The organism is Rhodococcus sp. WS1, assembly GCF_003797745.1.
GTDB lineage: Bacteria > Actinomycetota > Actinomycetes > Mycobacteriales > Mycobacteriaceae > Rhodococcus_F > Rhodococcus_F erythropolis.
This window is the reverse complement of record NZ_RKLZ01000001.1, coordinates 921,040-978,120: the sequence shown is the minus strand read 5'-3', so window position 1 is coordinate 978,120 and position 57,081 is coordinate 921,040. Positions and strand designations below refer to the sequence as shown.

At 62.4% G+C, this 57,081-nt stretch carries 55 protein-coding genes, 2 tRNA genes and 1 other RNA gene (2 of these 58 cut by a window edge); 37 read left to right on the top strand and 21 right to left on the bottom strand.

What is annotated here, in order from left to right; translation table 11 throughout:
• Positions 1–2,296: the 3' portion of a UPF0182 family protein gene (locus EEB12_RS04485; protein ID WP_223257968.1), read on the top strand. Its footprint begins 620 nt before the window's first position; the window shows 2,296 of its 2,916 coding nt (coding positions 621–2,916); its start codon lies beyond the left edge, outside the window; its stop codon occupies positions 2,294–2,296.
• 88 nt (positions 2,297–2,384) lie between these two features.
• Here the strand turns inward: EEB12_RS04485 and EEB12_RS04480 are convergent, their stop codons facing one another.
• Entirely contained in the window at positions 2,385–2,939 is a 555-nt protein-coding gene (locus EEB12_RS04480) for a transglycosylase family protein (RefSeq protein ID WP_019747833.1), read from the bottom strand.
• 450 nt (positions 2,940–3,389) lie between these two features.
• Between EEB12_RS04480 and EEB12_RS04475 the strand changes: the two genes are divergently transcribed.
• Both EEB12_RS04475 and EEB12_RS04470 read left to right on the top strand, forming a co-directional pair.
• Positions 3,390–3,463 (top strand) — tRNA-Met (locus tag EEB12_RS04475).
• Between the two features lie 73 nt (positions 3,464–3,536).
• Positions 3,537–4,313 (top strand): esterase/lipase family protein, encoded by a 777-nt coding sequence (locus EEB12_RS04470; RefSeq protein ID WP_069145909.1) that lies wholly within the window; start codon positions 3,537–3,539, stop codon positions 4,311–4,313.
• Positions 4,314–4,317: 4 nt separating this feature from the next.
• Here EEB12_RS04470 and EEB12_RS04465 read toward each other — a convergent pair whose 3' ends face one another.
• The 4 genes from EEB12_RS04465 to EEB12_RS04450 are packed head-to-tail and all read right to left on the bottom strand — an operon-like array spanning position 4,318 to position 7,761.
• Complete coding sequence (locus EEB12_RS04465) at positions 4,318–4,962, bottom strand: GntR family transcriptional regulator (protein WP_020907137.1); 645 nt, start codon at positions 4,960–4,962, stop codon at positions 4,318–4,320.
• Positions 4,963–5,009: 47 nt separating this feature from the next.
• Entirely contained in the window at positions 5,010–6,080 is a 1,071-nt protein-coding gene (locus EEB12_RS04460) for an isopenicillin N synthase family dioxygenase (protein WP_099697348.1), read from the bottom strand.
• Positions 6,077–6,982: an ABC transporter permease gene (locus EEB12_RS04455; protein WP_020969249.1), complete on the bottom strand. Its 906-nt coding sequence runs from the start codon at positions 6,980–6,982 to the stop codon at positions 6,077–6,079. Before EEB12_RS04455 ends, EEB12_RS04460 begins: the two co-directional genes overlap by 4 nt.
• Positions 6,979–7,761: an ABC transporter ATP-binding protein gene (locus EEB12_RS04450; RefSeq protein ID WP_019747838.1), complete on the bottom strand. Its 783-nt coding sequence runs from the start codon at positions 7,759–7,761 to the stop codon at positions 6,979–6,981. Before EEB12_RS04450 ends, EEB12_RS04455 begins: the two co-directional genes overlap by 4 nt.
• Positions 7,762–8,012: 251 nt before the next feature.
• Here EEB12_RS04450 and EEB12_RS04445 point away from each other — a divergent pair, with 251 nt between their 5' ends.
• Genes EEB12_RS04445 through EEB12_RS04435 form a run of 3 tightly spaced genes read left to right on the top strand, consistent with a single transcriptional unit; the run spans position 8,013 to position 11,565 of the window.
• On the top strand, positions 8,013–9,203 hold the full coding sequence (locus EEB12_RS04445) for a nitrate ABC transporter substrate-binding protein (RefSeq protein ID WP_235867780.1): 1,191 nt from the start codon (positions 8,013–8,015) through the stop codon (positions 9,201–9,203).
• A 15-nt stretch (positions 9,204–9,218) separates the two neighbouring features.
• Positions 9,219–10,196, top strand: coding sequence for an isopenicillin N synthase family dioxygenase (locus EEB12_RS04440; protein ID WP_020907141.1), 978 nt, complete (start codon positions 9,219–9,221; stop codon positions 10,194–10,196).
• Between the two features lie 40 nt (positions 10,197–10,236).
• On the top strand, positions 10,237–11,565 hold the full coding sequence (locus tag EEB12_RS04435) for an amidohydrolase family protein (RefSeq protein WP_141487449.1): 1,329 nt from the start codon (positions 10,237–10,239) through the stop codon (positions 11,563–11,565).
• A 6-nt stretch (positions 11,566–11,571) separates the two neighbouring features.
• On the opposite strand, the gene EEB12_RS04430 is transcribed toward EEB12_RS04435, so the two are convergent.
• The 3 genes from EEB12_RS04430 to EEB12_RS04420 form a co-directional block, all read right to left on the bottom strand.
• Entirely contained in the window at positions 11,572–13,206 is a 1,635-nt protein-coding gene (locus tag EEB12_RS04430) for an acyl-CoA synthetase (RefSeq protein ID WP_084326428.1), read from the bottom strand.
• Between the two features lie 173 nt (positions 13,207–13,379).
• Entirely contained in the window at positions 13,380–14,585 is a 1,206-nt protein-coding gene (locus tag EEB12_RS04425) for an acyl-CoA dehydrogenase family protein (RefSeq protein ID WP_003942363.1), read from the bottom strand.
• Positions 14,586–14,612: 27 nt separating this feature from the next.
• Positions 14,613–16,061 (bottom strand): acyl-CoA dehydrogenase family protein, encoded by a 1,449-nt coding sequence (locus EEB12_RS04420; RefSeq protein WP_029255064.1) that lies wholly within the window; start codon positions 16,059–16,061, stop codon positions 14,613–14,615.
• A 142-nt stretch (positions 16,062–16,203) separates the two neighbouring features.
• Between EEB12_RS04420 and EEB12_RS04415 the strand changes: the two genes are divergently transcribed.
• Positions 16,204–17,310, top strand: a complete 1,107-nt coding sequence (locus EEB12_RS04415; protein ID WP_141487863.1) for a sensor histidine kinase — start codon at positions 16,204–16,206, stop codon at positions 17,308–17,310.
• Positions 17,307–17,945, top strand: a complete 639-nt coding sequence (locus EEB12_RS04410; protein WP_141487448.1) for a response regulator — start codon at positions 17,307–17,309, stop codon at positions 17,943–17,945. Before EEB12_RS04415 ends, EEB12_RS04410 begins: the two co-directional genes overlap by 4 nt.
• Here the strand turns inward: EEB12_RS04410 and EEB12_RS04405 are convergent.
• From EEB12_RS04405 to EEB12_RS04395, 3 genes are all read right to left on the bottom strand, one after another.
• A complete protein-coding gene (locus EEB12_RS04405; RefSeq protein WP_141487447.1) occupies positions 17,939–19,471 on the bottom strand; it encodes a multicopper oxidase family protein in 1,533 nt (510 codons plus the stop codon). The genes EEB12_RS04410 and EEB12_RS04405 overlap by 7 nt on opposite strands.
• Before the next feature lie 137 nt (positions 19,472–19,608).
• Positions 19,609–20,391, bottom strand: coding sequence for a histidinol-phosphatase (gene hisN, locus EEB12_RS04400; protein ID WP_019747847.1), 783 nt, complete (start codon positions 20,389–20,391; stop codon positions 19,609–19,611).
• 19 nt (positions 20,392–20,410) lie between these two features.
• On the bottom strand, positions 20,411–20,905 hold the full coding sequence (locus EEB12_RS04395; protein WP_019747848.1) for a beta-class carbonic anhydrase: 495 nt from the start codon (positions 20,903–20,905) through the stop codon (positions 20,411–20,413).
• 133 nt (positions 20,906–21,038) lie between these two features.
• Here EEB12_RS04395 and prfB point away from each other — a divergent pair, with 133 nt between their 5' ends.
• From prfB to EEB12_RS04360, 7 genes are all read left to right on the top strand, one after another.
• Positions 21,039–22,145 (top strand): peptide chain release factor 2, encoded by a 1,107-nt coding sequence (prfB, locus tag EEB12_RS04390; RefSeq protein WP_003942364.1) that lies wholly within the window; start codon positions 21,039–21,041, stop codon positions 22,143–22,145.
• Between the two features lie 22 nt (positions 22,146–22,167).
• Positions 22,168–23,052: a mechanosensitive ion channel family protein gene (locus EEB12_RS04385; protein ID WP_019747849.1), complete on the top strand. Its 885-nt coding sequence runs from the start codon at positions 22,168–22,170 to the stop codon at positions 23,050–23,052.
• Positions 23,049–23,534, top strand: coding sequence for a hypothetical protein (locus tag EEB12_RS04380; RefSeq protein WP_020907206.1), 486 nt, complete (start codon positions 23,049–23,051; stop codon positions 23,532–23,534). The genes EEB12_RS04385 and EEB12_RS04380 overlap by 4 nt, the downstream gene beginning before the upstream one ends.
• Before the next feature lie 71 nt (positions 23,535–23,605).
• A complete protein-coding gene (gene ftsE / locus EEB12_RS04375; protein WP_020969258.1) occupies positions 23,606–24,286 on the top strand; it encodes a cell division ATP-binding protein FtsE in 681 nt (226 codons plus the stop codon).
• Positions 24,287–24,367: 81 nt separating this feature from the next.
• Complete coding sequence (ftsX, locus tag EEB12_RS04370) at positions 24,368–25,273, top strand: permease-like cell division protein FtsX (protein WP_003942367.1); 906 nt, start codon at positions 24,368–24,370, stop codon at positions 25,271–25,273.
• Between the two features lie 76 nt (positions 25,274–25,349).
• Entirely contained in the window at positions 25,350–25,823 is a 474-nt protein-coding gene (gene smpB / locus EEB12_RS04365; protein ID WP_003942330.1) for an SsrA-binding protein SmpB, read from the top strand.
• Positions 25,824–25,831: 8 nt separating this feature from the next.
• Positions 25,832–26,689 carry a DMT family transporter gene (locus EEB12_RS04360; RefSeq protein ID WP_075832889.1) on the top strand — a complete coding sequence of 286 codons (858 nt, stop codon included), beginning with the start codon at positions 25,832–25,834 and terminating at the stop codon, positions 26,687–26,689.
• Between the two features lie 36 nt (positions 26,690–26,725).
• On the opposite strand, the gene EEB12_RS04355 is transcribed toward EEB12_RS04360, so the two are convergent.
• A complete protein-coding gene (locus EEB12_RS04355) occupies positions 26,726–27,310 on the bottom strand; it encodes a helix-turn-helix domain-containing protein (protein ID WP_020907208.1) in 585 nt (194 codons plus the stop codon).
• Between the two features lie 65 nt (positions 27,311–27,375).
• Between EEB12_RS04355 and EEB12_RS04350 the strand changes: the two genes are divergently transcribed.
• The 3 genes from EEB12_RS04350 to ssrA all read left to right on the top strand — a co-directional run bounded on the left by EEB12_RS04350 (position 27,376) and on the right by ssrA (position 30,319).
• Positions 27,376–28,323, top strand: a complete 948-nt coding sequence (locus EEB12_RS04350; protein ID WP_141487446.1) for an NAD(P)/FAD-dependent oxidoreductase — start codon at positions 27,376–27,378, stop codon at positions 28,321–28,323.
• 20 nt (positions 28,324–28,343) lie between these two features.
• The gene (locus EEB12_RS04345) at positions 28,344–29,882 is read left to right on the top strand and encodes an SDR family oxidoreductase (RefSeq protein ID WP_141487445.1); all 1,539 of its coding nucleotides are present in this window, start codon (positions 28,344–28,346) and stop codon (positions 29,880–29,882) included.
• Positions 29,883–29,948: 66 nt separating this feature from the next.
• Positions 29,949–30,319, top strand: a transfer-messenger RNA (tmRNA) gene (gene ssrA, locus EEB12_RS04340).
• A gap of 89 nt (positions 30,320–30,408) precedes the next feature.
• Here ssrA and EEB12_RS04335 read toward each other — a convergent pair.
• The 4 genes from EEB12_RS04335 to EEB12_RS04325 all read right to left on the bottom strand — a co-directional run bounded on the left by EEB12_RS04335 (position 30,409) and on the right by EEB12_RS04325 (position 33,696).
• Complete coding sequence (locus EEB12_RS04335) at positions 30,409–31,389, bottom strand: alkaline phosphatase family protein (protein WP_046378361.1); 981 nt, start codon at positions 31,387–31,389, stop codon at positions 30,409–30,411.
• A 101-nt stretch (positions 31,390–31,490) separates the two neighbouring features.
• Entirely contained in the window at positions 31,491–32,399 is a 909-nt protein-coding gene (locus EEB12_RS04330) for an HNH endonuclease signature motif containing protein (RefSeq protein ID WP_258537406.1), read from the bottom strand.
• Entirely contained in the window at positions 32,380–32,772 is a 393-nt protein-coding gene (locus EEB12_RS30735) for a 13E12 repeat family protein (RefSeq protein ID WP_258537407.1), read from the bottom strand. Before EEB12_RS30735 ends, EEB12_RS04330 begins: the two co-directional genes overlap by 20 nt.
• Before the next feature lie 108 nt (positions 32,773–32,880).
• Complete coding sequence (locus tag EEB12_RS04325; RefSeq protein WP_141487444.1) at positions 32,881–33,696, bottom strand: GNAT family N-acetyltransferase; 816 nt, start codon at positions 33,694–33,696, stop codon at positions 32,881–32,883.
• Between the two features lie 53 nt (positions 33,697–33,749).
• Between EEB12_RS04325 and EEB12_RS04320 the strand changes: the two genes are divergently transcribed.
• The 14 genes from EEB12_RS04320 (at position 33,750) to EEB12_RS04255 (ending at position 46,352) form a co-directional block, all read left to right on the top strand.
• Positions 33,750–34,382, top strand: a complete 633-nt coding sequence (locus EEB12_RS04320; RefSeq protein ID WP_020969265.1) for an alpha/beta hydrolase — start codon at positions 33,750–33,752, stop codon at positions 34,380–34,382.
• Positions 34,379–35,659, top strand: a complete 1,281-nt coding sequence (locus tag EEB12_RS04315; RefSeq protein WP_019747859.1) for an NAD(P)/FAD-dependent oxidoreductase — start codon at positions 34,379–34,381, stop codon at positions 35,657–35,659. The genes EEB12_RS04320 and EEB12_RS04315 overlap by 4 nt, the downstream gene beginning before the upstream one ends.
• A complete protein-coding gene (locus tag EEB12_RS04310) occupies positions 35,650–36,393 on the top strand; it encodes a DUF1365 domain-containing protein (RefSeq protein ID WP_024487210.1) in 744 nt (247 codons plus the stop codon). Before EEB12_RS04315 ends, EEB12_RS04310 begins: the two co-directional genes overlap by 10 nt.
• Positions 36,390–37,679 carry an SAM-dependent methyltransferase gene (locus EEB12_RS04305; RefSeq protein WP_019747861.1) on the top strand — a complete coding sequence of 430 codons (1,290 nt, stop codon included), beginning with the start codon at positions 36,390–36,392 and terminating at the stop codon, positions 37,677–37,679. Before EEB12_RS04310 ends, EEB12_RS04305 begins: the two co-directional genes overlap by 4 nt.
• Positions 37,676–38,992: an SAM-dependent methyltransferase gene (locus EEB12_RS04300; protein WP_141487443.1), complete on the top strand. Its 1,317-nt coding sequence runs from the start codon at positions 37,676–37,678 to the stop codon at positions 38,990–38,992. The genes EEB12_RS04305 and EEB12_RS04300 overlap by 4 nt, the downstream gene beginning before the upstream one ends.
• The gene (locus EEB12_RS04295; protein ID WP_141487442.1) at positions 38,989–39,792 is read left to right on the top strand and encodes a DUF1295 domain-containing protein; all 804 of its coding nucleotides are present in this window, start codon (positions 38,989–38,991) and stop codon (positions 39,790–39,792) included. The genes EEB12_RS04300 and EEB12_RS04295 overlap by 4 nt, the downstream gene beginning before the upstream one ends.
• A gap of 23 nt (positions 39,793–39,815) precedes the next feature.
• Positions 39,816–40,193, top strand: coding sequence for a fluoride efflux transporter FluC (locus EEB12_RS04290; protein WP_019747864.1), 378 nt, complete (start codon positions 39,816–39,818; stop codon positions 40,191–40,193).
• Positions 40,190–40,534: a fluoride efflux transporter CrcB gene (gene crcB, locus EEB12_RS04285; protein ID WP_141487441.1), complete on the top strand. Its 345-nt coding sequence runs from the start codon at positions 40,190–40,192 to the stop codon at positions 40,532–40,534. The genes EEB12_RS04290 and crcB overlap by 4 nt, the downstream gene beginning before the upstream one ends.
• 97 nt (positions 40,535–40,631) lie before the next feature.
• The gene (gene pgm, locus EEB12_RS04280; RefSeq protein ID WP_060938642.1) at positions 40,632–42,269 is read left to right on the top strand and encodes a phosphoglucomutase (alpha-D-glucose-1,6-bisphosphate-dependent); all 1,638 of its coding nucleotides are present in this window, start codon (positions 40,632–40,634) and stop codon (positions 42,267–42,269) included.
• 42 nt (positions 42,270–42,311) lie between these two features.
• A complete protein-coding gene (locus tag EEB12_RS04275; RefSeq protein WP_141487440.1) occupies positions 42,312–43,565 on the top strand; it encodes an MFS transporter in 1,254 nt (417 codons plus the stop codon).
• 25 nt (positions 43,566–43,590) lie between these two features.
• A complete protein-coding gene (locus EEB12_RS04270) occupies positions 43,591–44,079 on the top strand; it encodes a MauE/DoxX family redox-associated membrane protein (protein ID WP_019747868.1) in 489 nt (162 codons plus the stop codon).
• Positions 44,080–44,121: 42 nt separating this feature from the next.
• Complete coding sequence (locus EEB12_RS04265) at positions 44,122–44,865, top strand: thioredoxin domain-containing protein (protein WP_007731305.1); 744 nt, start codon at positions 44,122–44,124, stop codon at positions 44,863–44,865.
• Positions 44,866–45,010: 145 nt separating this feature from the next.
• Positions 45,011–45,083: transfer RNA gene (locus EEB12_RS04260), tRNA-Ala, on the top strand.
• 225 nt (positions 45,084–45,308) lie between these two features.
• Positions 45,309–46,352, top strand: coding sequence for an NAD(P)/FAD-dependent oxidoreductase (locus EEB12_RS04255; protein ID WP_258537408.1), 1,044 nt, complete (start codon positions 45,309–45,311; stop codon positions 46,350–46,352).
• A gap of 10 nt (positions 46,353–46,362) precedes the next feature.
• Here EEB12_RS04255 and EEB12_RS04250 read toward each other — a convergent pair whose 3' ends face one another.
• Positions 46,363–48,894, bottom strand: coding sequence for an alpha/beta fold hydrolase (locus EEB12_RS04250; protein WP_141487439.1), 2,532 nt, complete (start codon positions 48,892–48,894; stop codon positions 46,363–46,365).
• 178 nt (positions 48,895–49,072) lie between these two features.
• On the opposite strand from EEB12_RS04250, the gene EEB12_RS04245 reads away from it, so the two are divergent.
• The 3 genes from EEB12_RS04245 to bluB all read left to right on the top strand — a co-directional run bounded on the left by EEB12_RS04245 (position 49,073) and on the right by bluB (position 51,435).
• The gene (locus tag EEB12_RS04245; RefSeq protein ID WP_021334361.1) at positions 49,073–49,675 is read left to right on the top strand and encodes a lipocalin family protein; all 603 of its coding nucleotides are present in this window, start codon (positions 49,073–49,075) and stop codon (positions 49,673–49,675) included.
• Between the two features lie 81 nt (positions 49,676–49,756).
• Positions 49,757–50,809: a CobW family GTP-binding protein gene (locus EEB12_RS04240; RefSeq protein ID WP_141487438.1), complete on the top strand. Its 1,053-nt coding sequence runs from the start codon at positions 49,757–49,759 to the stop codon at positions 50,807–50,809.
• Complete coding sequence (gene bluB, locus EEB12_RS04235; protein WP_019747874.1) at positions 50,806–51,435, top strand: 5,6-dimethylbenzimidazole synthase; 630 nt, start codon at positions 50,806–50,808, stop codon at positions 51,433–51,435. Before EEB12_RS04240 ends, bluB begins: the two co-directional genes overlap by 4 nt.
• A 15-nt stretch (positions 51,436–51,450) precedes the next feature.
• On the opposite strand, the gene EEB12_RS04230 is transcribed toward bluB, so the two are convergent.
• The 4 genes from EEB12_RS04230 to glp all read right to left on the bottom strand — a co-directional run bounded on the left by EEB12_RS04230 (position 51,451) and on the right by glp (position 55,742).
• Entirely contained in the window at positions 51,451–52,890 is a 1,440-nt protein-coding gene (locus EEB12_RS04230) for a DEAD/DEAH box helicase (protein WP_019747875.1), read from the bottom strand.
• A 228-nt stretch (positions 52,891–53,118) separates the two neighbouring features.
• Positions 53,119–53,532, bottom strand: coding sequence for a molybdenum cofactor biosynthesis protein MoaE (locus EEB12_RS04225; protein WP_007731311.1), 414 nt, complete (start codon positions 53,530–53,532; stop codon positions 53,119–53,121).
• Positions 53,525–54,511 carry a bifunctional molybdenum cofactor biosynthesis protein MoaC/MoaB gene (moaCB, locus tag EEB12_RS04220; protein ID WP_141487437.1) on the bottom strand — a complete coding sequence of 329 codons (987 nt, stop codon included), beginning with the start codon at positions 54,509–54,511 and terminating at the stop codon, positions 53,525–53,527. Before moaCB ends, EEB12_RS04225 begins: the two co-directional genes overlap by 8 nt.
• Before the next feature lie 28 nt (positions 54,512–54,539).
• Positions 54,540–55,742 carry a gephyrin-like molybdotransferase Glp gene (glp, locus tag EEB12_RS04215; RefSeq protein WP_070796203.1) on the bottom strand — a complete coding sequence of 401 codons (1,203 nt, stop codon included), beginning with the start codon at positions 55,740–55,742 and terminating at the stop codon, positions 54,540–54,542.
• Positions 55,743–55,853: 111 nt separating this feature from the next.
• Between glp and moaA the strand changes: the two genes are divergently transcribed.
• Together moaA and EEB12_RS04205 are read left to right on the top strand one after the other, a co-directional pair.
• A complete protein-coding gene (gene moaA / locus EEB12_RS04210; RefSeq protein WP_141487436.1) occupies positions 55,854–56,912 on the top strand; it encodes a GTP 3',8-cyclase MoaA in 1,059 nt (352 codons plus the stop codon).
• A protein-coding gene (locus EEB12_RS04205) for a MoaD/ThiS family protein (protein WP_003944706.1) crosses the window boundary here: on the top strand, positions 56,905–57,081 show its 5' portion. 81 nt of this gene lie beyond the right edge of the window; the window shows 177 of its 258 coding nt (coding positions 1–177); it begins with the start codon at positions 56,905–56,907; its stop codon lies beyond the right edge, outside the window. The genes moaA and EEB12_RS04205 overlap by 8 nt, the downstream gene beginning before the upstream one ends.

Genomic DNA, 57,081 nt, shown 5'->3' with positions numbered 1-57,081 from the left:
ACGTATTCAACTGGCTGTCATCGCCGGCACCTTCGTGCTCCTCAAGGCGGTGGCGTACTGGTTCGATCGGTACTCGTTGATGTCGAGTAGTCGTAAGGAACCGACGTTCACCGGTCCGGGCTTCACCGACATCAATGCGGTTCTGCCGGCGAAGCTGATTCTGTTGTCGATTGCGGTCATCTGCGCGTTGGCGTTCTTCGCCTCGATCTTCACGCGGGATCTTCGGATACCGGCCATGGCAGTCGCTCTCTTGGTTCTTTCGTCGGTGCTCGTCGGTGCGGTCTACCCGATGATCGTCGAGCAGTTCTCCGTCAAGCCCAATGCGGCGCAGAAGGAGAGCACGTACATCGAACGAAACATCGAAGCGACCCGTCAGGCGTACGGGATCACGGAAGAAAACGTCGACTACGTCGACTATCCGGGAGTTGGCACCAAGCAGCCCCAGGACGTTCCGGCCGACCGGACCACGATCGCGAACACACGCCTGTTGGATCCGACCATTCTGTCGCCGACGTTCACCGCTCAGCGTCAGCTCAAGAACTTCTACGGGTTCCCGCAGACGCTCAACGTCGACCGCTACGAACAGGACGGCCAGTTGCGCGACTTCGTTGTCGCCGCGCGTGAGCTGTCGCCGAACAACCTTTCCGGGAACCAGACGGACTGGATCAACAAGCACACGGTCTACACGCACGGCAACGGTTTCGTCGCGGCCCAGGCAAACGAAGTAACGGCCGTGCAGGGCGACAGTCAGAACAACACCGGTGGTTACCCGATCTACTCGGTCAGCGACCTGACGACCACGCCCGAGAACGAGAACCTCAAGGTGGACAATCCTCGGTCGTACTACGGCGAGGTGATCAGCCAGTCGGACGCCGATTACTCGATCGTCGGTTCCGTCGACGGCGAGGGACCTCGTGAGTACGACACCGACACCTCTAAGTACACCTACACCGGTTCGGGTGGTGTCTCGATCGGCAACTGGTTCAACCGTCTTGCATTCGCGGCGAAGTACACCGAGCGCAACATCTTGTTCTCGAGTGCAATCGGCTCGAACTCCAAGATCATCTTCAAGCGTGATCCGAAGGAAAGGGTCGAGGAGGTCGCGCCTTGGCTGACGACCGACGGCGCTGCCTACCCCGCAGTGGTCGACGGCAAGATGCAGTGGATCATCGACGGCTACACCACCGCCCAGGACTACCCGTACGCGCAGCGCAGTTCGCTCGACGGGTTGGTCGAGGACAGTATCGACCAGACGACCGGGCGCCTCATTCCGCGTCAGGAGTTCTCCTACATCCGTAACTCCGTGAAGGCCACGGTCGACGCGTACGACGGCACGGTCACGCTCTACCAGGTCGACGAGCAGGATCCGGTTCTGAAGGCGTGGATGGGAGTCTTCCCGAACACGGTGAAGCCGAAGAGCGAAATCTCGGACGACCTGCAGGCGCACTTCCGCTACCCGGAAGACATGTTCAAGGTTCAGCGAGAGATGCTGGCGAAGTACCACGTCGACGATCCGAGTGAGTTCTTCACCAACAACGCGTTCTGGTCGGTTCCGAGTGATCCGACGATCGACACGTCGGCCAACCAGCCGCCGTACTACGTGCTGGTGGGCGACAAGGACACCGCGAAGGCGGATTTCCGTCTGACCAGTCCGATGGTCGGGTTCAGTCGTGAGTTGCTGTCGGCCTACATCTCGGTGGCGAACGACAAGGAGAACTACGGCAAGTTCACGGTGCTGCAGCTGCCGACCGATACGCAGACTCAGGGTCCACAGCAGGCTCAGTCTGCGATGACGTCGGATTCGCGTGTTGCTTCGGAAGTGTCACTGCTCAAGCAGTCGAACAAGATTCAGTACGGAAACCTGCTGACTCTGCCGATTGCCGAGGGCGGAATCCTCTACGTCGAACCTTTGTACTCGCAGCGAAACTCGCAGAACGCGTTCCCTCAGTTGGCGCGTGTGCTGGTGAGCTTCAGCGACACCAACGGCATTCGGATCGGTTATGCACCGACCGTCTCCGAGGCGATCAGTCAGATTTGGCCGGGCGCAGGTTCGGCAGCGACTGTCACCCAGCCGGCACCCGATCCGGATACCGGAGCGCAACCGGAAACGCCGACTACTCCGACGGCACCGGCCCCGCCGGCTTCTTCGGATGACGTCACGAAGGCGCTGGCCGAGGTCAATTCGGCAATGGCGGCATTGAAGTCGGCGCAACAGAGCGGTGACTTCACCAGCTACGGTGCTGCGCTCGACCGCCTGCAGAAGGCTGTTGACGCGTACCAGGCGCTGCCGAGGTAAGCGGCGTCAGTTCATGAACAGCAGAAGGCCCACCATCCGATCGGATGGTGGGCCTTCTTGTGTGCTCAGTGAAGCTGTATGAGCTGAATCAGCGCAGTGCTGCAACGATCGGTGCGTTGGCATCGGAGAGCTGCTGGAACTGTGCGGCGAATCCGTACTGGCCGGCGAGGTCACGAGCGGTGTCGTAAGCCTGCTGTGCGGCGGGCTTGAGCTCGGCCGGGATTTCGACGGCGGGAGCAACTGCGGGTGCCTCGGCGACGGGAGCCGGTGCTGCGGCGGGAGCCTCTTCGACTGCCGGCTCGCTTGCGACGGTCAGACGCTGGCCGCAGACGGGCCATGCGCCGGGGCCCTGGCTCTGCAGGGTGTTCTCGGCGACGCGGATCTGCTCTTCCTTGGAAGCGTTGGCGGGCGAGCCGGTGCCACCGTTGGCGGTCCAGGTGCTCTGCGAGAACTGCAGGCCGCCGTAGTAGCCGTTTCCGGTGTTGATGTTCCAGTCGCCACCGCTCTCGCACTGTGCGACGCCGTCCCAGTTGTGGGTGGCTGCGGAAGCGGTGCCGGTGCTCATGGTGAGGGGCACTGCGACAAGTGCGCCGGCTACTGCCAATGTGCCGAATGCACGCTTGCTGATGCTGGTGTACGTCATGTCGGGGTAAATCCTCTCCGCGCTTGCTGACATCGGCGGGCCTGCGGGTCGGCGATGATGCTGACTTTCCCGGGCGCTTGTCTCTCCGTGTCTCTGCCCCTCGAAGGTTTCGGGGGTTCCGATCCCGCGGGGCAGAGTGGAGCAGCGGCGGGTCGGCGTTCGCCCGGTTGATTCGGGCCGGGACCGACCGTACGGGAGCGCTGAACGAGGGTCGATTCGCGATTTTCCGGACCACCTGGTCTTCTCCCATCCAGGATTTTCGGCGTTTGTGCTGGTAGAGCCTTTCCGATGCCGTTTCGAGGTACGTTCGTTACATGCTTGTTATGTGTTGATGCTCACGGGCATTTTGTGAACCCAGTCACCCGATTCTTCGACTTTCAGGCGTGTATTTCGCTCCAGCGCAGGCGATTTGCGTTCCGTTCATCTGCTCGTGTAACTTTGTCAATGCATCGCGGGGTGGAGCAGCTCGGTAGCTCGCTGGGCTCATAACCCAGAGGTCGCAGGTTCAAATCCTGTCCCCGCTACTAGAAAAGGACCGCCGCACTGGATTCCAGTGCGGCGGTCCTTTTTTGTGCGCAGCCGTCGTAGGGTGGCGACGTGCGACTCTCGAAGATTCTTTTGGCGATGGCGGTGACCACTTCGCTGGTGGCCACCGCTCTGGCGTTCTCGGCAGGAAGCGCTGCCGCCGGTGGGCGGATTACCGATGCGAAGCGCGTGGTCTTCATCGTTCCAGGGCAGCAGCTCTACAACTCGGGAGAAACGCACCAGGCGACCTACCGCGCCCTCGACGAGGCACTGAGCGCTGCGGGCTACGAGACACACTTCGTCGACGCACCCGGCAAGATGATTGCGGCCGACGCCGAGCTGATTGCCGATTCGATTCGCTCCTACGCTGCCGGCGCTGACTCCGTCGGGGTGATCGCGCACAGTGCGGGTGGACTGAGCTCCCGGTACTACGCGAAGTTCCTCGGTGGCTCCGAAGTAGTGGATTCATTCGTCGCCATCGGTGCTCCGCAGTACGGTAGCCCCGGTGGCTGCGTACAAGGCCCTGCCGACGGTTACGACACCTGCATGTTCTCCGAAGTTCTCACCAAGCTCAATGCCGGTGAGGACACTCCTGGATCTGCCTACTATTCGGTGGTGCAGAGCTCAGGCGAGTGGGCGGACGGTCGGTTGGACGGGGGCCAGTGCCGGGTGTACGTCGATGGCGTTCCCGGGGCCGGAACCGGAGCAGACCATCTCACCGAGCTCGAGCATCCAGAGGTCATCTCGGGAGCGATCAGCGCTTTGGGGCGCGACTGTGTCGGTACGTTCGTGGACGAGAACGACGGCGACATCACCTGGCCTGACACGTTGTTCCCGTCATTTCGGTAAAGCTTCAGGTCCGGGTTGTTCGGACGAGTAGCCCGGCTACGTGTGCGCTCGCGGCAGTTCTGGCCCCCAAGGCGTCACCCGATTCGATGGCCGCGACTATACGAGCGTGCTCGGTGACGGCGATCCGCCGATTGAGCTCGAGGCTCCACATGTCCGAACGGTAGAGATGTGACTGTCCGTCGAGACGATGTAGGGCTTCACTGAGCGGGTGATTGCATGCAGTCTCACGAATCAAGGTGTGGAACTCGAGGTCCAGCGTCGAATCGCGACGCTGATCCGGCGGGCTCTCGAGAAGTTCGCGTTGCACCTGCACCATCTTGTTCAGCTGTGACACGGTTTCATGCGTGGCATTGGCCGTCGCGTTGAACGCCGCGAGACCGTCGAGTACCTCACGCACCTCGAAGACCGCGCGCAGAGACTCTGCGTCCAGCGAATCGACTTTTGCACCCGCATTTCGGGTGTGGACCGCGATGCCCTCGTAGATCAACTGCTGCACGGCCTCGCGGACCGGCGTTCGACTGACATTGAGCTTGCTCGCCAGCGCGGGAACACTCAGTGGTGTCCCCGGCGCCAGCTCTCCCGAAAAGATCAGTTCGCGAAGCGTCTCGTGCACGGACTCGGTGAGCAAAGCTCGTTCGGTGGTGGTCATCTTGTCCTCACTTCGATCCTGCACGATATCGACGGTACCCGGGAGCGCTATCCGGCGGCGCGCACCCGGTCAGCGCTGCGACTGTCGACGTCGGGCGCCGTCGCGCCTTTCAGTCCGGCCACTTTGGCCGCGATGTTCTCGGCGATCGTGATCGGCGGGTATCCCACCTCGCCCGGTTCGAGAGTCCCTGGCAGTGCTTCGATGACGGCGTCGTAGTTTCCGTCGAAAAAGAATGCGGCAGAGCGACGTCGGATGATCTGACCATCGACGATAGGTGGGTCGACTCGGTGCACTGTCGAGCGCCATCGGTCGTTCGTCCAGCGTGCCATTGCGTCGCCGAGGTTGATCAAGAGTGCGCCGTCGGCAGGTTGGACGTCGTGCCATACGCCATCGGCACTCAGAACTTGAAGGCCCGGAACTTGATCTGCCCACAGGATGGTCAAGATTCCGAAGTCGGTGTGAGCGCCCATTCCCGTCATGTCGCCGGAGATGCGGATCTCGCCCTCAGGCAGTGCGTAGTTGTTCATCTTCATCGCGTCGATCGAATGGTCGAGCATCGAATCGAAGTACTCGGGCTGCAATCCGAGGGCGTCGGTAAAGGCGCACATCAGGATTCGTGCCAAGCCCTGGGCATGACGGAAATACTCTTCGATTGCCGGTCGGAATCCGGGCGCGGCCTCAGGCCAAGTGTTGGCGGCGTAGCTGGACTCGGGTAGGTCGACGCCCGGATAGTCGCTCACCTCTGTGCCCACGACTATTGCTTCGTAGAAATCGTTCATCTGGTTCGCAGCGGCGACGCCCAGGCTCATGCTGAGTGATTCCGACTTCGGTGGCGAGTAGCCACGGTTCTCGGACGAGGGACGGCGATAGTTGTTCTTCACCGTCAGTGGGAGAGCAAAGAACTCGTCGAGAGCGTCGGCCAGTCCGTCGGTCGCCGATCGTGGAATGCTGTGTCCGACAATCTGTATGAATCCGACCTCCCGGCACGCGCGATCGAGTTGAGCTGCCACTTCCGCACAGGCAGTGCTGTTGGTGGCGTTTGCAGCCGATGCCTCGCCGGTGAGGTACGGGCTGATATCGATCGTAGGGATTTCGAAGGCGGGAATTTCGTGGGTCATTTAAAGTCCTTGCGGCCGGACGTGTGCCACTTACCGACGAGCACACGTGAGAGGAATCCAAAGGCAGAGAAGACGAGGACGCCGAACACCGACGCGATCACGATCGCGGCGATCAGATCCTCGGACTGAAGGCGGCTTCGGTAGACGTCGAGCAGGGTCCCGATCCCGGGTTGTCCTTTGGCGAAGAACATGTCGCCGATGATGGCACCGACGACAACAAGGCCGGAGGCGGTGCGGATACCGGTGAGAATGGCCGGCATTGCCGCTCGCAGTTCGAGTTTCACCAGTCGATCCCAACGCGAGGCGCGGCCGAGGGTGAAGAGTTCGTGCAGTCCGCGATCGACCGATTGCAACCCGAAGTGTGTGTTGGTGATGATCGGGAAGGCTGCGATGAGAACGCAAACCAGGGTGCGCGCGGTCATGCCGTAGCCGAACCAGAGCCCGATGAGGGGGACGATGGCGAGGATGGGAATGACCTGCAGCACAACGGCATATGGATAGACGATCCGCTCGATCCACTTGGCCTGGCTCATCAGCACGCCGGTTCCGACGCCGACTGCCACCGCGACGACGAAGCCGACCAGCGCAACCTGTGCCGTCACTGCGAGGGCTTCGAGCATGGGAGAGAGGTGTTTCCAGTCGAGTAGCGACTTCGTCAGTACTTGACTCGGCGGCGGAAGGAGAAATCGACGTTCCGGGGAGAGAACGAGGTAGCTGACGATCGACCACGCTGCGACCGCGCCGGCAAGTGAGAGCAGCGGATAGAGCAGGAAGGTGCCGAGCGCTCTCATTCGAGAGGGCCGTCCGGACTGTGCCTGTGCTTGCGCCGTGGTCGCAGAATCAGTACGAACGGCGGTATTGCGTACGGTGGTGCCCTGTTGTACTGCAAGGACTTCGGTCATCGTGAGCTCCCATGGAGGCTGGCCGAGATCTCGGCGACGTGTTCGGTGTATCGGGCGTCGTAGCGCAGTTCCGGGCTACGCGGGTACGGGAAATCGATGTCCACGACCGAATGTATTCGTCCAGGCCTGGCGGTCATGACGACCACCTTGTTCGCGAGGTACACGGCCTCGGATACCGAGTGCGTGATGAACATCGAGGTGAACCCTTTGTCGGTGTAGAGCCTTTGGAGCTCTACCTGCATCTCCAGTCGTGTCATCTCGTCGAGCGCACCAAAAGGTTCGTCGAGCAGCATCACAGCGGGTGCGAGGGTGAGCGCACGCGCCAACGAGACACGCATCTTCATTCCGCCTGACAACGCATTGGGCAGTTGTTTCGCAAAGTCCGCAAGGCCGACTGCGCGGATTGCCTCGTCGGCGCGCAACTTTCGCGCTGCTTTGTCGCCGCCACCGAGTTCAGCCGATAATTCGACGTTGGCCTGCACGGTTCGCCAGGGGAGGAGAGTCGGCTCCTGGAAGATGAAACCAACTGATTCGGTGTCGAGGGCAACCGCACCACTGGTCGGTCGCTCGAGGCCGGCCGCCATGCGCAACAAAGTCGACTTGCCACAGCCTGAGGGTCCGACCACGGCGACGAAGTCTCCTCGCTCCACGTCCAGATCGATGCCGTCCAGCGCGACAGTGCCGGTATCGAACTTCTTGACGACATCGGAAAAGACCATCTGCATCGGCGCGGTGAGCTTGCGAGCGTCGGCATCCTGCATCGTGTTCGCGAGTTCCATCTGAGCCTCCGGTTCGGTAATGCATGCAAAAGTTCTTCAAGATGCAAGAACTATCTTGAATTGCATGTATGTCGCTTAGATTGCTGAATGTAAATGTGAGGTGACATTGCAGGTGAAGCGAGAATCCTGGCGCGCGTTACCTGATGGAAACAACGAGGCGATTGCATGTAATCCACGTGCTGCAGAGTGTGCTCATCGGATCACCCTTCTTGGTTCGCCCACATCCCAATTGTTTTCACGAAGGAGACGCTGTGTATTCAAATCGCAAGGTGCATTCCAATCGCAGAAGTGTGGGAGCGGCGGGCGCGGCACTGGCCATGTGTGCAGCCATCGGATTGACTGCGTGCAGCTCCAGTGAGGCTGAGACGGCGAAAGCCGAATCTCTCGAACCAGCTGCCGAGGCGCAGAACCTTGCGGGTCTCTGTCCGGAAAACGTTGTGGTTCAACTCCAATGGCAGCCACAGTCGGATATGGGAGCGCTCTTCGAGATGCTCGGTCCCGGCTATTCGGTCGACACCGACGACAAGTCCGTCAGTGGGACTCTTGTCGCCGGAGGGAAGGACACCGGAGTCGACCTGACCTTGCGGGCCGGGGGACCGGCAATCGGGTTCCAATCCGTCAGCTCCCAGATGTACGTCGACGATTCCATCACTCTCGGCTTGGTGCACGGGGATCAGGTGATCGCGGCAGCGGCAAGTCAGCCCGTTGTGGCCGTCACGCCATTGCTCAAATACAGCCCGGCAATCCTCATGTGGGACAAAGAGTCTCATCCGGACTGGACGAGTGTTGCCGATATCGGCAAGTCCGACGCGAGTGTCGTCGTTTCCAAGGAGCAACTCTTTCCGCAGTGGCTCGTGGCGAAAGGACTACTGAAGCAGTCTCAGCTCGACACGAGCTACGACGGAGCTCCCTCGCGATTTGTCGGTGACCCGACCATCGCTCAGCAAGGATTCGCGAATTCGGAACCGTACACGTACGAGAAGGAGACGCCGGCGTGGGACAAGCCGGTTTCCTATGACCTGCTGAAAGATTCGGGTTTCGACATCTACGCGTCCAATGTTTCCGTTCGTGCCGACAAGGTCGAGACACTCTCGCCGTGTTTGAGCAAGCTGGTTCCGATCATTCAGCAGGCCACCGCGGACTACATCACTGCGCCGGATGCGGCGAATGCTGCCATTGTCGACGTCGTCTCGCAGGACGTGTCGTTCTCTCCCTACACCGAGGGTGAAGCAGCGTTCAGTGCCCAGCTCCTGAAAGAGAAAGGCCTGATCGCGAACGAGGCAGACGGATCCGTCGGCACGTTCGACATGACGCGAGTCGCTCACACCGTCGAAGAACTGAAGCCCATTCTCAACGCCGGGGGTGCGGCGATACCGCAGTCATTGACTGCTGAAGAGATCTACACCGACAAATTCACCGATCGGTCCATCGGAATCCGCTGAAGGAGCTCACAGCAAATGACGTACGACATGACAGAACTCAACCGCGAGACCCGCATGGGTGGCCTGGGCACGGAGACCACCGACCGCGAGGTCCGAAGAATCGATCTCTCGGATTTCGAGAACCGGCGCAGCGAGATCGCCGAGGAGTTGTGGTCGGCAGCGACCGACATCGGATTCTTCCAAATCGTCAATCACGGAATCGATCTGGACCAGGTCCGCGAGGCTTTCGCGGCGGCCGAGCGATTCTTTGCACTGCCCACTGAGGTGAAAGCGCAGTACCCGCTCAAGAAGGGTTTCAACTCCGGCTGGGAGAGCATGACGCAGGTGCGTCCGTCCATCGGAACACCTGATCAGAAAGAGTCCTACCAGGTGACCCGCCCGCATATGGGTGATCTGTGGCCCACTGCAGACGAATTGGGTGGATTCCGCGAAACGATCCTGGACTTCGAAGCCAAGTGCTGGGGCATTGCGATGGACCTGTTGTCGTGCTTCGCCGAGAAGCTGGGATTCGAACGAGACTTCTTCACCAGGGCACATGACCCGTCGGTGGCCACCTACCAGAGCACACTGCGACTACTCCACTACTTCCCCCTTGCCGCCGACGCAGATGTCGAAGGGATGTGGCGTGCCGGAGCGCACACCGATTTCGATTGCCTGACATTGCTTTTCCAGCGTGACGGTCAGGGCGGGTTGCAACTGTGCCCGGGCAAGGAGATGGACACCCAGGAATGGACGTCGGTGGTGCCGGCCGAGGAAGCGATCACCTGCAACATCGGCGACATGCTGATGAGATGGAGTGATGATGTCCTGCCGTCGAACTTCCACCGGGTCAAGAGTCCCGGAGTCACCGACTATCGGGGAGCCCGCTACAGCCTCGCGTTCTTCGCTCAGGCGAACCGCGACGTGACCATCGAGGGGCCGGCGGGCAAATACCCGCCGATCACTGCCGAGGACTACATCGACCAGCGAGTACGCGCGAACTTCGCGCGTTGATCCGTATCCGTTCCGTCACACACTTTCAGGAGAACTGGCGATGACTACCGCGCCCAAGAACATGACCGACGCGATCATCCGGGACGTGACGTTGTACAGCGGCGGGCAATGGCTGACCGGCCGCGACGTCGTCGTCTCGAATGGGGTGGTCGAATCGATCGAGAAGTCGACCGGCACCGCCACACCTGGAAGTGTGGACGGATCGGGGGCGTATCTGATCCCTGGGTTCGTCAACACCCATACGCACCTTCAGCAGTCACTGATGCGTGGGATCGCCGAAGGGACACCGCTTCTCGAATGGCTACTCGCGGTCGCAGAAGAGTCGGTTCAGATCACGCCGGAGCGCGCATACACGGCCACTGTCGCAGCCTCGCTGGAGGCATTGCGCAGCGGTACGACGACCCTGGTCGAACACATGTGGCCGCACCCGTCCAGCGAGGTTCACGACGCTGTGATCCGGGCGTTGCACGACACCGGGATTCGTGCGGTGCTGGGACGCGGAACCGCAGACCGGGCGGACAAGACGAGGAAGTGGGGCTTCGATCCGCGGCTCATGCAACCACTCGGAGATGTTCTCGCACATACGGATCAGATGATGCGCGACGTCGCAGGTTCCCGCATTGACGTGGCAGTCGCGGTACCGAACCCGCGTTCGCTGACCCCGGACGGGATGTCGGAAGTGCGTGAGTTCGCGCGGGCTCGCGACCTGACGGTCTCGATTCACCTGCTCGAGACGCAGACCGACAACACGATGTGTACGGAACACGCGGGCATGAACGCGGTCGACTACCTGGATTCCCATGGGTTCTTGTGGGACCGGGTGCTGGCGGTCCACTGCGTCGAACTCGACGACCGTGGTCAGAAGGTGCTGGCGGAGCGCGGCGTCGGAGTGTCGTACAACCCCGTCAGCAACATGCGCCTCGGTAGCGGAATCGCGCCCGTCCCGAGTTTCCTCGACGCGGGGATCGCGGTGGGGTTGGGTGTGGACGGCGCAGCCAGCAACGATACTCAGGACATGCTCGAGACGCTGCGCACCGGCGCCTACGTGCAGCGAGCCGCGCGTGGCCGCGCCGACCTGCTCGGCTTCGAAGCCATGATCGACATCGCATCCGGCGGTGCGAACGCAGCACTCGGTCTGCCGGCCAGGTCGGGCGGGATCTCCGTGGGCGATCCCGCCGACCTCACCATGATTCGGTTCGAACGCGACTTCGGTTGCCTCCCGGTGCGAGATCCGGGCGCGTCCATTCTCACGACGGGCAGTCGTCAGATCGTGGACACGGTGTTGGTTGCGGGCGAGGTCGTGCTCCGCGAGGGGCACTCCACTCGCGTCGACGAGGCGGAATTGATCCGGACGCTCAGCGCTTTGTGACTGTGCTCAGTCTTCGCTGATCTCCATCTCGATCAGGACGCGGCGCAACAGCTTTCCGGTGGCGTTGCGGGGAAGTTCGTCGATGAAGACGATCTCGCGGGGAACCTTGTAGCGCGCGAGATTCGACCGGACGTGATCCTTCAGCTCGTCGGAGTTCTGGTCGGCGCCGTGGGCGACGACGACAAACGCTCGCAGGCGGTGCCCGAAGTCGGCGTCCTCGACTCCGATGACTGCCGCTTCCAAGACGTCCTCTCGATCGGCGAGCAGGTTCTCGACTTCGAGCGGGTAGACGTTCTCGCCACCGGAGACGATCATGTCGTCGTCGCGGCCGTCGACGAAGAGGAGGCCGTTGGCGTCGAAGTGTCCGACGTCGCCGGTCGAGAGAAGTCCGTCGATACGTTCCTTGTCACGCCCGTCGGTGTATCCCTCGAAGCTCAGCCCGCTGGCGACGAAGATTCTGCCGATCGTGTGTGGGGTGGTGATCTTCTTGTTGTTCTCGTCGAACAGTTCGACGTGACAGGTTACCGGCGCGCGGCCCGCGGTTCCCGGCGCAATGGTCAGATCCTCGGGAGTCGCGACTGTTGCCACCGCGACCTCGGTGGATCCGTACAGGTTGTAGAGGACGTAGCCGAACGAGGCCGTGACTCGTTTGCACAGGTCGGGTGAGAGTGACGAACCTGCCGAGAAGATGATCTTCAGGTTCGACGTGTCGTACTTGGACAGCACTTCGGGACCGAGGTCGATGATGCGAGTGAGCATCGTCGGGACCACGACCAGACTGTCGCACTTGTATTGTGCGACAAGTTTGATCGTGTTCTCCGGGTCGAACTTTCGATGCATGACGACGGTCTGGCCGAGCGCCAACGCGAGAGCGAACTGCGAAACGCCGGTTCCGTGGAAGGCAGGGGCCGCCATCATCATGGTCTGTCCGCGGCGCAACGGCACGCGGTCGAGGAACTGCGCCGACGCGAGAGGGGAGGTGTGGCCACGCGGCGCACCCTTGGGAGTTCCCGTTGTGCCGCTGGTGAGGAGGACGAAGCCACCGTTCTTCTCGGGTGCCGGTACCGACGACGTGGTGCGTCCGGCGATGGCCTCGTCGAGAGTAGCTGCCGTGGAACCGTCCGCGGCCGTGCCCTCTGGCCAGGAACGATAGACGACGACGTCGTCCGGCAAGGCATCGGCGATGTCAGCGAACTCGTCGTCGTAGACGAAGGCGACCACCTTCTCACGCGCGGCGACGTCCACGAGTTGGGGCCGTGCGAAGCCCGTGTTCATGAGAACGAGCTTCGTTCCGTTCTTCGCTGCCGCCAGCATGGTCAGGACCAAGCCTCGATGGTTACGGCACATCGCACCCATGACGGAGTCGGACGTGATGCCGTCGGCCTGCCACGCCCGGACCAACGCGTTGCTCTGACGCTCGAGCTCGGCATAGGTGATGGGTCCGCGCTCGTCGATGATCGCCACCGCGTCGTAGCCGTTCTCGGCGTGTGCATGGACCGGCCCGGCAAAGGGTCCGTACTTGTCCACGGCTGCAATGGATTTGAGCCCGCGATCGAGGCGAGGGAACGGGACGAGTCCGGCTCGGAACATGACCCCCGCCGCGCCGATGGTGTCAGTGACCTTGGTGACCAATCCGGGCATACGTGAACCTCTTCCGAGCGTCGTTGTAGGACTGATTACACACTAATGGGCAATCAGGTTTCGGTGGTGAAGTTTCACGATGGCGACCGAGCAGTCCGCCCCGCCACCTCGAAAGGTGGCGGGGCGGAGTGTTTCGGGATCGGGTCTGTGCGACCGTCACTTCAATTCGACCGTCACTTGAGTTCGGCGGACGACTTTCCGAGCAGGCGGCGTGCGACGATCAGCTGCTGGATTTGCTGGGTGCCCTCGAAGATGTCGAGAATCTTCGAGTCGCGGCCCCACTTCTCGAGCAACGGGCGCTGCGAGTAGCCGTAGGTTCCGGCCAACTCGACTGCCTTGAGCGTCACGTCGGTGCCGGTGCGGCCGGCCTTCGCCTTGGACATGGACGCTTCGAGCGAGTTCGGCTTCTTGTTGTCCGCCATCCACGCCGCGCGCAGAGACAGCAGGTACGCGGCCTCCCAGTCGGCTTCCAAACGGATGAACTCGGCTGCAGCTGCATGCTGGTTGTAGACCGGTGTGTCGTAGGAGATCTCGACACCGGCTTCGGTCAGGATGCCGCGCAGTTCTTCGAGAGCCGCGCGTCCGACGCCGACGGCCATGGCTGCAACGAGGGGCCGGGTGTTGTCGAACGTCTGCATGACGCCGGCAAAGCCCTGCTCGACGTTGACCTCCGGGCTGCCGAGAATGTTGTCCGCGGGAATGCGGCAATCCTGGAGCAGGAGTACTGCGGTGTCGGATGCCTTGATGCCCAGCTTGTGCTCGAGGCGAGCAACGCTCAGGCCCGGTGCGTCACGCGGAACGACGAACGACTTGATGGCCGCTCGGCCCTTCGACTTGTCGACCGACGCCCACACGACGATGTGCGTCGAACGCTCACCGGCGGTGACGAAGATCTTCTCGCCGTTGAGAACCCACTCGTCGCCGTCGAGAACGGCGGTGGTGGTCACTGCGGCGGAGTCGGAACCGAAGCTCGGTTCGGTGATGGCCATCGAGGCCCACACCTTGCCGAAACGTTCGAGCTGTTCGTCGGTGGACACTGCGGCGATCGCGGCGTTGCCGAGCCCCTGGTAGGGGATCGAGAGCATGAGTCCGACGTCGCCCCAAGATGTTTCGAGCGAGTTGAGGAGCGCAGACATGTTGCCGCCGTTGGCGTTGCCACCCTTGGCGCTCGCGTCGGACCGTCCGCCGCTGGCACCGCCGATGTCTCCACCGGAATCGGAGAGGCCTTCGACCATGGCGGCCATGGTGTCGAGCTCGACGGGATACTCGTGCTCAGCGAGATCGTACTTACGTGAAATGGGTCGGAAGATCTGCGCCGCGACCTGATGTGCCTGGTTCGCTGATGCTTTGAGCTTCTTGGGAAGTTCGAGGTTGATCATCGTGGTTCTCCTGGAAGTTCAGCGGCGTCAGATGAGGACGATGCCCTCGGCAACGCCGATGGCACGGAGGTCGCGGTACCAGCGCTCGACCGGGTGTTCCTTGGTGAACCCGTGTCCACCGAGGAGTTGCACACCGTCGAGGCCGATCTGCATGCCCTTCTCGGAAGCCAGCTTCCGGGCCAGAGCGGATTCGCGAGCGAAGGACAAGCCCTGCTCGGCGCGTGAAGCGCCGCGAAGCGTGACCAGACGCAGTCCGTCGAGTTCGATGCCGATGTTGGCGACCATGAAGGCAACCGCCTGGCGGTGGCTGATCGGCTCGCCGAACGCTTCGCGCTCGTTGACGTACGGAATCACGTAGTCGAGAACTGCCTGGCTGGTGCCGACGGCCATGGACGCCCAACCGAGGCGAGCCAGGCGAATCGCGTCGGCGTATTCGGCCTTACGCTGCTCGGCGTCACCGTCGCCGAGCAGTGCGGACTCCGACACAGCGACGTCGGTGAGGATCAGGCGACCCAGGCCGGCGGCGCGCAGACCCATGCTGGGATCTGCTTCGACGACGAGTCCCTTGGTGTCGGATTCGACGATGAAGAAGGACGGCTTGCCGTCGAGTTCCGCGGCGATGACGAAGAGTTCGGACGTAGCCGCGGCGGGCACCAAGCTCTTGACGCCGTTGAGCTTGTAGCCGCTGGGGGAGCGCACTGCCTTGGTCTGCAGGGCAAACGGATCGAACAGTGCGCGTGGTTCGTTGACCACCACTGCTGCGCCGGGGACCTGCTCGCCGGTGAAGGCCGGAAGGTAGGTCTTCTGCTGCGCGTCGGTGCCCCACTGCGTCAGTGCAACTGCAACACCGCTCGGTGCGAGGATCGGAAGTGCAAGTCCCATGTCTCCGTGCGCAAGTGCCTCGGCAACAAGAGAATTGGTGACTGCGCCGCGATCGGCGGCTGCTCCGTCGAGTTCTTCGGGAACGTTGATCAGCGTGATACCGAGCTCGGCCGCGCGCTTGGAGAGATCGGCGGGGGCCTGAGCTGCGCCGTCGGCGTCGTAGGCCGCGGGACGCAGGATTTCGGCCGCGAACTCACGCACCGTCTCGACGATCATCTTCTGGTCGTCGTCCGGGGTGAGATCGAAGTAGTCGGCGTTCTTGCTCGGGTTGTCGGGCAGGCGCTTGGGTGCACCGTTGCCCGAGACCTTCTGGAATCCTCGAGTGGCGGCACCCAGGGTTTTGAAGCCCGTCTTGGTGCCCTCGTAGGTCACGCGATCGATGGTCTGACGCAGATTGAACTTCTCGGCCAGTTCCGAACCGGTGATCTTGGTAAGCACACGCATGGCTGCGCCCATGGCGTCGCGTTTGATCGGGTTCAGGCCGACGGCGGACGTGTCGCGGGGCGCACCCTTGGCGCCGCCGCGCTGCGCGCCCGATTCGCTGCGCTGAGCGCTCTTGTCGGGGGCAACACTGTCTTGCTTGGTCATGATCACCAGCTGTTTCTCGGTGTTGGGGCGTTGGACGATTTTTATCTTACTCATCAGTAAGGTCTGTTGTCGAGAAACCGCGAAATGATGCGCGTCATAGGCTCGAGGGGTGAGCCGGACAGAGGTGCCAGATCGGATACAGCGATATATGCGCTACGCGCCGTTGGTGGTGGTCCCGTGCCTGTTGATCGCCAGCACGTATCCGGGGGAGTATCGAGTTCCCGTCACCTACTGGATGCTGTCGATGCTGTCGGCGCTCGCCTTCGTCGCCGGCCGTCGATGGCCGGTCTTCGCGTCCCTGGCCATCTCGGCGCTCGCCGTTCCGATGTTCGTCGCCGACGCCTGGGGGCTGTCCGAACTTGTTCCGTATCTCGGGGCTGTCGCCGTCGTCGACGTCACGATGCGGGCCGAGCGCAGAGAAATGGTTGCCGTATCGGCAGCAGGATGGTGCGGTTCGGTGCTCGCGGGGATCTGGTTCGAATCTCACGAAGCATTCTTCTCGGTCACCACGGCTGTGAAAGTGCTTGCGTACGTGGGGTTGCCACTGCTACTCGGACTGTATCTGCGCTCGCAGCGTGAATTGGCCGCGAACAATCTTGCGCAGACCCGCGCTGCGGAGCGCAGTGCGCTCGCCCGCGAACTGCACGACCTGGTTGCACACCACATGGCATCGATCGTCCTGAGAATCGGCGTGGCTCAACATGTCTTGGCGCCCCAGGACGAGGCCGTGCGTGAGGTCCTCGCGGATGTGCGTGCGACGGCGTCGGATGCGTTGGCCGATATCCGTCGGCTTCTGGTCGCACTTCGTGATCCTTCGCTCGGTGAGGTCGCTCTGGTCGAGCCGGATGCCGTCGACGCGGAAATCGGGGCGGCGATAGATCGTGTGCGTGCGGCGGGTTTCGAGGTGCAGTCGGTCTTCGACACGCAGGGGAATGCCGAGTCAGGCGCAGCCGATCTCGATGCGATCGGGAGGCTGACGTTGTTGCGGGTGATTCAGGAATCACTGACCAACGTCATGAAGCATGGCGACAAGAAGGGGCTGGTATCGGTCTCGGTCGGTCGCGATGACAACCGGGTGCATGTCAGGGTTGTCAACGACGTCGAGGGATCGCCCCGGAATGCAGGTCATGGCCTGGTGGGAATGCAGGAGCGCGCGGAGTTGGTCGGCGGCGAGATGACCGCCGGCACGAACAGTGACGGGAAATGGGAAGTGCACGTGAGTATTCCACTGGTTGTCTCGGGCGGTGTCTCGTGATCAGCGTGCTGATCGTCGACGACCAGCGACTGGTGCGCGCCGGTTTGCGGATGCTGTGCGCTGCAGCCGAGGACATGACCGTGGCCGGTGAGGCGTCGAACGGCGTCGAGGCGGTAGCACTCGCTGCCGAATTGGATCCCGACGTGATTCTGATGGACTTGAGAATGCCCGGGCTGGACGGGATCGGTGCCACGCAGCAGATCGTCAAGGCCGGTCGTCGAGCACGCATTCTCGTGCTGACCACCTTCGACGACGACGATCATCTGTATCCCGCACTAGCCGCGGGGGCTTCGGGGTTCTTCGTCAAGGATACCGAACCCGCCGAGCTGCTCGGCGCCATTCGGCGGGTCGCCGAGGGCGAGATGGTGTTCACTCCGGAACTTCTCCGCCGCGTTGTGGATCGAGCGGTGATCGGTGGTATCGCAGACACTGCGGTGACAGAGAGGGTTCCGCTGACCGATCGCGAATCGCAGGTCCTCGCACTGGTGGCAGAAGGGAAGAGCAATCAGGAGATCGCGGACACGCTGCATCTGGGTGTGACCACGGTGAAGACACACGTGGCGAACCTGATGTCGAAGACCGGTTGCGACAATCGGGTTCGCCTCGCTGTGTACCACTTGCAGAACTTTCAGTGACCGGAGTGCGAACCAGGCATCGGCATGTCCATCGGCATGTCCATCTGCATCGGAGCCGCCTTCTGTCCCGGTTCGAGGACGAGGAATTGGCCCATCATCCCTTGGTCCTCGTGCATCAGCAGGTGGCAGTGGAACATGTACGGGAACGTGGGATCGGTGTACTCGGACCACTGCAGTGCGACGCGAACCCTGCTGCCCGGCGGTGTGTAGACGGTGTCCTTGAGTCCGCGCAAGTGCGGCGGGGGAGTGCGACCGTCGACGTCGAGGATCTGGAACTGTACGTCGTGGACATGGAAATTGTGTGGCCAGTTGTCCTTGTTGGTGATCGTCCACACCTCGGTCGCGCCGATCTCGGCCTCGAAGTCGATGCGGTTCATGTCCATTCGTTGCCCGTTGATCATGTACCACTGCAGATCGAAGGTTCGGGAAACGCTTGCCTTCGACGGATCGAGACGCGGCAGTACGGCCAACTGCGCCGGGAGAGTCGACCGTGACGCACGGCTGGCAACCCCCCGCAGCTCGATGATGTCGAAGCGGTCGTTCATGCCGAAGTTCTCGGCGTCGGAGGAACTCACGCCACCGCCGTCCTCGATCGGGAACGACACCAGTGTGGTGGTCGCACCGGGGTCGACGCGAACCACGATCTCGGCTCGTTCGCCGGGGCTGAGCTGAATCCGCTTGATCGCAATCGGTGATTCGAGCAGTCCGCCGTCGGTGGCAATCAGATCGAACGTGCGGTCGTCGGGGAACCCCAGGTTGTAGAGACGGCCGGAAGAGCCGTTCAGGATGCGCAACCGGACGACCCCGGTGGTGACGTCGAGGTAGGCGTCGGAGATGCCGTTGGTGACGATCGTGTCGCCGAGCAGGCCGATGTCGGTCGGATCTGATTCGTCGAAGCTGCCGTCGGCGAGGAATCGACGATCCTGGATTATCAGCGGAACATCGTCGACACCATAGGTTTTGGGGATGTCCAACGCCCGCGTGTCGGCATCGTCGATCAGGAACAGTCCGGCAAGACCGCGCTGCACGTGCCGTTCGGTGGATCCGTGCGGGTGTGGGTGATACCACAGCGTCGACGCCGGCTGACCAATCGTCCACGCCGGTTCCCAGCGTCCGCCGGCTTCGATGGTCTGGTGCGGCCCACCGTCGTATCTGGCGGGCAGATGCATGCCGTGCCAATGGACGGTCGTGGGCTCTGCCAGTGTGTTGTCGATCGTGAATGCGACAGATTCTCCGCGCTCGGCGCGGACGGTGGGCCCCAGAATGGATCCGTTGAAACCCCAAGTGTCGGTGAGTTTTCCCGCGACGATCTCGGTGGTTCCGGTACCGGCACGAAGTGTGAAGTGGCGAACACCTGCGTCGTCGACGGTGGATTCGGCAAGCGGCGGAATCGGTAGCGGACGCGAAGTTCCGGCCACCGTCGACGTGGCGTTCTTCGCTGCCGGGTCGGCGCCGCAGCCCACCGCGAGCCCGAGGGGCGCTGCGGCCAGACCGAACAGAATCGTGCGCCTGGAAATCCGGTTCATCGTTCTCCTGGAAGTAGTGCGTGATCAACTACTTCCAGTCAACGGGCCGAGATGTCGTGCCGAATCCTGCCGACGGGCCTGTCGGAACTCCTCCCTCGGACCCTTGCGGCGGGTGGGATGTTCTGGTATGCGGGTGGTTACCGCAGGCGGGCCAGAACGTCTTCGTGCAGCAGTCCGTTGGTGGCGACCGCGCTGCCGCCGTGCGGACCTGCGCCGCCGTCCAGATCGGTGAACGCGCCGCCGGCCTCACGGACCAATACGTCGAGCGCTGCCAGATCCCACAGGGAAACCTCGGGTTCGGCAGCAATGTCGACGGCGCCTTCGGCCACGAGGCAGTAGGAGAAGAAGTCTCCGTAACCGCGCACGCGCCATACGTGGTCGGTGAGTTCGACGAACTGATCGCGAATTCCGCGGTCCTTCCACCCCGAGAGGCTCGAGAAGCTCAGGCTCGCCGATTCGCTGCGATCGACGGCGGATACCTGGATCGCCCGCGCATCACTGTCCCCGAAGGACGTATGTGCGCCCAAACCTGTTGCAGCCCACCATCGCCGATTCAGGGCGGGTGCGCTCACGACGCCGATAACGGGGACGCCGTCCTCGAGCAAGCTGATCAGCGTGGCCCACACCGGTACGTTGCGGACGAAGTTCTTGGTCCCGTCGATGGGGTCGACCACCCACTGCCTGCCCTCGAAGACTGCGTCGCCGCCGAATTCTTCGCCCAGTACGGAATCCTCCGGTCGGTGCTCACCGAGTGTCGCGCGCACTGCCCGCTCGACAGCGAGGTCGGCGTCCGAGACGGGGGTGAGGTCCGGCTTGTCGTCGACTCGAAGATCGAGCGCACCGAAGCGGGCGCGAGTGATCGCGTCAGCCTCGTCGGCGATACGGAGGGCGAGTGCGAGGTCGGATGCGCGATCGGTCACGGGTACACAACCTACCGGCTCAAACGGGGAGGACTTCGTTCAGCTTTCCGGTGGCGACGTCGAAGACGAATCCGCGTAGGGAGGTCGTCGCGGTGACGAACGGACTGTTCTCGATGCGCTTCAACGACTGACGGACGTCCTCGTCGATGTCGGGGAACGATTCGGCAGCCCAGTTGGGTTTGATGCCGATCTCGTCCTGGATGGATCGCTTGAAGTCGTCGTCGGTGAACGTCAGCATTCCGCAGTCGGTGTGGTGGATGAGGATGATCTCGGTAGTTCCCAGCAGACGCTGGCTGATGGCGAGGGATCGGATCTCGTCGTCGGTGACGACTCCACCCGCATTGCGGATGACGTGCGATTCACCTTCCTGGATCCCCAGCACCCGATAGACGTCGATGCGGGCGTCCATGCAGGCGAGAACGGCAACGTGCTTGCTGGGTGGGAGGGGGAGCGGACCGGTGAACTGCTCGGCGTAGGCGGCGTTGTTCTGCAGGTATTCGTCGGTGACAGTCATCACTCCAGTAGGTTCCCTCGGACCCTGGTTGGCAAGGCTTCCAGTCGCGGTGATCCCAATAGGTGACGCACGGGGGAGCGGACAGGGTGACGCACAGCAGAGCCCAGGTCGGCACCCGGTAGCCTTGAGAACCGTGCATCCCGACGTAATTGCAGACCTGAACGCCCTCGACACCACCCTTCGCACCTGCGAATCGGTTGTGGACGTCGAGGAGCTGCGCCGACGCATCGACGAGCTCGAGCACCAGGCGGCCGACCCCGGTCTGTGGAACGACCAGGAACACGCCCAGCAGGTCACCAGCCAGCTCTCCCACGCCCAGGCGGAGCTTCGCCGCATCGTTGCACTGCGCGAGCGGCTCGACGAGATGCCGATCCTCTACGAACTGGCAGAAGACGAAGGCCCCGACGCGGTGGCCGATGCCGACGCCGAGCGGGCGAGCCTGCGTGACGACATCGCGGCGATGGAAGTCAAGACCATGCTGTCGGGCGAGTACGACGAGCGCGACGCACTCATCAACATCCGCTCCGGCGCCGGCGGAATCGACGCCGCAGACTGGGCCGAGATGCTGATGCGTATGTACATCCGCTGGGCAGAGAAGCACGACTACGGCGTCGAGGTCTACGACACGTCGTACGCCGAAGAAGCCGGACTCAAGAGCGCGACGTTCGCGATCAAGGGCCCGTACACCTACGGAACGCTGTCCGTCGAGATGGGCACCCACCGGCTCGTCCGAATCAGCCCGTTCGACAACCAGGGGCGTCGCCAGACGTCGTTCGCCGAGGTCGAGGTCCTGCCGGTCGTCGAGACGACCGACCACATCGAGATCAACGAGAACGACATCCGCGTCGACGTCTACCGCTCGTCCGGTCCGGGTGGTCAGTCCGTGAACACCACTGACTCCGCCGTTCGACTCACACACATCCCGACGGGAATCGTCGTCACCTGTCAGAACGAGAAGTCGCAGCTCCAGAACAAGGTGTCGGCGATGCGCGTCCTGCAGGCCAAGCTGCTCGCGGTCAAGCGTCAGGAAGAGCGCGCCGAGATGGATGCGCTCAAGGGCGACAGCGGCAGCTCGTGGGGCAACCAGATGCGTTCCTACGTTCTGCATCCGTACCAGATGGTCAAGGACCTGCGTACCGAGTACGAGGTCAACAACCCGTCGGCAGTGCTCGACGGCGACATCGACGGGTTCCTCGAGGCCGGCATCCGCTGGCGCATGAGCGAGAACCAGTCCGCATAGCGTTCGGATACCGAAAGGCACGATGACTTTACTTCGACCTGGGCAGAACCTGCTCGATTGGCTTCAAACCACCGGTTTGTCCGTCCTCATGACCGTGCTCGGCGCGATGATTCTCGCCCGGTTGGTCAGTTGGGGCGGCAACAAGGTCACCGACCAGATCGACTCCAACTATCAGTTGGGCGATGCGCTGGTTCGCTCCGAGGCGACCAAGCATCGCCACTCGGTCGCGCAGGTCATCACCTGGGTGGTCATCACGTTCATCTACGTGATCGCGACGCTGAAGGTTCTCGACCAACTGAACTTGCCGATCGGAAGTCTGGTGGCGCCGGCGACTGTGCTCGGTGCGGCGCTCGGTTTCGGTGCACAGCGCGTCGTGCAGGACATTCTTGCCGGTTTCTTCATCATCACCGAACGCCAGTACGGCTTCGGTGACACCGTCCGGCTTGCAATCACCGGCTCCTCCGACGACGCCGAAGGTGTCATCGAGGACGTGACCCTGCGCGTGACGCGGATGAGAAACTCCGACGGCGAGGTCATCACCGTTCCCAACGGCCAGATCGTGAAAGCGACCAACCTGTCCAAGGACTGGGCACGCGCCGTCATCGACGTTCCGGTTCCGGCGACTGCCGACCTCACCCGGGTCAACGAGGTACTTCGTCAGGTCGGAGTCGACGCGATGGCTGACCGTGGACTCAAGAAACTGCTGCTCGACGAGCCCACTGTCATGGGCGTCGAAAGCCTCGAGGTCGATCAGGTCAACGTGCGGATGGTTGCGCGCACGCTGCCTGGCAAACAATTCCAGGTCGGGCGAGCACTTCGTGTCCGCGTCGCCGCGGCACTGCGACGTCAGGGGATCACGGTGTCACCGGATCTGCACACCGCACGGACCGAGGAGGCGAGCGAATGACCGATCAGGAACCGCGCCGCGGACTCGACCGCCTGATTCACCTGGACTGGCTTCCGTCACGGATCTTCGGTGGCCGGATGCGCACCTCGACGTTCATTCTCGTGGTCGCCTGGATCCTCACGTATCTGCTGCACACGTACCTCAATCCGGAAGAAACGGCAGCAAACCCGCCGCCGAGCGTCGACACGTCGCAGACCGAGCCGTACGTCGCGCCTTCGGTCAAACAACCGTCGACGACGACCCCCGTGCCGTCCTCGACCGAGCAGACGACCACCTCCGAGGCTCCGTCCTCGGAATCGAGTACGGGCAGCTCCGGTTCTCCGACGCCGACTTCTGGTCCAGCGCCTGCTCCGGGAAACGCCGAACAGTCTGCGACCACAGTGCCGACGACTCCTGCGACGACGACCGTCCCGCAACCTGGCGCGGCAATGCAGGCACCGACGTCGGTGCCACAGTCACCTGCGACCACCGGTACCGGATAAGGACGAGGGTGCTCGCGCGTGGCGCCAAGGTCACCGTTAGATAACGGCTAGACTGGCTAGTTGTGATCAGCATGAAGAATGTGTCGAAGTCCTACAAGGCCTCCACCAGGCCGGCGCTCGACAAAGTCAGCGTGGAGGTGGAGAAGGGGGAGTTCGTCTTCCTCATCGGCCCCTCCGGCTCTGGCAAGTCGACGTTCATGCGGTTGCTGCTCAAGATGGAGTCGCCCACGTCCGGTGACATCGAGGTCGCGGATTTCCACGTCAACAAGTTGGCGGCCCGCCGCGTGCCGAAGCTTCGCCAAAGCATGGGTTGTGTTTTCCAGGACTTCCGCCTGCTTCAGCAGAAGACGGTGTCCGAGAACGTCGCCTTTGCGTTGGAAGTCATCGGCAAACCCCGCAACGTCATCGCGCGCACTGTGCCCGAGGTTCTCGACATGGTCGGTCTGGCCGGCAAAGCCGATCGACTGCCCACCGAACTCTCCGGCGGTGAGCAGCAGCGCGTCGCCATCGCCCGCGCATTCGTGAACCGCCCGCTCGTGCTGCTCGCCGACGAGCCCACCGGCAACCTGGACCCCGAAACGAGCCAGGACATCATGTTGCTGCTCGAGCGGATCAACCGCACAGGCACCACCGTCGTGATGGCGACCCACGATCACCACATCGTCGACTCCATGCGTCGACGCGTCATCGAACTCGATCTCGGCAAGGTGACCAGAGACGAAGCGCGGGGTGTGTACGGCGTCGGCAGGTAGCGCCGACTACGACCACACGTCCCGTACGCCCACCGGTTGTCGTGAAACAACCGGCCTCTCGAAAAGGAATCGGATTCCCCGATGCGCGCCAGCTTTATTTTCAGCGAAGTACTGACCGGCCTACGCCGCAACATCACGATGACCATCGCCATGATCTTGACGACGGCGATCTCCCTCGGTCTCTTCGGCGGTGGTCTGCTGGTCGTGCAGATGGCAGGCAAGACCCAGCAGATCTTCCTCGAACGCGTCGAGGTGCAGATCTTCCTGACCGACGACATCTCTTCGGCTGATCCCGGTTGCGAGCAGGAGATCTGCAGTTCGTTGCGCAAGGAACTCGAGCAGACTCCGTCCGTCGTCGCGGTTCAGTACCTCAACCGCGAAGACGCCGTGAAGGACGCCACCGAGCGCGTGTTCAAGGACCAGCCCGAGCTGGCAGCGCTGGTGAGCCCGGACAGCTTCCCGGCGTCGTTCAAGGTCAAGCTCAGTGACCCGGAGCGGTTCGGCGTCATCAACGACACCTTCGGTTCGAGGCCCGGCGTCGAGAGTGTGCTCAATCAGCGCGAGTTGGTGGACCGACTGTTCAGTGTGCTCGGTGGAGTGCGCAACGCAGCGTTCGCGATCGCGATCGTCCAGGCGATCGCGGCCATCCTGCTGATCGCCAACATGGTCCAGATCGCCGCGTTCACGCGTCGTACCGAGGTCAACATCATGCGGTTGGTCGGCGCGACGCGGTGGTACACCCAGCTTCCGTTCCTCCTCGAAGCCGTCGTGGCGGCCTTGATCGGTGCGGTGCTCGCCATTGCCGGACTGTTCACGGCGAAGAACGTCTTCATCGACGGGGTCCTGTCCGATGTCTACGAAGCCAATATCGTGGCGCGGATCTCCAACAGTGACGTGCTGTTCGTCTCGCCGATCCTCGTACTTGCCGGCGTCGGAATGGCCGCGGTGACGGCGTACGTGACACTGCGTCTGTACGTCCGCGAATAATCGGTTTGCACGAGCTTCTATGCTGGAACAGCAAGAACCATTCGACAGCAAGACAGCGGACTGAGAGGCCCGGACAGTGAAGGAAAAGGGCCGCAAGGTCATTGCGACCAATCGCAAAGCACGCCACAACTACACGATCATCGACACCTACGAGGCCGGTATCGCGCTCGTCGGGACCGAGGTCAAGAGTCTGCGTGAAGGCAAGGCGTCGCTCGTTGATGCATTCGCCACCGTGGACAACGGCGAAGTGTGGTTGCGCTCGTTGCACATTCCGGAGTACACGCAAGGCACGTGGAACAACCACTCACCGCGTCGCACCCGAAAGCTCCTGCTGCACAAGCGTGAGATCGAGCACCTCGTCGGCAAGACCCGCGAGGGAAACCAGACACTGGTTCCGCTGTCGATGTACTTCAACGACGGCAAGGTCAAGGTCGAACTCGCGCTGGCAAAGGGTAAGCAGGACTACGACAAGCGCCAGGACATGGCCAAGCGGACCGCCGAGCGCGAGGTGACTCGCGAGCTCGGTCGTCGTATCAAGGGCATGCGCTGACCTCCATCCTGCTTGCCCTCGTGGCGGCAGTTGCCTACGGAGTCAGCGACTTCGTCGGGGGAGTTGCATCACGACGAGTTGCCGCACTGCGTGTGGTGATCGTCTCGTATCCGCTCTCGCTCGTCATCGTTCTGATCGCAGCACCTTTCGTTTCCGGGACGCTGACGCTGAACGGTTTGATCTGGGGCGCGATCGCGGGCGTCACGAGTGGTCTGGCGGTGTGGTGGTTCTATCTCGCGCTGGCAACTGGCCCCATGTCGGTGGTCTCGCCGCTGACAGCTGTTCTGGTGGCGGGTATTCCGGTCCTCGTCGGATTCGCATTCGGTGAGCGGCCGGGGTTGATCGCGTACCTGGGTATTGCCGTCGCGCTGGTCGCCGTCGTCCTGGTCAGCCGCGAGTCGCCTGACGACACCGCGGGTGAGGTCGCCGGCGGAATCACTCTCCGCTTCACCAGGCAAGTGGCGCTTCTGACCGTCGGAAGCGGCGGCGCATTTGCTCTCTCGTTCATCGCACTTCACCAGATCGGCGAGGGCAGCGGACTGTGGGCGTTGGCCGTATCTCGCGGCGCCGCGACCGTCGTGGTGTGGTTGGTCGCGCTGGCGGCCGGTCACTTCGTTCTCCCACGAGGCGAGCCACTCAAACTCGCGGTGTACGTCAGCGTCCTCGACGTCGTCGCGAACGGGACGATGATCTACGCCTTCCAAGGCGGAATGCTCTCACTGGTCAGCGTGATCGGTTCGCTGTATCCGGCTGCGACGGTTCTGCTCGCCATGGTGATGTTGGGCGAGCGGGTAAGCCGCGTGCAACAAGCGGGAATGCTGTTGGCGCTGGCGGCAGTCGGCATGATTGCCGTCGCGGGCGCCTAGATTCTTTCGAGTTCCAGCGTTTTCAGTCCTAGTGTTTCAGCCGCGTCTGTCGGCCGGCGCTGCGCGTAGGTGAACACGCTCGCCCTGTTTCCCGAAGAGACTGATCGCCTCCGCAGGTCGGCTGTCGGCAGCGCTGATGCGGTGCGGAATGTGGGTGTCGAACTCGGCGGCCTCACCTGCCCCCATGATGAAATCTCGGTCGCCGAGTTGGAGTCGGATGCGCCCGGACAGAACGTAGACCCACTCGTAGCCCTCGTGGGATCCCGGTTCGCGATCGTCGTCGGTGGGGGAGATGATCATCTTGTAGGCCTGGAGGTTGCCGGGCTGACTGGTCAGCGGAATGACCGTCATACATCCGACCGTTCGCGGTTCTTCTCGAACGCGGGGGTCCTTGATCTTGCTGTTCACCAGGTCGTCCAACGGGACGCCGTGTGCCTTGGCGATCGGCAGCAGCAACTCCAAGTTGGCTCGGCGAGTACCGGATTCGAGTCTCGAGAGTGTGCTTACGCTGATGTCGGTGGTCTCCGACAGGTCGGCCAGGGTCATGTCGGACTGCTGGCGCAACGCACGTAGGCGAGGGCCGATGCCGGCTAGAACGGCTTCGAACGATGTTTCGGTCATGGATCTATTTTGCCAAAGTGGCAACAGTGTTTGTCAAGAACGCGATCTCTTGTCATTCTGGATTCATGACGCAGAACTCATTCGACGTAGCAGTAATTGGAGCCGGCGCGGCAGGGCTGAACGCCGCACTCATCCTTGGTCAGGCACGCAGGTCCGTGATCGTCTTCGACAACGGATCACCACGGAACGCGGCCGCCGATCACATGAACGGATTCCTCTCCCGCGACGGCATGAACCCCGCCGAATTGTTGACCATCGGCCGAGGTGAGGTCCGCAAATTCGGCGGCGAGTTCCATGACGGCACCGTTGTCTCCGTGACACGGGACGGCGAGAAGTTCTCGGTAGAACTGGCTGACGGCAGCAAGATTCAGGTGCGCAAGGTCCTCGTTGCAACGGGTCTGACGGACCGCCTGCCGGACGAACTCGAAGTCTTCGGCGAGCGTTGGGGCCGCGACGTGTTGCACTGCCCGTACTGCCACGGGTACAGCGTGCGCGATCAGCCGCTTGGCGTGATCGCCAAGAGCGCGGAATTTGCGATGCACCAGGCCCTCATGGTTCGCCAGTGGTCCGACGACGTAGTTCTCTTCCTCCATCGAATCACCGAACTGAGTTCCGAAGATCGGGAAAAGCTTGCAGTTCGCGATATTTCGATAGTCGAGGGTGAGGTCGCTGGTCCTGTCGTCGAGGATGATCGGTTGGTGGGCGTGCGGTTGGCCGACGGCACTGTGGTCGCGCGTTCGGCGGTCTTTGTCGGTGGCGCTCTCACGATGGACCCCAACGATGCGATCTTGCGCGCATTCGGCGCGCAGCGCGCTGAGACGATGATGGGCGATTTCGTCACAGTCGACATGATGGGGGCGACGAGCGTGCCCGGCGTGTTCGCTGCGGGCAACGTCGTCGACCCGGGTGCCCAGGTCATCATGGCCGCAGCCGCCGGGGCGAAGGCTGGAGCGGGGATCAACATGATGTTGACCAACGACGACCTCGAGGTTGCACTGGCGCTTCGCAGTTGAATTGTGCGTAGCGTGGGGTGATGGACGCAGTGAGAGTGTTGATCACGGGTGCGACCGGATACATCGGCGGACGTCTTGCCCCTCGCCTGGTCGAAGAGGGCCATCGAGTTCGAGTTGTGGTGCGCAGCCCGGAGAAACTACGCGATGTTCCCTGGCATGATTCCGTGGAGATCAAGCGTGGGGATCTGACCGACAGTGCCTCCCTCTCAGGTGTTTTCGACGATATCGACGTGGTCTACTACCTCGTTCACGCCATGGGCGGTGGAGGGTCGTTCTCGGATATCGACAAGCGAAGCGCGGAGAACGTCGCCGCCGCTGCCCGCGATGCGGGGGTGCGCCGGATCGTGTACCTGGGCGGGCTTCATCCGTCCGACCGAGAGTTGTCGACTCACTTGCAGTCTCGGCTCGAAGTCGGTCGGATCCTCCTCGACTCCGAGGTTCCGACAGTTGTATTTCAAGCTGGGGTGGTGATCGGATCGGGTTCGGCGTCCTTCGAAATGGTGCGCCACTTGACCAATCGACTTCCGGTGATGACCACACCCAAGTGGGTGCACAACAACATTCAGCCGATCGCGGTGCGTGACGTACTCCACTATTTGATCGCAGCCGCGGCGACAACACCGGAGGTCAACCGCGCCTTCGACATCGGTGGGCCCGATGTCATGCAGTACGGCGAGATGATGAACACCTACGCCGACGTCGCAGGATTGGTACGCAGACGCATCCTCGTCTTGCCCGTCCTCACCCCGCGTCTGGCAGGTCACTGGGTGGGATTGGTCACGCCGATCCCGCGGGGCTTGGCGATGCCACTGATCGAATCACTGCAGAACGACGCGGTGATGCACAACCACGACATCGACGACTTCATCCCGCCTCCGGCCGGTGGCCTCACACCGTACCGGGAAGCTGTGCGTTTGGCGCTTCGCAAGATCGAGACCGGTGAGGTGGAGACGGCGTGGTCCGGCGCGACGATCGCGGGAGCGCCGTCCGATCCTCTTCCGTCCGACCCGGACTGGGCAGGGGAGGCAGTTTACGTAGACCACCGCGAACGTGACTGTGCTGCGGATCCGAAGACCCTCTGGTCGGTCGTCGAGTCGATCGGCGGCGAGAATGGTTGGTATTCATTCCCTTTGGCGTGGGCCATCCGGGGGTGGATGGACCGCGCGGTCGGCGGGGTCGGACTGCGCCGGGGTAGGCGGGATCCACGTCGGCTCAACACCGGTGAAGCCCTGGACTTCTGGCGGGTCGAAGAAATCGATCGAGGCAAGTTGCTCCGATTGCGCGCCGAGATGAAGGTCCCGGGCGGAGCATGGTTGGAGTTGCGAGTGTCGGAAGGTCCGGCGGGTGCGGATGGACGGCCGGTGGGTTCGCATCTCGATCAGCGTGCGGTCTTCTTCCCTCGCGGGCTCGCCGGCCGGGCGTACTGGTACTCGATCCTGCCTTTCCACGGAGTTGTCTTCCAGGGGATGATCACCAACATCACCGGTGCTGCAGAGCGTGAGACCGCAGCTATCAGGGAATCAGCTGCGGCGAGGGACACGGAAAGTGCCGCCGATTAATTGGTATGACTTCCGAACTTCGGCGCGTTATAGTGAATAGCCCCACGAAAGACGCGGGGCACACACGGGGCTGAACGGTTTCGACTGCGTGTGTTGAGTTAGGGGAAGCGTGTCGGTGCAGGCAAGAGACCACCGTAAGCGTCGCTGCAAACCTATAAGCGCCGATTCCAATCAGCGCGACTACGCTCTCGCTGCCTAAGTAGCGAAGCGTGTCTGTCAGCCCGGGGTTGCCCTCGACCCGGTTCCTGGCATCAGCTAGAGGGCTTTACTGTTCGGCTCGGTCACGGAGTCGAATGGGACATCAAACAGTGACTGGGATCGTCATCCTGGCTTGTTCGCGAGACTGGGAGATCCAAGTAGAGACTTAGCGAACTGCACACGGAGAAGCCCTAGCGATTCAACGTAGGACCCGGGTTCAATTCCCGGCAGCTCCACAACAGGTCGGGCCGGAGAGCACACGCTCTCCGGCCCGACCTTTTTGCGGTCTTGCTGCGGCACTCTGCTGAGCGCCCGCGACCTTTTACGATCAGGAGCCGAAGAATCCCAGGTCGACCGAGCCGACGAAGCCGGGAGCTTCCTTGGCCAGCGGCTTACCGTCCAGATCGGCAGGCAATGCAACGCCCAGGCTTTGGAGGATGGTCGGTGTGATGTCGGCGATCGTGTACGCGTCGGTGGTCTTGCCGGCCGCGTATCCCGCACCGCGTGCAATGACGAATGTCGTTGCTTCCGCCGGCGTCTGGCCACCGTGCCCTCCAGCAGGCTTGTGGCCGTGATCCGCAGTGACCAGAACCGTCCACTTCTCACCGGTCTTCGCGGCGCGTTGATCAACGGCATCGACAATCTTGCCCACCTGAGCGTCGACCGAGGCAATGGACTCTTCGTACGCAGCGCCGTTGGTGCCGCCGCTGTGCCCCGCGCCGTCCACCTGATCGAGTTGGGTGAAGATCAGGTCAGGTCCCTTGTCGGTGATGTCGCGGGCGACGGCGTCAGCGGTCGCAGCATCGGTGGCCGCTCCGGAACCTGCATCGGCAGTGGTGACGACAACGTCGGCTTTCGGCGTGCCGCTGGATGCGATGTTGTCGATGCCTCCCCAGGTGGAGATCGACTCGGTGAGCAGAGAGGGCTGTGCTGTTTCCAACCGTGTGAACACGCTCGGGTAGAGGTCGAAGCGGGCGCCTGCGTACGTGTTGTCCTTGACACCGTGCTTGGTGTCCCAGACTCCGGTCAGGATGGTCGACCACGACGGTCCGGAGATGGTGGTGTGGCCGAGGATGGAAGATTCTCCGCTGGTTCCTTCGGCGATCAGCTTCTGGAGACGGGGAGCGTCGGCGGTCTTGATGTGGCTGAGCATGGTGCCGTCGAGGCCGATGACAACTGTCTTCTCGGCGGCCGACGGATTGAGGTCGGACGATCCGGGAATTGCTGCAGCAGTTGCAGTTCCGGCAGCAACAGCGCCGGCGAGGAGGAGTGTGATAGCGGCTGAGGTGCGTGCGATTTTCTTGGTCACGCTAAAGATATTGCGATAGGACTAGACCAATTGCACTACCTGAATGCGAGGGTTGTCCGATTGTTCACGACGGATTCAGATTGGACTAGACCAATGTTTGCTCACGCGGCCCAGCCGTCGAGGATGACGCTGACCGCGTGATCGAGGTGGAGGGGCTCCCCGCTCCACGCCGGCACGATCGCGTCGTCGGGTACGTCTCCGCGCAATAGGTCATCGGCGAACCCCTCTGTTGGCGGTGCTGTGTCGATGACGTCTCCATTGGCGTAGTGGAACTCGAACTTCTGCTCGCCGAGTGCAGAGATCGTGAACTTGCCGTCGTGCAGCGCGCGGTGGCAGGTACCGCAAAGCATGATCAAATTGTCCAAGTCCGTATTGCCGCCGCGTCCCCAGAATTTCACGTGATGTGCGTGCAGGAAGCGGGTCCGTCCGCATCCTGGTGTGCGGCAGCATCCGTCGCGGTAGTTCAATGCCAACATTTGTTTAGCGCTGACGACGCGAGTCCGCCGACCTAGATTCAGAACGCATCCTTCCTTGGTCGTTCCCAGGCGAAGCTTGGCGTTGCAGAGCACTTCCTCAGCGGCATTTTGAGGCAATGCGGGTCCGCTCGGCACTCGGACGGTGTTCGCTTCGTGGAAGAACACAACTTCGTTCGCGGCGGCCTTGGGCGTGCGGTCCGTGACTGCGGCGGTGGCGAGCTCTGCCATCGCGACGAGACCTGGCCCGATATTTCCGACCGGGTTCTTTGCGGCCTTCTCGTCGACGGGGCGGATGGCGGCGATTCGGGTGCGTTCACGTTCCGCCACAGCTAACGCTGCGAGGATTCGGGCGCCGTCCTGCGCAGGCAGGCGTCCTTTGATGACAAATTCGCCCGTATCCGGGTCCCAATGCCAGCGGACCTGAAGATGTTCGACCGCTTTGGTTTTGCCGGATTCGTTGTCGGTTGCTTTACGCAGACCTGCGGCGAGACGATCGATCTGGGCTGCGGGCGCCTCACATCCGAACCGAACCATCTGCTTTTCGTTGGAGGGCGGTGACCCGGGTGAGGGCGCGAACCTTCGAGTAGGACAGGCGGCCTTGCTCGAAGGCCTTCCGCATCTCGGGCAAAGGTCGGAGCGCTTTGGCGACGCGAACGTATTCACGGCCGGTGTGCAGGCTCATTCCGCACTTCCACGACAACCAGTGGGCGCACGAGTGACGTCCCGGACCGGTCCATCCGCGGTCTTCGTCGAATTTCGACAGGAGGGTAAGGAATCGAGCCGTGGCCGCGGCGATCTGGCCGGCGAGGGCGCAGATTTCCGAGCCGAGCTGATCCACGTCGTCTCGGTTGGAACCCTGCGTATCTTCATCGATCAGTGCTGCGTTCTCGGTTAATGCTGCGTTCATGGTTGCCCCCCGGCTCGCGTCCGACATCATTTCGAATGTACGTTCGATGGTAGATGTGGGTGCCGACACCTTCACGGATACGGGGTGAAAGCGTCCCCGCGGGGACGTCTAACTGCTGCCGATCGAGTACTCGGCGTAGGTGCCGACATCGTCGAAGCCGAGGTTTCGATAGAGCTGTGCGCCGTCGCTGGACGCCTGAAGTACTGCTGTTCGGGCACCTCGCTCGCGGGCGATGTCGAGTGCGGCAAGGGTGACCGCCGAGCCGAATCCGCGTCGGCGAGCCGTTTCGAGTGTGACGACGCCATACAGGCCGACGACGCCGGCGGCAAAGTGGACCTCGGCTCCGGCGACAGGCTGGGAGTTCGCGTACCCCACGACAAACGAACTCCGCGAACGCTCATCGAGGGCGGCATCAGCGGTGTCTTCGAAGAATCCAATTACTGCGGCTGAGGGCGGCGACCAGTTGGCGGCCATCACGGCGGCATAGTCGGCGAGCTGGGTACGAGTAGTCACCCGATGAACGGAGAGTTCTGGGACAGGCGTCGGATGAGGGACGACGTCAAGGTCCGCCGTCATCGCTCGTTCTTCCTCGGAGCGCACGCAGCCGAGGGCGGACAGGCGAGCCCCGAGGTCAGAGGGATTATCGCGGGGTCCGGTCCACCAGGAGAACGGATGTCCGGTTGCCCGAATCGAGGCGAGGATGTCGATCAGTCGCCGATCTTCGGGCCCGTCGGCAGGTACGGCGAAGCGAGCACCAGCGATGATGTTGAAAGTGTCGTCGGCGAGGCCGCTGTCTGCGACGACAACGTCCGCAGTGACCGTGACCGATGCAGTCGGCAAGTGTTCATGCAGGTGGCAGGCATGGGAAACCAAGTTGGCGTCCATGGCGTCGAGGACGTCACCGACGAGTGCTTCACGATTCACAAAAGAAATTCTACGAACCCCATCCAAATGGTTTTCGGCTCCGAATGCCATGCATGACGCCCAACCGACGGCAACAGCAGGACGGTGACCAGCACCTGGTGGTGCTCGTGCTGCCTGGAGGAAAGGTCTCGAGCCATCGCCCGGCTCGCGCCTGGCATCTGTCCAACCTTCGGATGCGCCCGTTCACCGCTCAGCTTCGCCGCTCCGGTGTGAGAGCGGTGCAGGCTCGCTATCGGGTGCGTGGTTGGAACGGTGCCGAGCGCAGTCCGGTCGCTGACGCTCGAGCCGCACTCGACGCGATAACGAAACGTAATGCACAAGCTCGGGTGATTTTGCTGGGCCACTCGATGGGCGGACGGGTCGCCGCCGAACTGTGTGGCGATCCGGCGGTGGTCGGTGTGGTTGCGCTGGCGCCGTGGTGGCCCGATGGAACGTCGGTGAATCTGCGTTCGGACACACCACTGGTTGTGCTCCACGGCACGGCCGACTCGTGGACCGACCCGGCAGCGTCTCGTCGGAAAGTTGACGAACTGCAGAAGTCGGGTAAGAGCGCTGAATGGATCGGCATCGGCGGCGCAGGCCACTTCATGCTCCGTCGGGCGGCGACCTGGCATCGCCTCGTCGCGGATGCAATCGCACGAATGAGTCGCGGGGTAGCCGCAACAAAGATGGGAGAACGACGATGAGTTCCGACAAGCGCAAGGTGGCCGTCGTCGGTAGTGGTGTCGCAGGTCTGACAGCGGCGTGGGTGCTCAGTAAGGACAGTGACGTCACCCTCTACGAAGCGGATTCACGGCTCGGCGGGCACGCGGACACCCATTCGGTCACCGACCCGGAAGGGCGAAGCCTCGCCATCGACACGGGGTTCATCGTTCACAACGATCGCACCTATCCGACATTGTTGCGATTGTTCGCAGAACTCGATGTGCCTACGCAGGAATCCGACATGAGTATGTCGGTCAGGTGTGGGGGTTGCGGTCTCGAGTACTCGGGAGGCCAAGGGTTGCGCGGCGTTCTCCCGACGCCGGGGCTCCTTGTCAACGGCAGCTTTCTGTCGATGTTGATGGAGGTCAAGCGCTTCCATCGCCGTGCCCGCGCTCTGCTCGACAACACGGATCCGTCGGCACCCGACCAGACACTGGGAGTGTTTCTGCGCAGCGGCCGGTTCTCCGACTACTTCACCGCTCACTTCATGACTCCGCTCGTGTCGGCAGTCTGGTCGTGTGATCCCGGCTCGGCGCTGAAGTATCCCGCGCGGTACCTGTTCTCGTTCCTCGATCACCACGGAATGCTGAGCGTCACTGGATCGCCGACCTGGCGAACAGTCACCGGTGGATCGGGCGAATACGTTCGTCTCGTCGCCAAAAGTATCGGGGATATCCGCCTGAACACGCCAGTTCGCGCCGTCCACCGGTTTGACGATCGCGTCGACATTCGTGACGGCGACGACCAGATCCAGACCTTCGACGCAGTTGTGGTCGCAACGCATCCGCAGCAAGCACTGAAGATTTTGGCGGATCCGACGCCTGCCGAATCCCAGGTCCTCGGCGCAATGCCGTACTCCGTCAACCACACCCAACTTCACACGGACGAAAATGTGCTGCCCGGCAACACCAATGCGCGCGCGTCGTGGAACTACTACATCCCTGAATGCAACGCGAAGCCGGATCACGTTCTGGTCAGCTACGACATGACGAGGTTGCAGCGGCTGCCGGAGACCGGTCGGCGCTACCTGGTGACGTTGGGGGGAGACGAAATGGTGTCCCCGGACTCGGTGATCGATCAGATGACCTACGAGCATCCGCAGTACACACCCACCTCCGTCGCCGCTCAAGCGCGGCTTCCCGAGTTGGACTCGGACGTGCTCGCGTTTGCCGGTGCGTACCACGGATGGGGTTTCCACGAGGACGGTGCACTGTCTGGCCTGCGTGCCGCCGAACGCGTCGGAGGTCGGTGGCCGTGACTGCACCCATCACGCCGTCCATCGTTCATACGAGCATCCGACACGTACGAACGGAGCCGTTGCACAACGAGTTCGAGTACCGAAGCTACAGCTGGCTCGTCGACGTCGACGATCTGCCCGAGCTCCCGAAGGCACTGCGATCCTTGGCGAAGTTCGACGCCGGAGATCACCTCGGCGACCCCACCCGATCGATTCGTGCCAACGTCGAGTCTTTTCTGGCAACTAACGGATTGGAGTTCGCCGGCGGCCGCATCCTCATGCTTGCGAACGCACGTGTTCTCGGGCATGTGTTCAACCCACTGAGTGTGTTCTGGTGTCTGAACGACGACGGCAGTCAGCGGTGCGTCGTTGCCGAGGTTCACAACACCTACGGCGAGCGGCATTGCTACCTGCTCGAAACCGACGAACGCGGCGGGGCTCGCACGTCCAAAGAGTTCTACGTGTCTCCATTCAACGATCTGGACGGCGAGTACCGGATGCGACTTCCGCTACCCGACACCGCGCTCGCGCTCTCGATAGTTCTGGCCCGTGACGGCAAGGCGCCATTCGTAGCCACGGTGTCCGGTCGTTGTGTGCCGGCGACGACGCGCGAGATCGTCCGCAGTGCGCTCTCCATCCCGCTGGCTCCGCTGCGAGTCGCCGCGCAGATCAGATTTCAAGGAATCCGGCTGTGGGCCAGGCGCTTACCTATCGTTCCCCGACCGCAACATCACCCGCAGGAGGCAGTGCAATGACCACGACCACTCTCGGCACCGAACCTTCCGCTCACACGATCGAATCCGAGCGGTGGCCGGGCGTTGCCACGGTGCCCAGCGGTTTCAAAGTGAGGGTTGCGTCGCCGGTTGCCCGCGCTCTGTTCCACAAGGCGGTCGCGCGCTTGCCGCTGCGCGTTCAGATGCCCAACGGTGAGTTCTCCGGTGGAGGTAGTCCGGATTCGCCGTTGATGGTCATCCACCGTCCAGACGACTTCGCTGCTCGTGTGGGCGACAGTGGGTTGATCGGATTCGGCGAGTCGTACATGGCGGGCGATTGGGAAGCCTCCGACCTCACCGCGGTCCTGGAAGTCTTCGCCTCCCGGGTGGCGACGCTGATTCCCGACTTCCTGCAGCGGCTACGAGGCCTCTACATTCCGAAGCAGCCTCGCAGTGAGCGGAATTCGACGCAGAACACGCGCTCGAACATCTCCCGGCACTACGACCTCTCGAACGAGATGTTCGAACTGTTCCTCGACGACACCATGACGTATTCCAGTGCTCTCTTCGAGGATCTGTCGGTGGGAGCTACCCCGTCGTGGGACGCGTTCGCAGCGGCTCAGCATCGGAAGATCGATCGCCTGCTGGACGGTGCGGGTGTCGGCCCCGGTTCGCGAGTGCTCGAAATCGGCACAGGCTGGGGAGAATTGGCGATCCGAGCAGCCGAGCGCGGAGCAACGGTGCGCTCAGTGACACTGTCGGTCGAACAGCAGGAATTGGCGGCGAAGCGGATAAGCGCTGCGGGACTGGCAGATCGCGTTCAGGTCGACCTTCTCGACTATCGGCAAGTACAGGGGGAGTACGACGCCGTCGTGTCGGTCGAGATGATCGAGGCTGTCGGCCACCAGTACTGGGGAAGCTACTTCCAGACGATCGACGCCCTGCTGGCGCCGGGTGGGCGCGCGGCGATCCAAGCCATCACGATGCCGCACGATCGGATGCTCGCGACCCGCAACACCTACACCTGGGTGCACAAGTACATCTTCCCCGGCGGATTTCTCCCGTCGGTGCGGGCGATAGAGGACGTCACCGAACGCATGACAACCCTTCGGGTGCGTGAGCGGATGTCGATGGGCGATCACTACGCGCAGACGTTGCGGCTGTGGGACGAGCGTTTCAGTGCTCGCACCGACGAAGCGTCCGCGCTTGGGTTCGACGCAGTGTTCGCGCGCATGTGGCATTTCTATCTCTGCTACTCCGAGGCCGGGTTTCGCTCGGGATATCTCGACGTCCAGCAAATTGTTCTCGATCGGAGGAATCAGCGATGACCGCCACGATGGATCGAACGGCACAAGGTACCGGCGTTGCGGGTCGTCTCTCGGACATCCTCAGTCCACTTGTCGGCGGCGAACTTCCGGTGAGATTGACTGCTTGGGACGGCAGCACAGCAGGTCCGGAAGATGCTCCGAAAGTGACGCTCTACAGCCCGAATGTGCTGCGACGCTTGCTCTGGAATCCCGGCGAGTTGGGAGCGGCGCAGGCATATGTTCTCGGTGAACTCGACGTCGAAGGCGATCTCGGTGATGCGCTCACACACGTGTGGAAGGTCTCTGCCGAGCGGGGGCTCGGGTCGATCACCCCGACCCCGTCTCTCGTCCTGGCCGCGGTCAAGGCTGCGCGATCCTTCGGTGCTTTCGGGAGACCTTTGGCTCCACCGTCGTCGCAGGCTCAGGTGAAGGGCCGCTTGCACAGTCTCGCCCGCGACCGCGAGGCGATCGGGCACCACTACGATTTGTCGAACGATTTCTACCAACTGATCCTCGATGAGAACATGGCGTACTCCTCGGGCTATTGGACTTCCGATGCGCCGGAGTACACGCTCGAAGACTCACAGACAGACAAGCTGGATCTGGTGTGCCGCAAGGTCGGTCTCGATCGGGCGCGAGGCCTACGGTTCCTCGATGTCGGCTGTGGTTGGGGCTCGCTGAGCCTGCATGCAGCGCGTGAGTACGGCGCTCGGGTGGTCGGCATCACGATCTCGGCGGAGCAGAAGGCTTTTGTCGACGCGAAGATCCGCGAACTCGGTTTGGAAGACTGGGTCGAGATCCGGCTCCAAGATTATCGTGAGATTCCGGACGGGCCCTTCGATGCGGTCGCGTCGATCGAGATGGGTGAGCACGTCGGTGAGGACAACTATCCGACATACGTGAAAGCGCTCCACGACAACGTTATTGCCGGTGGCCGTGTGCTGATTCAGCAGATGTCACGCACCGGTGCGCACCCCGGGGGAGGTCCGTTCATCGAGTCGTTCATCGCGCCGGACATGTACATGCGGCCGGTCGGTCGCACTGTTGCGATGATCGAGGAAGGTGGACTCGAAGTCCGGGACGTGCACGCCCTGCGTGAGCACTACGTGCGGACCGTCGACGCGTGGATCGAGACCTTCGAATCGAACTGGGATCGCGTCGTGGATCTGGTGGGTGTCGAAGTCGCTCGGGTGTGGCGTCTCTACCTCGTCGGCGGAGGAATGGCATTTCGGGACGGAAGGATGGGCGTCGATCAGATTCTGTCGGTCCGGCCGCACGGTGATGGTCGTTCGGATATGGAATCGGTCCGGCCGCAGTGGGTGTCGAGGCGATGAACGGATTCGACTGGGGCGCATTCGGAGTGGTCACGCTCACGAGCCTGTTGGCGATCGCCGTCGGAATGGCAGTGACAGCCACCATCGGTGTACGGATCGGGCGGCACAATGTTGTCGACGTGTCGTGGGGCGCCGGCTTCGTTCTGATCGCGCTCGTGTCCGCGATAGTGGGAACCGGCGACCTCTGGCGCCGGTTGCTGATGCTTGCGCTGGTGGCGATCTGGGGTCTGCGGTTGGCGACGCACATGGCGATCAGATCCCGCGGCAAGGGTGAAGACCCGCGGTACGAAGAAATGCTCGGACGAGCGACGGGTAGTCGAACGCTGTATGCGATCCGCAAGATTTATCTCACGCAGGGGATTTCGTTGTGGTTCGTCTCCCTGCCTATCCAGGTCGCCGCAGTATCGAACGGCAGCTTCGGGCTTCTTGTTGTGCTCGGTATCGCGCTGTGGATTGTCGGCGTCACGTTCGAGACGGTCGGCGACCGGCAGATGGAGGAATTCAAATCCGATCCGGGTAGCCGTGGCCACATCATGGATCAAGGTTTGTGGGCGTGGACGCGGCATCCCAACTATTTCGGCGACGCATGCGTCTGGTGGGGGATCTTCCTCGTCTCGGCGTCCGTATGGCCGGGAGTGTTGACTGTCCTCTCACCGATCGCCATGACGTACTTCCTGGTCTTCGCCACCGGTGCGCGGTTGCTCGAGCGACATATGGAACAGCGTCCGGGTTATCGCGAGTATCAGCAGCGGACAAGTTACTTCATTCCGCGCCCGCCGAAAGCCCGATCCGGGACGTAGGCTCTTTCGGGTGAGGCGAGAGCATGGGTGATCTGAAGCTGCCGGGTGCGGTGGGAGCGGTTGCCGTCGGCGGAGCATTGGGGGCACTGAGTCGATACGGGCTGGGGGAGCTCTTTCCCCACATCTGGACGACACTGGTCATCAACGTCGTCGGCTCGTTCGTTCTCGGTGTTCTCGCGGCCCTCCTCGTCCACAACAAGGTTGGGTACCTCTTTCTCGGCACCGGGTTCTGTGGTGGCTTCACCACTTTCTCGTCCTTCGCGGTTCACGCTGTGACGGAGAGTCCGTGGCGATCGATTCTCTACGTACTCGGGACACTGATTCCCGCGATCCTCGCCGCTGCACTGGGCAAAGGGCTCGGTGAACGCTGGATCCGCGCGCGGGACGGAGCGTCGGCATGACAGTTCTCCTGGTGGCACTCGGCGGCGGCGCTGGTGCGAGTGGCCGGTACCTGTTGGCGCGGTATGTACCCGCGTACAAGGGATTCCCGGCTGCGACGTTCGCCGCGAACGTGATCGGCTGCTTCCTCCTTGGATTGTTCACCGGGGCAGCTCTTTCCACCGAGATGGCCGCACTTCTGGCGACCGGATTCTGCGGTGGCTTGTCCACCTACTCGACCTTTGCGAACGAGAATGTCGGGATGGTCGAGAGGCGCCAGACGGCCCTCTCGCTGACCTACATCGTCGTCAGTTTGATCGTCGGACTGTCCGCTGCGTGGTTGGGAATCCAGATCACGGATTGACCGATCCGGCGTCGAGCGTGCACGCCACGCGGCCAGGGTAGACAATTGTCCACAGTCGCGTCGACACAGTGGTCGACCACCGGGCCGAGGGGGATTCGTGGCGCACGAACGAGCAGGACAAGTGGCTCTGCCAGAGGATCTGATCGACGTTCCTCATCTGGTCACCGCGTATTACACGCGCACCCCGGATCCCGAGAACCCGATGCAACAGGTACTTTTCGGCACTTCAGGACATCGCGGTTCCAGTCTCGACGCGGCGTTCAACGAAGCTCACATCCTGGCGACAACCCAGGCGATCGTCGAGTACCGCGCCTCGCAGGGCATCGACGGACCACTGTTCATCGGCCGCGATACACATGCGCTCTCGGAACCTGCCTGGCTGTCGGCCTTGGAGGTCCTGGTGGCCAACGACGTCGTCGTCCTCGTCGATTCACGCGATGCCTACACGCCCACCCCGGCTGTCAGTCACGCGATCTTGCGATACAACTCGACGGGACCGGAGGCAAAGGCCGACGGCATCGTCGTGACGCCTTCACACAATCCGCCGCGTGACGGCGGCTTCAAATACAACCCGCCACACGGCGGACCCGCGGATACGGATGCGACGTCGGTTATCGCCGATCGAGCGAACGAGCTACTGCGCAAGGGGCTTTCCGGGGTACGGCGTGTCACGGCGGCGCAGGCGCTGGACCGCGTCGAACGCTACGACTTCCTCCGGTACTACGTCGAAGACCTCCCCTCTGTCCTCAACCTCGATGCAATCCGCGATGCCGGAATCAGGATCGGTGCAGACCCCCTCGGCGGGGCAAGCGTCGACTACTGGGGCGCGATTGCCGAAACTCACCGACTCGACCTCGAAGTGGTGAATCCTCTCGTCGATCCGACCTGGCGATTCATGACGCTCGACACTGACGGCAAGATCCGCATGGACTGCTCGTCGCCCGACGCGATGGCGTCGCTGATCGGAATTCGGGATCGCTACGACATCGCGACCGGAAACGATGCAGACTCCGACCGCCATGGCATCGTCACGCCCGACGGCGGTTTGATGAACCCGAATCACTATCTCGCCGTTGCCATCGAGTATCTCTTCGCGAACCGGCCAGGGTGGCGCGCAGACACCAAGGTGGGCAAGACACTCGTGAGTTCCTCGATGATCGACCGCGTGGTCAGCAGTGTGGGCCGCGAATTGCTCGAGGTTCCAGTCGGTTTCAAGTGGTTCGTTCCCGGTCTGCTCGACGGGTCCGTGGGATTCGGCGGCGAGGAAAGCGCCGGTGCATCCTTCCTTCGCCACGACGGTTCCGTCTGGACGACGGACAAGGACGGCATCATCCTTGCGTTGCTCGCGTCGGAAATCACCGCGGTGACGGGAGAGTCTCCGTCAGCGCATTACGACGCGTTGGCCGAGAAGTTCGGGAGCCCGGCGTACGCGCGGATCGATGCGCCCGCGACACGCGCACAGAAGGCAGTCTTGGCAAAACTGTCTCCCGATCAGGTGAGTGCGACCGAACTGGCGGGTGAACCGATCACGGCGACACTGACCGCGGCGCCCGGAAACGGCGCGGCGATCGGTGGTCTCAAGGTGACGACAGAGAACGCGTGGTTTGCAGCGAGGCCGTCCGGCACGGAGGACGTGTACAAGATTTATGCAGAGTCGATGAAGGGCGCCGATCATCTGGCTCAGGTTCAGGCAGCGGCCAAGGACCTGGTGTCCGGCGTCTTGAAGGCGAACTAGCTCGCGGACCGCTCGTGTCGCCCGGCTAGAATTCCGGGCGACATGAAAACTCGTGCAGCCAAGCTGCCACAGGAAATTTGGGTACTGGTCGCCGCCAGCTTCGTCATCGCCCTCGGATTCGGGTTGGTCGCTCCGGCTCTACCTCAGTTCGCGCGCAGCTTCGACGTATCGGTCACCGCCGCCACGATCGTGATCTCGTCTTTCGCTTTCATGCGATTGGTGTTCGCGCCGATGAGCGGCACTTTGGTACAGAAACTCGGTGAGCGCCCGGTCTACATCGTCGGCCTTTTGATCGTCGCGGTCTCGACCGGTGCGTGCGCTTTCGCGGGGGAGTACTGGCAACTTCTGCTGTTCCGGTCGTTGGGCGGCATCGGGTCGACGATGTTCACGGTGTCGGCTCTCGGGCTGATCATTCGGATGTCACCGCCGGACAGTCGCGGCCGCGTCTCGGGGCTGTACGCGACAAGCTTTCTCATGGGATCGATCGGCGGCCCGCTGGTCGGCGGTGCGCTGTTGCAGTTCGGTCTGCGGATGCCGTTCATCATTTACGCAGTTGCGCTGGTGATCGCCGCGCTCGTTGTCTTCGTGAGCCTGCGTGGATCTCACCTGGCGTCACCGGACAAGGCTGTCGGTGTGAAGTCGATGACTCTCGCGGAAGGGCTTCAGTCGCCGGTGTACCGGGCAGCGCTCGGATCGAACCTCGCCTTCGGCGGCGTGATCTTCGGAGTTCGCGTTGCCATGGTCCCTCTGTTCGTCGTGGAGTTCCTCGACCGAGACCCGTCGATAGCGGCCTACGCTCTCACGATCTTTGCCGTCGGAAACGCGTTGGTGTTGATCGTTTCCGGACGACTCTCGGACCGCTTCGGACGCAAGCCCTTTGTCGTGAGCGGTCTGCTGATCTGCGGTCTGGGAACCATCGCAATGGGATTCACCGACAACCTTGTGGTGTTCTTCGCCATCGCCGCAGTGACTGGTGTCGGCTCCGGGCTCATGAGTCCGGCCCAGCAGGCCGCGGTTGCCGATGTTGTCGGATCGACGGCCCGAGGCGGACCCGTTCTGGCGGTATTCCAGATGATGTCCGACATCGGTGGGGTAGTGGCGCCGATTTGTGCCGGACTGATCGCCCAGCATGTGTCGTACTCGGCGGCCTTCGCGGTGATGGGAGCCGTAGTAGTCGTGTCGGCGACGGGTTGGTTGTTCGTTCCGTCGCGAACGAAGCCCGTCGAATCCGTCGTCGAAGATCTGACTGATGTGACGGTGCTAACGGATACTCCTGCGCGGACAAACCTGGACTGACCGGGCATTCTGTACTCTCGATCGGGTGGCAATTCGCATCGTGAGTCTTGTGGCCCGATTGGGTTTGGCGGCCGTTTGGCTGATTTCCGGGGGACTCAAGTTCTTTGATCCCGTGCAGACGAAGATCGCGGTGCGCGCCTATCAACTGTTGCCCGAGTCGCTGGTAGGTCCGGTGGCGACGGCTCTTCCCCTGGTCGAAATAGTGCTGGGCCTGCTGATCCTCGTCGGGCTGGCGGTGCGAGTATCCGCTGCGGTCTCGGTGGTCATCCTCACGGTTCTCATTGCGGTGATCATTTCGGTGTGGGCCAGGGGATTGTCCATCGACTGCGGATGTTTCGGCGGCGGAGGTGCAGCCGACGTCGGCGCTTGGGACTATTTGAAGGAGATTCTCCGGGACCTCGGCTTCTTGGCACTTGCCGTCTGGCTGCTCGTGTTCCCGCGTTCGCCGCTCGCATTGGGGCCCGGATCACGCGCGGCGTTCTCAGTGGATACTCAGTCTTCAGTGGCAAGGTAAGCAATCGGTAAATCGTTTCGACGCACGAAGGACTGCATCAGCGTGAGCACCAAGAGCAGCAAGAACAAATACTCGCCGGAACCGGTCTCGAGCCGCTCCACCTACATCATCGGTGGCCTCGCGGTGCTCGTGATCGCGGCCCTCGTCATCGGCGGTGTCTTGTGGACGAACAGCAAGAACAAGCCCCAGAACGACGGCTACGGCTCCGTGCAGAGTTCCGAAGTTGCCGTCACGGTGCAGGACAACGGAGTGGTGCTGCTCGGCAAGCCCTCCGCCGCGACGACCATTGATCTCTTCGAGGATCCGCTGTGCCCGGCCTGCGCTGCTCTCGAGCACCTCAGTGGCCAGGCTCTCGCGGCCGCCGTCGACAACGGTGACGTCGCCGTGCGGTACCACATGCTGAACTTCCTCAACCGGGCGTCGGGCAGCGGTGACTACTCCACACGGGCCGGCGCCGCTCTGCTCTGCGTCGCTCAGGGTGGTGACGCGATCGCGTACTCCGCATTCCACAACAAGCTTTTCGCGACCGACACGCAGCCTGCCGAGGGCGGCAGCAGCGATCACACCAACGACGACCTCGCCCAGATCGCTCGTGATGCGGGCGCATCCGAGGACGTGGCAACCTGCATCTCTTCCGGTACCAACGTCGAAGCAGCCGCGGCCAATGCTGCAGCCGCCAGCCAGGCGCTCAAGGATGTCGGGTCGAACGGGACGCCCACGGTAGTGGCGAACGGCAAGATCGTTGACACGGGCAGTAGCGACTGGGTTTCCAAGCTCTCCTCCTGAGTTGAAGCGGCCGCTCGGACGAGGAGCGGCCGCTTCGCTCTGACCAGGCGATTTGTTGCCCAGGAGTCAAGTGGTGTAACTTTCTTCCAGCAAGCGGAAAGCAGAAAAGCCGCTGCGAGTTCGACTGTTAGAGTGAATTGAATACGGGGCTATGGCGCAGCTGGTAGCGCACCACACTGGCAGTGTGGGGGTCAGGGGTTCGAGTCCCCTTAGCTCCACCCGAACAAATGCTCTGCACCAATCGGTGCAGAGCATTTGTTGTTTTCGAGCCAGTGTTGTGTTGTCGACCCTGTGTTTTTCGAGCCCCTATTGCATGCAGCACAGTTCTGCCTAGATGTGTCGACCGCCATAACGCCAGGGCGTCAATGTTCAATAACGTCCGCGATGAGGCCTGATCATCCCGTGCATTCTCAGCATGGGGACCGTTGGCGGAACGGAGAACCATGAGTGCACACGTGGTGATAATCGGGGCAGGATATGCGGGCGTCATGGCAGCGAAGCGGCTCCATCAGATGATTGCGGCCGGCTACGACGCGACGGTCTCGTTCGACAGGGCGCTACCGCGTGCGGCACACCGAGTCTTCGGAGAGGTGACGACGATCGAGGCGGCGCTCGGCAGGCTCACCCTCGACGACGGCAGCGTGCTCGACTACGACTACTTGGTCTACGCAGTCGGAAGTAGGCAGTTGCCCAGCACGATCGCCGGGGCGGACGAGCACGGGTTCGGCGTCGCCGAATTCGAGGACGCGGTCCGCCTCTCGTCCAGGCTGGCGACTCTCGACGAGAAGGCTGCGGTCTGCGTTGTCGGCGGCGGTCTCACCGGGATCGAGACTGCCGCAGAATTGGCTGAGCAGCGAAGCAGCCGAATCACTTTGGTGACCGGAGGAATCTTGGCCCCGGATCTGTCAGAGCGTGCTCGATCGGCAATTCTCAGAACATTGACCGACCTTGGGGTTGATATTGTCACCGAATCCCGGGTGACTCGGATCGACGGTTCGTCCTGCGAGCTAGCGGGAGGTGTACGGGTGGAGACCGATTGCACGATTCTCGCGACCGAATTCGGGGTCCCCGATCTGGCGCGCCGAAGTAGCCTTCCCGTCGACGAACTCGGTCGTCTGAAGGTCGACGATGGACTGGAATGCTCGTCCCACCCCAACATCTTTGGTGCGGGTGATGCGGTCGCAGTCGGTGATCTCTCACTGAGGATGAGTTGTCAGGCCGCGATCCCCTTGGGAGTCCATGCGGCCGAAACGATCCTGCATCGACTCGAAGGTTCCGCGCCGCGCCCGGTGACTCCGAAGTTCGCAGGTCGGTGCATCAGTCTCGGGAGGCGGCGAGGTGTGTTCCAGCGGACCACTCGTGTCGACGAGTCAACGGGAGTGGTCATTGCGGGCAGGGCGGGTGCATTCGTCAAGGAAAGGGTCTGTTCGTCGACGACCGAATGGGCTGTCACTCCGCGCCGCTCTCTCTTCTACAGCTGGACGTGAGCATCGTTGGTCATGTTCGGTCACAGATTCGGTCGAAGGCCGATGCAGTTTGCCGAACATACGGTGGACGAATCAGGTCTTCGTGACCGGCGTCGATGTCGTCGAATTCGAGTGAGCCCGTGGCAATGAGCGACCAGACTTCGGAACCCCGATTGTTGTAGGCGCCACGGATTACTGTGACTGGGGCAGCACAGGGACGAATGCGATGTCTCGCTATCGCCTGGTTTGCGATGTAGAGGAAAATGATCCACTGCATCGCAGGTGGGTACTGCATGATCCCGGCGAACAGCGAGCGCACCCACAGTGCCGCGACTGCGGGCTTGGTCGGCTGCCACCGGACGTTCGACTGGGGTTGAGGCGCCAACTCGACGACGGACGCATCCAGAGGGACGCCCGCGCGGGCCGCCAACCGCTGGACGACAGTACTCGGAATCCTGCTGTCGAGAACGATGACCCGCTGGATGTCATCGCCGGCCTGTTCGAGCTGAGCGGCTATCTCCAAAGCTACGTATCCACCGTAGGAGTATCCGGCGAGCAGGTACGGGCCCGTCGGCTGAATCTTCTTGATCTCGACTATCAGTCGCCGTGCCGCACCTTTCACCGAGCGGTCGGGTAGGCCACGAGATTCGAATCCGCGGGCCTGCGCCGCGAAAACCGGGCGATCTGTGGTGAGAGAATTCGACAAGTTCGACAATGCAGTCGGTGGTGCTCCGGCACCGTTCACGATGAAGAGGGGAGTGCCACTACCGTCGGATTTGAGTGGCACAACCGTCGGCTGCGGCGCGCTTTGCTTGACGACCGCACTTCGATCGATAACTCCTGCAAGGTCTTTGATTGTGCTGGCGGAGACGAATTGTGCGCTGGAGATTCGAACCCGGAACTTCTCCTGAATTCTGCTGAGAACTTCGATGGAAGCGAGTGAGTCGCCGCCGAGTTCGAAGAAGTCGTCCTCGCGGTCGACGGAGTCGGTGCAGAGAATCGACTTCCAGATACCAGCCAACATCAGCTCGGTGGGGCCGGCAAGAGTTGGCAGATCGCTCCTCACCGCGACAGTCGGCAGCCTCGGGCGATCGACCTTTCCGCGTTCGTTGCGGGGCAACTCGGCCAGGAGGACAAAATGTCGGGGAAGCATCCAGGTCGGTAGAAATTTGGCCAATTCGCGGCGCATTTCGGCGCCCGACCGTGCCATCACGGCTTTGGTCAGGACCACGTAGGCGACAATCTCCGGTCGATCGTTCTCGAGGACAACAGCCACGAAAACGTCGGTGACGCCGGGAATTCGACGAATATGCGCCTCGACTTCCATCGGTTCTACCAGGTAGCCCCGAATCTTGACGGCGTCGTCGACGCGGCCCCGCAGTTGTAGTTCGCCGCGTTCGTCGATACGGCCCCGGTCACCGGTCCGGTAGATGCTCACTCCGTCGCCGAGGCGCGTGAATCGTGCCGCAGTGCGATCCGGGTCACCGTGGTATCCATCGGCAAGATCGCTCGAGACAATCTGTATCTCGCCGATCTCTCCGTCGGGGAGAGGCACGCCGTTCACATCGACGATCTGTACGTCCTTGCCGTCGCGAGCACGTCCGGCCGGAACCACTCCGACGGGTAGTTCGGAATGTGGTGGGAACGCGTTGTACGCGACGACACCGGTCTCGGTGGTGGCCAGCCAGTTGACGTACGTGACGCGAGCGAAGCCGTGACTGCGATGGCGCGCGTAATCCTCGCCGTGCACTGCTTCCCCGTACGTCACGACGACCCGCAGCGATCCGAGCGAATTATCCGGTGCTTCATCGGATTCGAGGCTTGACCACGCCCGCAGGAATGACGGCGCGCAGTGCGCGGTCGTGATCGAATTCTCGATCAGCCAGTCGTCGATTCCCGAAACTCCGTCTATGCGTGGATCCCAGCAGAAGACCGTGACGCCGTTCATCAGTCCCATGATCAGGGCCGTGATTCCGGCTCCGAAACTGACGGGCAACAGGTTTCCGATGTGATCGTCGGGGCGCAGGTCGATTGCTGCGGCAAGTTCGTCGGCTTTGTTCAGGCACATGGAGTGGCTCAACACGACTCCCTTGGGCGCTCCGCTGGTCCCTGATGTGAACGCGATCATGGCAGGGTCGGAACTCGATGGTTCCAGCGCGTTGTCGAAACGGAAGCCGGTTGCGGCCGATTCGTCGAGGATCGACTGCAGCGCGACGGCGCCCGAGGCGCTCATGATGTGCGCTCGCCGGGCCTCGGGGAGTTGTGGGTCGATCATGACCAAGGGTCGACCGGAAATCAGAGTAGCGAGGATGGCGGGCACCGACTCGGCGGTTGGTTCGAGATCGACCGCAACCGGGCGAGCCCCGTGTGACCCACGTAGGCGAAGTTCGCGGACCAATGCATCGGTCCGGAGTTCGAGTTCGGCGAAAGTGATCCGGTCGCGCGGAGTCACGACGGCAACGGTGTCGTGCTGCATCGAGGTGACTCGGCGCCACCTCGACTCGATCGTCTCGTCGATGACTGCATAGCGAGTGCGCTCGAGACCTAAGTCGACAACCTTCATCACAGTAGCTCCGTCCGACTTTCAGCTATCTTTGAGCAAAGACTACATAAGGTTTGTGAATTAGGTCCAGAACAAACCGAAAGTAGTTTTACATACGTCCCCATCCTCCAGTCCGTCAGCTCCGAATACCTTGAGGAACCAAGGCCGATCGAGCGGTGTACAGACGAGGAGCAATGACATGAAGTGGTCGGGGCGAAGTGCGATTGCGATTGCGGGAGTGTGCGCCGCAGCGACGCTGTTTTCGGGAACCGCGCAGGCGAGCCCACTCTGGGAACCTCTGCAGCCGGTGGCGAACCTGGACGCCGCGCGCTACGTAGGGGAATGGAACCAGGTGGCGGCGATTCCTCAGCCCTTCAACCTCGCGTGCGCGAAGGACACCCGGGCGAGTTACGGGATCGTCGATTCGTCGAACGTGAGCGTGAAGAACACCTGTACGACGTGGACCGGCCAAGCCAACGAGATCGTCGGGAATGCCCGAGTTACCGATCCAGCAACGGGTGCCCAGTTGCATGTGAGCTTCCCCGGGGTGCCCTCGCAGGAGAGCTTGGACGGTCCGCCCAACTACATCGTCACGTATATCGCCGACGACTATTCGTGGGCACTGGTGGGCGATCCACTCAGGCTTTCCGGGTTCGTGCTCTCACGGTCCCCGATTGTCGACGCGGCCGGCTGGAGTGAGATCCGTCGGGTCGCCGAATCCCGTGGATACAACGCGTGCACGATCTTGACGTCACCGACCACCGAGGGCACGTCGGACATCCGTCCGCTCTGCACAGTGTGAGTCTGCTGTCAGCGTGAACCTTCCGGAGCCACACTCCACTACGATCACTGATCGGTACGTGTGGTTTCGGAAGGTTGAGTGGTGGCGAAGAAGCAGATTCCCGTAATAGTCGTCGCAGGCTTTCTCGGTTCGGGCAAGACGACGCTGCTCAACCATCTTCTGCGCAACAACGACGGTGTACGCATCGGCGTGATCGTCAACGACTTCGGCTCCGTCAACATCGACTCGATGATGGTCGCCGGTCAGGTCGATTCGATGGTCTCTCTCAGCAACGGCTGTTTGTGCTGCGCTGTCGACGTCTCGGACATGGACGAGATGCTGAACAAGTTGGCGCACCGGCAATCCGGGATTGACGTCATCGTCATCGAGGCGAGCGGGCTTGCTGAGCCGCGGAACATGATTCGACTCGTCCTCGGAAGTGAGAACCCGTCTGTCGTCTACGGCGGCCTGGTGGTCCTGGTCGACGGAGCCAATTTCTCCACCGTTCGCCGCGAACATCCCGAGCTCGATCAACATGTCCGCCTGGCAGACCTGGTGGTAGTCAACAAGATCGACAGCGTTCCAGTCTCCGAGCGCGAGAGATTCACGGCCGGAATTCGCGAGTTGAATCCGCGAGCGCCGATAGTGGAGACGGCGCATTCACGGATAGACCCTGCTCTGCTGTTCGATTCCGGTGAGGTGACCCCTCCCGCTCCGGGCGATCAACTGAGCCTCGACGAGCTCTTGCGCGAGGGGCACGACGACGATCACGAGGACGGCTCGTGTCACCACGATCACCTGCACCACCGCTACGAATCGGTTGATTTCACGTCGGAGATGCCACTCGATGCCAGGGCTCTGACGCATTTCCTCGAGAATCAACCGCCGGGGGTGTACCGCATCAAAGGATTCGTGAACTTCGAGATTCCGGGTTACACAGGAAAATTCGAGATCCAATCGGTGGGTGATCATGTTCGGATCACGCCGCTGCGGTGGAAGTCGGGCGAACCTCGAACCACGCAACTGGTTGTGATCGGTACCGGGATGGATTCGGGAGCGGTCGGCAGCGCGCTCCGCACCTGCGTGCGCGAGGAAACGGTCGAACCGCACCCCGACGCCATGCTGGGATTGCACCGCTATACCGTCGGGGCGTGAGTGAATCAGATGTATCCGTGTACGAAGCGATTCGGCGACGGCGAGACGTTCGCGCCGAGTTCTCGGGAGAGGTCATCCCCGACGAAACTCTGATGCGCATTCTCGACGCCGCCCATCGCGCGCCGAGCGTGGGAAACACGCAACCGTGGGATTTTGTCGTCGTTCGTAATCCGGAGACGCTCAACACCTTCGCGGCACATGTCGCCGATGCCCGGCTGAAGTTCGCGCAGTCTTTGCCCGAGGATCGCCGATCGACGTTCGACCCTATCAAGATCGAGGGAATCGCCGAGAGCGGTACCGGCATCGTCGTCACTTACGACCCGTCGCGCGGTGGCCCGAACATCCTCGGCCGTCATACCGTCGACGACACCGGACTGTTCTCGGCGGTACTCGCAATTCAGAATTTGTGGCTCGCCGCAGTGGCCGAGGAGATCGGCATCGGCTGGGTTTCGTTCTACGACGAGAAGTACCTCACCGAACTCATGGGCATTCCGTCGCCCGTACGCCCCATTGCGTGGCTGTGCGTCGGGAAGGTGACTGAGTTTCAACAGGTTCCGGATCTCGAGCGCTTCGGATGGCGACAGCGCCGGCCATTGGCCGACGCTGTCCACTACGAAACCTATTGAGTTGTACCGGGTGGCCTAGCGCGCGGGACGGCCCCCGGTGGAGCCTGCGGTGCGAGCGCCGCCGCCGGTGCGGGGACGGCGAGCGCCGCCGCCTGCATGTTCCTGACGGGCAACTCCGCCGGTGCGAGCACCGCGTGACTGACCGCCCTGTCCGGAGCGAGCCTGACCCGAACGTGCTGCGCCGCCGCGTCCACCCTGGCCGGCGGGACGCTGTCCGCGTCCACCGTTCGGCTGGGCCGGAGCCTTCGGAGCCGGCGTGACGTGCGGTGCGATGTCGCCGACCAACTTGACGACGTGCTCGGAGTTGGCAGTCGAACGAACCGGGGTCACCTTGATGGCTGCCTTACGCATGAGGATCGCGAGATCCTTACGCTGCTCGGGCAGAACCACGGTGACCACGTCGCCGGCGCTGCCTGCGCGAGCGGTGCGACCACTGCGGTGCAGGTACGCCTTGTGCTCGGCCGGCGGATCGACATGGACGACCAACTCGACGTCGTCGACGTGGACGCCGCGCGCTGCGACGTCGGTGGCGACGAGGACGCGCGCTTCACCGGCGGAGAATGCCGCCAGGTTACGGTCGCGAGCGGCCTGAGAGAGGTTGCCGTGCAGGTCCACTGACGGGATGCCCGACTCGGTGAGCTGGCGAGCCAACTTGCGTGCCTGGTGCTTGGTGCGCATGAACAGGATGCGACGACCGGTACCGGAAGCGAGCTTCTCGACCAGAGCCTTCTTGGCTTCGACGCCGTCGACGTCGAACACGTGGTGCGTCATCGCTGCGACGGGGGAGTTGGCCTCGTCGACCGAATGCATGACCTCGTTCTTGAGGAAACGCTTGACGAGCTTGTCGACGCCGTTGTCCAGCGTTGCAGAGAACAGAAGGCGCTGCCCGTCCTGCGGGGTGGACGAGAGGATGCGGGTGACGACGGGCAGGAAGCCGAGGTCGGCCATGTGGTCGGCCTCGTCGAGCACGGTGATCTCGACGGCGTCGAGGCTGACGAATTTCTGCTTCATGAGGTCTTCGAGGCGACCGGGGCAGGCGACGACGATGTCGACTCCGGCCTTGAGAGCCTGAACCTGGCGGTGCTGCGAGACGCCACCGAAGATGGTGGTCACGCGCAAGTCGTATGCGGCGGCCAACGGTTCGAGGGTTGCGGTGATCTGGGTGGCGAGCTCACGCGTCGGTGCGAGCACCAGGCCGAGCGGTCGACCCGGACGACGCTTGCCCCCGGACAGTTCGCCGGCGAGGCGGGAGACCATGGGGATGGAGAACGCGAGGGTCTTGCCGCTTCCGGTCTTTCCGCGGCCCAGTACGTCGCGCCCCGAAAGAGTGTCGGGGAGGGTGTCGATCTGGATCGGGAACGGAGAAGTGATTCCGCCGTCTTCGAGAGCTTTCACCAGCGGTGCGCGCACACCGAGGGCTGCGAAGGTGGTAGCGGGCGTAGAGATGTCAGACAAGTGTATTCAGAGCCTTTCGGGCACGTGTTCGTGCCCGGATGCCGACACGGGAATTAACCGGTCGAACAATCAAGCACAGTGGTGGCGGCGCTGCCGGTCGGCAGGCTTCTTCGCCGTAAGAAGAGCGGGTGCATTGAGCACTCAGCAAGAAAATTTGCGTTCTACGACGCTGGATGCCCGATTTCAGGCACCTAGTGATCGCAACTCTACCTTCTCGGAGCGTTCGACCTACAACCCGACCCATTCGGAGACGCCGTTTGCGAAGTGTTGCCGCTTCCAGATCGGTACCTCGTGCTTGATGCGCTCCACCAGTTCGGCGCACGCGGCGAACGCCTCCGCTCGATGCGGGGCGGCGACGGCGGCGACCAGTGCGAGGTCACCGATCTCGAGGTGACCGACGCGATGGATCGCGGCAACCGGCAGGCCGGTCGAGGCTGCAACCTCTTGGCAGCACGTCTGGAGGAAGCGTTCGGCATCCGGATGCGCTTGGTACTCCAACGCTGAAACTGCTTGACCTCCATCGTGATTGCGCACCGTTCCCGTGAACACCACAACAGCGCCGTTCTTCGGACCGGCAACGGCGGCGTCGACGGTGTCTGCGTGAATCGGTTGCTCGGAGATCCGAGCCAGTAGCTCACTCATCGTGTGCTCCTCCGCCTGCGACCTGCGCGAGCAGGTGATCGATGATGGGTTCGAGGACGGCGAGACCGTCCTTCACTCCACCGGGAGAACCCGGAAGATTGACGATGACCGTCGTACCTGTGAGACCTGCCACACCACGGCTCAGTGACGCGTGCGGGGTCTTCTCGAGGCCCTTGGTTCGGATCGCTTCTGCGACCCCGGGCAACTCACGGGTCAAGACTGCCCGGGTAGCTTCCGGGGTTGCATCCGTGGGGGAAGCGCCGGTGCCGCCGGTGCTGATGACAAGCGACGGGGAGCCCTCCTTGGCGTCAGCGATGCCCGCCGCGATGTCTGCGTCGGCGTACACAAGCGGTCCACGCACCTCGAAGTCCCGCTCGCGTAGCCAGGCTGCGATCGTCGGTCCGGTGGTGTCGGGTCTGGTTCCGTTGGCACCGCCGGTGGAAGCGACGAGGACGGTTGCGGACCGTGGCGAGGTGAAGGCGTGCGCTGGAGATGTCTGTGAGTTCTGAGTGTCGCGGGTCCAATGTCCGTGTTTACCACCGTCTTTGGTGAGCAGGCGAACACCGTTCATGGTGGCTCCGGGATCGACGGCTTTGACCATGTCGTGCAAGGTCAGGCCGGCTACCGCGACGGCGGTGAGTGCTTCCATCTCGACGCCGGTCTGTCCGCGAGTCTTTGCCGTCGCTTCGACGGTGATCGAGGTTTCGGTGAACCCGAATTTCACCTTGACCGACGAAAGCGCGAGCTGATGACACAACGGGATCAGCTCGGACGTCTTTTTTGCACCGGCGATTCCGGCAATGCGCGCGGTGGTGAGGACATCGGCCTTGGGCATGCCGTCGGCGCGGACGAGGCGAACTACCTCGGCGGTCGTGACGAGTTCACCGGCAGCGACGGCGATGCGCGTCGTCTCGGCCTTGGCGCTGACGTCGACCATGCGCGCTCGGCCTTCGCTGTCGACGTGTGTCAATTCGGTCATGAGTGTCCTTTGAATCAGATCGAGTGAATCAAATCGAGGAAGTCGAGAGCGGGACGACGTCGACGAGATCGCCCGCGCCGAGTTCGGTCACGGCAGCGGGGACGTCGATCAGGACGTCGGCCCACGCCATTGCTGCAACGAGGTGCGAGCCGGGTCCGGCCACGAGTTCGATACCGTCCGCAGTTCTACGCGCGCGCAGGAACTGGCGCTTGCCATCCACCGAACGCAGCGGTGCAGTAAGTGGCAGCCGTTCGCGCGGGATCTCGGGCAGACCCGCGGCCCGGCGCAGTTCGCCGCGGGCGAAGACCTCGAACGAGACCATCGTGCTGACCGGGTTGCCCGGGAAACTCAGGACCGGCACTTCGTTCACGACTGCAGTGCCTTGCGGGCCACCAGGTTGCATTGCGACGTGGCCGAAGTGTGCACCCAGAGGGGTGAGAGTTTCCTTCACCACCTCGAAATCGCCCATGGACACCCCACCGGAGGTGAAAACCAGATCGGCGACCGAGGTTGCGTACGAGAGTAATTCGCGGAACTCGGCCGGGTCGTCGCTGCTTCGGGCGACGGATACGACATCGGCGCCGTTGGCTTCGGCCAATGTTGCCAAAGCTGGTCCGTTGGAATCGTAGATCTCGCCGGGTTCGAGAGTTGTTCCGGCACTTTTCAGTTCGGCACCCGTCGTAATTATCGCGACTCGTGGCTTCGTGTACGTGTCGAGCGAGGCCAGGCCCACAGCGCTCAGCGCGGCGATATGGCGAGGTTCCAAGTGTGTTCCGGCCGTGACCAGTAGCATTCCGGCAGTGATGTCACTGCCACGTTCGCGAACGAATTCGCCTACAGACCTGCCCCGTTCGATGGTGACCACGTGTTCGGTGACGCCCGTTGTGTCCTCGACGGGAACGACGGCGTCGGCACCCTCGGGGAGCGGCGCACCGGTCATGATGCGAAATGCCGATCCTGGAAGGTGTTTCGGTGGTTTTCCGCTTCCAGCGGCGATCACGCCTCGAACCGTCAGTGTGGTCGGAACCGAGGCCACAGAAGCAGCATCGACCGCATATCCGTCCATCTGTGAGTTGCGGAAGAGGGGCAGGTCCACCGGCGATGCGATATCCGAGCAAGTTATGCGCCCCAACGCTTCTGCCGTCGGAACCGCCGACGGAGAGAGGGTGTGCAGGCCGGTGAGCAATCCGGAGATGTGCGCAGCGTGTTCCTCGACCGAACGCGCGCTCATGACAGTAACCTCGACAACCTCGACATGTTTTGATCCTAGGCGGTGTGGTCCGTCCGACACACGGAGTACGGCTTTCGGTCATACTGGAGCAATACGGAAGTTGGTGAAGTGATGACAGTGGTCTCGATGGGAATTCCCACCGTGCGGTTTGACGCTGCCTCCCTCGCCGGTCGTCCCGAGACGGATCTCCTGGTCGACAGGTTCGGGCGTGTTGCCAGAGATCTGCGAGTCTCGATCACCGAGAAGTGTTCACTTCGTTGCACGTATTGCATGCCGGAGGAAGGCTTGCCGGCCATCGCTGCGGAAGACCTTCTGAGTGCCGACGAGATCGTTCGAGTAGTCGGAATCGGTGTCGAACGAGTCGGTATTCGCGAGGTGAGGTTCACCGGCGGCGAACCGCTGATGCGTAGTGACCTCGAAAAGATCATCGCTGGGTGCGCCGCGCGCGTGCCAGGAATTCCACTTGCCATGACCACCAACGCCGTTGGGCTCGAACATCGTGCCGCAAAGCTGGCTGCAGCTGGTTTGACCCGCGTCAATGTTTCCCTGGATTCGGTTGATCGCGCGCACTTCGCGGAATTGACGCGGCGAGACAGGTTGCCTTCGGTTCTCGCGGGAATCCGAGCGGCCGCGGTGGCTGGCCTTGCGCCGCTCAAGGTAAATGCCGTTCTCATGCGCGAAACGCTCCACGGCGCGGCGGACCTTTTACAGTGGTGCCTCGACGCCGGAGTCGAATTGCGGTTCATCGAACAGATGCCTCTCGATGCAGACCATGCTTGGGCGCGCGAGAACATGGTGACTGCGGCTGAATTGCTGTCGGTATTGAGTGACCGTTTCGAATTGGCCGCAATCGGTCGCGAAGACCCGTCGGCTCCTGCTGAAGAATGGCGTGTCAACGGAACTGAAATGACGGTGGGGATCATCGCTTCGGTGACGCGCTCGTTCTGCAGTGATTGCGATCGGACGCGAATGACAGCAGAGGGAACAATTCGGTCATGTTTGTTCAGTGACCGTGAAGTTGATCTGCGCGCGGCGCTCAGATCGGGAGCAAGTGACGACGAACTTGCGGATTTGTGGCGCGGTGCGATGTGGAACAAATGGGCAGGGCACGGCATCGACGCCGCGGACTTCGTTCCGCCCGAAAGAAGTATGGGAGCGATCGGTGGCTGATCCGCATTCGATCTCGGTTCGTTACTTTGCTGCTGCAGCGGATGTATCCGGTTGCCGTAGTGAGGTAGTCGCCATTTCGCCCGACAACACACTTGCCGAGTTGGTGGCGGTCTTGGTCGGGCGATACGGACCGGAGATGGAGCGAGTGCTGTCGGTCTCGGCTTTCCTC

Bases quoted from the DNA above. Each gene is read 5' to 3' on its own strand.
- EEB12_RS04480 (WP_019747833.1), bottom strand. From the start codon at position 2,939: ATGACGTACACCAGCATCAGCAAGCGTGCATTCGGCACATTGGCAGTA.
- EEB12_RS04465 (WP_020907137.1), bottom strand. From the start codon at position 4,962: ATGACCACCACCGAACGAGCTTTGCTCACCGAGTCCGTGCACGAGACG.
- EEB12_RS04460 (WP_099697348.1), bottom strand. From the start codon at position 6,080: ATGACCCACGAAATTCCCGCCTTCGAAATCCCTACGATCGATATCAGC.
- EEB12_RS04455 (WP_020969249.1), bottom strand. From the start codon at position 6,982: ATGACCGAAGTCCTTGCAGTACAACAGGGCACCACCGTACGCAATACC.
- EEB12_RS04450 (WP_019747838.1), bottom strand. From the start codon at position 7,761: ATGGAACTCGCGAACACGATGCAGGATGCCGACGCTCGCAAGCTCACC.
- EEB12_RS04440 (WP_020907141.1), top strand. From the start codon at position 9,219: ATGACGTACGACATGACAGAACTCAACCGCGAGACCCGCATGGGTGGC.
- EEB12_RS04435 (WP_141487449.1), top strand. From the start codon at position 10,237: ATGACTACCGCGCCCAAGAACATGACCGACGCGATCATCCGGGACGTG.
- EEB12_RS04430 (WP_084326428.1), bottom strand. From the start codon at position 13,206: ATGCCCGGATTGGTCACCAAGGTCACTGACACCATCGGCGCGGCGGGG.
- EEB12_RS04425 (WP_003942363.1), bottom strand. From the start codon at position 14,585: ATGATCAACCTCGAACTTCCCAAGAAGCTCAAAGCATCAGCGAACCAG.
- EEB12_RS04415 (WP_141487863.1), top strand. From the start codon at position 16,204: ATGCGCTACGCGCCGTTGGTGGTGGTCCCGTGCCTGTTGATCGCCAGC.
- EEB12_RS04405 (WP_141487447.1), bottom strand. From the start codon at position 19,471: ATGAACCGGATTTCCAGGCGCACGATTCTGTTCGGTCTGGCCGCAGCG.
- EEB12_RS04395 (WP_019747848.1), bottom strand. From the start codon at position 20,905: ATGACTGTCACCGACGAATACCTGCAGAACAACGCCGCCTACGCCGAG.
- EEB12_RS04385 (WP_019747849.1), top strand. From the start codon at position 22,168: ATGACTTTACTTCGACCTGGGCAGAACCTGCTCGATTGGCTTCAAACC.
- EEB12_RS04380 (WP_020907206.1), top strand. From the start codon at position 23,049: ATGACCGATCAGGAACCGCGCCGCGGACTCGACCGCCTGATTCACCTG.
- ftsE (WP_020969258.1), top strand. From the start codon at position 23,606: ATGAAGAATGTGTCGAAGTCCTACAAGGCCTCCACCAGGCCGGCGCTC.
- ftsX (WP_003942367.1), top strand. From the start codon at position 24,368: ATGCGCGCCAGCTTTATTTTCAGCGAAGTACTGACCGGCCTACGCCGC.
- EEB12_RS04355 (WP_020907208.1), bottom strand. From the start codon at position 27,310: ATGACCGAAACATCGTTCGAAGCCGTTCTAGCCGGCATCGGCCCTCGC.
- EEB12_RS04350 (WP_141487446.1), top strand. From the start codon at position 27,376: ATGACGCAGAACTCATTCGACGTAGCAGTAATTGGAGCCGGCGCGGCA.
- EEB12_RS04345 (WP_141487445.1), top strand. From the start codon at position 28,344: ATGGACGCAGTGAGAGTGTTGATCACGGGTGCGACCGGATACATCGGC.
- EEB12_RS04330 (WP_258537406.1), bottom strand. From the start codon at position 32,399: ATGGTTCGGTTCGGATGTGAGGCGCCCGCAGCCCAGATCGATCGTCTC.
- EEB12_RS30735 (WP_258537407.1), bottom strand. From the start codon at position 32,772: ATGAACGCAGCATTAACCGAGAACGCAGCACTGATCGATGAAGATACG.
- EEB12_RS04320 (WP_020969265.1), top strand. From the start codon at position 33,750: ATGACGCCCAACCGACGGCAACAGCAGGACGGTGACCAGCACCTGGTG.
- EEB12_RS04315 (WP_019747859.1), top strand. From the start codon at position 34,379: ATGAGTTCCGACAAGCGCAAGGTGGCCGTCGTCGGTAGTGGTGTCGCA.
- EEB12_RS04305 (WP_019747861.1), top strand. From the start codon at position 36,390: ATGACCACGACCACTCTCGGCACCGAACCTTCCGCTCACACGATCGAA.
- EEB12_RS04300 (WP_141487443.1), top strand. From the start codon at position 37,676: ATGACCGCCACGATGGATCGAACGGCACAAGGTACCGGCGTTGCGGGT.
- EEB12_RS04295 (WP_141487442.1), top strand. From the start codon at position 38,989: ATGAACGGATTCGACTGGGGCGCATTCGGAGTGGTCACGCTCACGAGC.
- EEB12_RS04290 (WP_019747864.1), top strand. From the start codon at position 39,816: ATGGGTGATCTGAAGCTGCCGGGTGCGGTGGGAGCGGTTGCCGTCGGC.
- crcB (WP_141487441.1), top strand. From the start codon at position 40,190: ATGACAGTTCTCCTGGTGGCACTCGGCGGCGGCGCTGGTGCGAGTGGC.
- EEB12_RS04275 (WP_141487440.1), top strand. From the start codon at position 42,312: ATGAAAACTCGTGCAGCCAAGCTGCCACAGGAAATTTGGGTACTGGTC.
- EEB12_RS04255 (WP_258537408.1), top strand. From the start codon at position 45,309: ATGAGTGCACACGTGGTGATAATCGGGGCAGGATATGCGGGCGTCATG.
- EEB12_RS04250 (WP_141487439.1), bottom strand. From the start codon at position 48,894: ATGAAGGTTGTCGACTTAGGTCTCGAGCGCACTCGCTATGCAGTCATC.
- EEB12_RS04245 (WP_021334361.1), top strand. From the start codon at position 49,073: ATGAAGTGGTCGGGGCGAAGTGCGATTGCGATTGCGGGAGTGTGCGCC.
- EEB12_RS04225 (WP_007731311.1), bottom strand. From the start codon at position 53,532: ATGAGTGAGCTACTGGCTCGGATCTCCGAGCAACCGATTCACGCAGAC.
- moaCB (WP_141487437.1), bottom strand. From the start codon at position 54,511: ATGACCGAATTGACACACGTCGACAGCGAAGGCCGAGCGCGCATGGTC.
- glp (WP_070796203.1), bottom strand. From the start codon at position 55,742: ATGAGCGCGCGTTCGGTCGAGGAACACGCTGCGCACATCTCCGGATTG.
- moaA (WP_141487436.1), top strand. From the start codon at position 55,854: ATGACAGTGGTCTCGATGGGAATTCCCACCGTGCGGTTTGACGCTGCC.